The organism is Nitratireductor indicus C115 (assembly GCF_000300515.1).
GTDB classification, from domain to species: Bacteria; Pseudomonadota; Alphaproteobacteria; order Rhizobiales; family Rhizobiaceae; genus Nitratireductor; species Nitratireductor indicus.
The window spans coordinates 334,391-376,495 of sequence record NZ_AMSI01000003.1 but is presented as its reverse complement, the minus strand read 5'-3'; the positions used below and the strand labels follow the sequence as shown (position 1 = coordinate 376,495).

The window sequence follows — 42,105 nt, the reverse complement described above, 5'->3', positions numbered from 1 at the left end:
CCGGTAAACCCGGCTCGGTTCAAGACTCTAGGGGCGAAGACCAAAGAGAACGGCGAGAAGCGTGATCGGCTCGAAATTGAACTGTCCCGGCTGCCTCCGGCCAGCAATATCGTTCTGCACCCGACGGCCATTGCGGCCTTCGCTCAAAGACTCATGCAGAAAAGTTCGAACCCCCACCGCTCTAATCGTGCGAAGTTGGAAGTCGCTCTGGGGCTGATGGATGACATGGGCGAGCTTGGCCCAGTGCTCCGCGAACTGATCCACTCAATCACAGTCCATGAGGAGGGCGGTCATATCAGGATTGATGTTAAAGGCCATCTAACACCGTTCTTACGGAAGGATGGCAATCCCCTGAAAGATACGGACGCTGTGGCGATGGTAGCGGAGGAGGGACTCGAACCCCCGACACAAGGATTATGATTCCTCTGCTCTAACCAACTGAGCTACTCCGCCGCCTGCAAGGTCCGGAAGCGAACCAAGCGGTTCACGGTGCGGCCTCGAAGAGACGGGCGGATATAAGGTGGCTGTGTCCGGCCTGTCAAGCGGGGTTTCTCTTTCCCGCAGGAATTTGTGTCGGCCCTATTTATCGCATAAAGGAAGTGTCCATCTGGCGGGCGCAAGGGTTGAGTCGCGGGGGCGGTGCCTATATGTGTTCGCAGCGCCAGGATATCGGGCCAAGGATTTTATGAAACCGCGTATTGCAGTTCTCGGATGTGGCTATTGGGGATCGAACCACATTCGCACCCTCAAGTCTCTCGGTGTTCTCGCCGCTGTCTCCGACGCCAATGCGGCCAGGGCCGAGGGCTTCGCCAGCGAGCATGATTGCATCGCCATCGCGCCGGAGGATCTTTTCGATCATCCCGACATCGATGCGCTCGTCCTCGCGCTGCCACCACAGTTCCATGCCGAATACGCCATGCGGGCCATGCGGGCCGGCAAGGACGTGCTGGTGGAAAAACCCATTGCGCTGACCGTCGCCGATGCCGAAAAGGCTGTCGCCGTTGCACGCGAGGAAAAGCGTATCATCATGGTCGGCCATGTGCTGCGCTTCCACCCGGCCTTCGAAAAGCTCAAGGCGCTTATTGACCAGGGCGATCTCGGCGAGGTGCGATACATCCATTCGCACCGCCTGGGGCTCGGCAAGTTTCACACCGAAAACGACGCCCTTTGGGATTTGGCCCCGCACGATCTTTCCATGATCCTCGCAATCACCGGCGCCTCGCCCGTCGAGGTGCGTGGTGAGGGCGCGGCTCTGCTCGATCATCTGAGCGATTTCGCACATGTGCACATGCGCTTTCCCGGCGGCCTGCGCAGCCATCTCTTTATCTCCCGTCTCAATCCCTATCGCGAACGTCGCCTGACCGTGGTCGGCGACAAGGCCATGGCCGTGTTCGACGATGTGGAGCCCTGGCCGCGCAAGCTGGCGGTCTATCGGCACGCGGTTTGGCAGGACAGCGGGCACTGGGCCTTCACGGCCAATGAGCCCGCTTATGTGCAGGTGGAGGAGGGAATGCCGCTCACGCGCGAGCTGGAGCATTTTATTCATTGCATCGAAACGCGCGAGGCGCCGCGCACCACAGGTGAAGAGGCGATAGAGGTGCTGCGCATCCTCACCGCCGGTTCCGTTGTGCATGGCGGCCGCGTCAATCAGCCTTCCTGATATAGTCGACCGCGTTATTGCGGCATGTATCCCGGAGCGGGAAACGGTTCCTGGAAAGGACATGCGCAAGATCACGGCATGACGCGCGTGAGCTTGGCTTTGCAAGATGAGGGGTTGGACGCGCCGGCATTTCCCGGCATTTCATCGTGCGAGGCGCGCTTGTCGCCCGTGCCCGGTCCCGGCGGCTGGTGTTCTTGTCAGAAACTCAAGCGGTGGCTGCGAGCCGGGTCAGCTGTGCCTCGGCTTCGCGGCCACGTTCGGAGCGCTCGATGAAACCGCCGCCCAGAACGCGCGCCTCATTGGTATCGTCTGAATAGAGCACGCAAGCCTGACCGGGGGCCACACCCGCTTCACCTTCTGTCAGCTCGACCCATGTAATGCCATCGGCATGATGAAGCACGGCCGGGCGGGGAGGGCGTGTGGAGCGCACCTTGGCGAAAACTTCCATGCCGTTTTCCAGACCGTTTTCGGACGGGTCGTCGAGTGCGCCATCTCCCAGCCAGTTGACCTGGCGCAGAAAGACCTTGTGAGTCTCCAGCGCTTCGCGCGGTCCGACGATGACGCGGGCATGCTCCGCATCGAGATGGACCACGTAAAGCGGTTCGCCCGTTGCGACGCCGATGCCGCGGCGCTGGCCGATCGTATAGTGAAGGACGCCGTCATGGCGGCCCAGAACCCTGCCATCCAGATGAACAATGTTCCCCGGTGTGGCGGCCTCGGGCTTCAGTTTTCCGATGATATCGGAATAGCGCCCGCGCGGCACGAAGCAGATGTCCTGGCTGTCCTGCTTGGTGGCGACGCTCAGGCCCATCTCCTCGGCGATGGCGCGCACCTCAGGCTTGGAGAGCCCGCCGAGCGGGAAGCGCAGATAGTCGATCTGCTCCTGCGTGGTGGCAAAAAGGAAATAGCTCTGGTCGCGATCCGCATCCACCGGGCGCATCAGGGCGCGATGGGCGCCATTGGCGCGGCTGCGAATATAATGACCTGTGGCCAGCGCATCGGCGCCGAGTTCGCGCGCGGTTTCCAGAAGATCGGCGAATTTGACGGTCTGGTTGCACGAGACACAGGGGATTGGCGTCTCGCCGGCCACATAGCTCTGTGCGAAGGGATCGATGACGGCCTCGCGGAAGCGCTGCTCATAGTTCAGCACGTAATGCGGAATTCCAAGGGTCTCGGCAACCCGGCGCGCATCGTCGATATCCTGGCCGGCGCAGCAGGAACCGGGTCGGTGCGCAGCCTCGCCATGATCGTAGAGTTGCAGCGTGACGCCGACTACATCGTAGCCTTCCTTGGCCAGGATACCGGCCACCACCGAGGAATCGACACCACCCGACATTGCCACGACGATGCGGCAATCCTGCGGGCGTCCGGGCAGGTCTAGGCTGTTCATGAGCTTGATCTTCTTTGTTCTGCAATGGCCGGTTACATGTCAATGCGGCGAATATAGGTCAAGCAGGTGCTTGTCGCCACTCTTGCGCGTTCATAGGCGTTAACTTTTCCCGATGCCTTGCTGTGCAAGGGTTTCTGGCGGGAACAGAGTCAATTTGAAACAAACCTGCAGCTAATTCCTAACGCCGGATTCATGTCCGTTACTTTATGCTTACCATGTGCTTAGGCAAATTTTAAAGCCGGCACATTAGTTTGTCCTCTGGGTCTTGGTTTCAGGTAGAGAGTACGATGACCGAAATGGTTCGACCGCGCGTAAAATACGTTATCGGGCCGGATGGCAGCCCGCTGACGATTGCGGATTTGCCTCCGTCCAACACGCGACGGTGGGTAATTCGCCGCAAGGCAGAAGTGGTGGCGGCGGTCCGGGGTGGGCTGCTGAGCCTTGAGGAGGCATGTCAGCGCTACAGGCTGACAGTGGAGGAATTCCTGTCCTGGCAGGCTTCCATCGAAGATCATGGCCTTGCCGGGCTTCGCACGACGCGTATCCAGCAATATCGCCATTAAGGAACGGCGCCAGCCGGTTCTTCTCCAGAAAAGTCCAAAGGCACAGCGGTTTTCTTTTGTCGTGAAAGAAAACCGCTGTGCCTTTGCCGTGTCCGGAAAACGACAGCATTGTGCGTCGCTTCGGAAGCACCGGAAGCGCTGGGTCTTTCTTTATATATCATCATTCGGATGTCGGCTGCGTTGCGCGAGTAGTGGCACAGCATTCAACAAATCATTCCGGCACGCGGCGGATTAAAGTTTTGCGCCTGCAAAACCGGGTCGAACCGGTCGTTCTCAATTTCCTGACGACAAAGGCGCGGACAGAGCCGCGCCTTGATCAATGTCAGGGTATGGGATGATTATCGGGACGTGAACGGAGGGCTCAACCCGTCATGGCGCGGCTGGAACCATTTTCACGCCCTTTGCCGTCACGACTTTCAAGGGCCTCCGCCTTGGCCAGCTCTGCCTCCGCCTCCGTCAGCTCGCTCTGCGCGCTTTCGCGCTGCTGAACGAGCTCTGCCTGCGAGGTACGCAGATTGTCGCGGCGCAAACGGGCAGCCTTTGCGAATGTCGGATAGGCGAAATGATTGAGATCTGTGATCCCCGCCTTGGTTTCCTCGGATATGATTTGAGCATCGAGCTCCCCGGCCATGCGGTCGAACTCGGCAATCATAGCGTCGAGCTGGGCCAGACGGCGGCGTTTCTCGTTCACCTGGAACAGCTTAAGTCGAACGAGGTTTTCACGCGGTTTCATCATCGATACTCCCGGATACGCAATACACAGCCGCCTTTCGGCGCTACCCAACCCTTTCAATTCAGCCCGAAGCGTCCAGGCAGCCGATTGTGGAAAACAAATTCCTAAGATTCGGCCGCCTTGGTAACCATTCGTTTACGGGCATTGTTAATCATAAGGGCGATCGCTTAAGGCACGGTAAAGATTGCGCCTCGAAAAAGCATCGAATTGAGTTTGTACGAGAGTCGCTTAGCGGTGATTGCTCATGCTGACGAACATTTATGCGGGAAGAGGATTCGCAATTGGATTCAAGAGGGTGGGCCTAAAAGCTGAAATATGTTCGTGGCGCTTGCCAGATGGAATTAGATTTTGTTAACCATTAACTGGCAGCCTCCGATTCAGGCAAATCACTGCTCCGGTGCCGGATGCCTGCCAGGGCCGGTTCGGCAGCGGAAAGGGGAAGAATATGCGCGTTCTGCTCATTGAAGACGACAGTGCTACCGCACAGAGCATTGAGTTGATGCTCAAGTCGGAGAGCTTCAATGTCTATACGACCGACCTCGGAGAAGAGGGCGTCGATCTGGGCAAGCTCTACGATTACGATATTATCCTTCTGGATCTCAATCTGCCGGACATGTCCGGTTACGAGGTTCTGCGGACGTTGCGCCTTTCCAAGGTCAAGACGCCGATCCTTATCCTGTCCGGCATGGCCGGTATCGAGGACAAGGTGCGCGGTCTGGGCTTCGGGGCCGACGACTATATGACGAAGCCTTTCCACAAGGATGAGCTGATCGCGCGTATTCACGCCATCGTTCGTCGTTCGAAGGGCCATGCCCAGTCGGTCATCACGACCGGCGAACTGGTGGTCAATCTCGATGCCAAGACGGTCGAGGTCGCGGGCCAGCGCGTGCATCTTACGGGTAAGGAATACCAGATGCTGGAGCTTCTCTCGCTCCGCAAGGGGACTACCCTTACCAAGGAAATGTTCCTGAACCACCTTTATGGCGGCATGGACGAGCCGGAATTGAAGATCATCGACGTCTTCATCTGCAAGCTGCGCAAGAAACTCGATGCGGCTTCCGGCGGACAGAATTTCATCGAGACTGTCTGGGGCCGCGGCTATGTGCTGCGCGAGCCCGAGGAAATTCGCGAAAGCGCCTGACGCGCAGGCTTTCCCTTTTCGCTTTCCGCAAGACCCGGCCTTTCGGCCGGGTTTTTGTTTTGGCTGCAGGAATGTGCTCCGATTTTTCGGGCGGGTATTCGAGCCAGCATTTTGAGCCAAGTTTTCGAGACCGCATTAGCCGGCTTGTCGTGAACGCAAATTTTGTTATGTAGTGTAACAATCTTGGTGTCTCCGTGCGGCCGGGCTTGGGTTCGGGCTTCTCCTGCCGGAGGGTTTGACGAAAGCCATTCGATGTCTCGCGTCCCGACAGTCGTTTCCCTGTCCGCAATTCCTCCGCGTTTTTCTTCGCTTAGACCGACACTTCGTTCTCTCCTTGCGCAGGATCTGCCGGTGGACGAGGTCAGGCTTTACATTCCCGAACGGTATCGCCGGTTTCCCGAATGGAACGGAACCTTGCCGGAGGTGCCGGCTGAGGTGACCATCCACCGAACCCCGGCCGATCTTGGTCCTGCAACCAAGCTGCTACCCGTGTTGCGCGATCTGGAGGGACAGGCAGTCGATGTTCTCGTATGCGACGATGACAAGCTCTATCATCCTGGCTGGCATGGCCGTTTCAAGCGGGCGCGTGAAGAGCATCCGGATGCCTGCATCGTCGAGGTGGGCGAGACCTTTCCCGATATTGCAGACACGATGCGCCCGGCAGACCGGCTGCCACGGGCGCGGTGGCGGCCCAAGGACTGGCGCTATCGGCTGATCCGGCTTCTCACGTTCGGGCGTTACAAGCCGAGTGCTTTCGAAAACAGCGGCTATGTGGACCAGATATCCGGCTATGGCGGGGTTATGGTGCGTCCAGGCTGGCTTGGTCCGGAAGCATGGGACATTCCGACCGTTCTGTGGACGGTCGATGATCCGTGGATTTCCGGCCATCTGGAGAGGGCGGGGATTCCTATCTGGCTGAATGCCAGCAACAAACTGCCCAAAGATGCCGGAACGGGCCGGATTTCAGCCCTTCTGTACCATGTGGAGGAGGGGCGTGGGCGCGTGGAAGCGGATCTGGCAGCCATTGAGTATTTTCGCCAGACCTACGGAATCTGGCTGCCGGCGGGGCCGGTCGAAGGGTCGCGCAAGCGCATGACGCCTTCCATGCGCAGGCTGGTGGAAGAGGCCCGTGCGAAGGGCTGACGTTCGCTTCTCAGGCGGCGAAGCGGAATTCGCGGAAATGCTCCAGGAGCTGTGCGCGGGTGAAGGGCTTCAGCATATAGCCCTTCGCGCCAGCTCGCTTGGCACGCATGATCGCGCCGAGATCGAGCGCGCTGAGGCACAGAAGGATATGCGGTTTTCCCTCGGAAGGCAGTGTCATCAGGCCGCGCACCACGTCGCTTGAATCCATGTCGGGCAGGGAACTGTCCACGATGATGATGTCGGCCATTTCATGGGCTGAAAGTGCGATGGCTTCCTCGCCGGTGGCGGCTTCGGTGACCATGATGTCGGCGCTCGAAAGGATACGCTTGGCGACTTTTCGGATCACGCTTGAATCATCGACGATGAGGCAGCGAGCCATCTCCATTTCCCTTCATGCACCGGTGCTCCACACGACGCCTGCGTCGCATGATCATTCTTGCCTTGGATGGCCTGGACATGGCGCATGGCGGCGGCGGCCGTCGGGCAATGCCTCAGGGCCCGCCGGACGAACGGCAGGCAGGTGGAGTATGGGGGCTGGCTGGTAAACCGGCAGGAAACATTTATGGTAAAAAGTTGTTTTATTCGTCATTTTTCGCGCAAAAATAGAAATACGCGCTAGCGGCGGCATTAAGGCCGGCTGTATTTCAATCTCTTATGATATCCGCGCCGCATTCAGGCAGATGCCGAATGTAACGAAACCTGCGGCAGCAGGCGGCAGGTTTCGAGCTGCGGTGGCTTGCTAGAGACCGGCGCTCAGGATGATTTCTTCCGCGGTGGCGCGAATGTTGATCTTCATGCCTGTCTCGCGGGAGAGGAGCAGCGTGTAGTAGAACTGCACCGTATGTGCGTCGACCGCTTCCTCGGGCTTGTTGCCGGAATGGAGTTCGAGGAATTTCGGCGGAACACGCAGCATCGGACCCTGCGCGGTAATGGTGAACGAGGGAGCCGTATCGAGATTTTCGAGCGATACGTGAAGCTTGCCGCCTCGCGGGATTGCTGCGTTGGCGACCAGAAGCAGGTTGAGCAACAATTTCACCTGGTTCTTGGGCAGTAAGGCGCGGGCGCCGACCCATTCAAGCTCGGGCTTCTCGTTGTTGATGAAAGCTGCAGCCACCGTCTGGGCGTCACCGGTATCGATCTGCATTCCGGCTGAACCGGCCGCACCGAAGGCGATGCGGGCGAATTGCAGGCGGGCGGAGGCGTTGACCGCGCTTGCGCGGATCAGGTTCATGGCATCCTCGTCGGCGCCGCCCTCATCGAGCAGTTCAAGCCCGTTATTGATCGCGCCGACGGGCGAAATGATGTCGTGGCATACGCGGCTGCACAGAAGAGCGGCGAGATCCGGCGCGCTCAGGGAAAGAAGGTCCGACATGATCATCCGTCCTTAGATGGTTTGCCAATGGGTCTCGCTCCAACCGGATCCGTGGTTCCGGGCGGGTTAATGTGCTGGCGATCCGGCCCCTCGGACGAACTTCCGCCTCCCTGCGAATCAGCCGCTGGAACGCACCGTCTCTGGTTACACAGGCCGGAGAGGTGCGGCAACAGGCTGACCTGGCGCCATGTGCCGGGTCGTGGGAGGCTATGGAAATCCGTTCGGAACGCTCCGAATGCCTTCGACAAGCCATCTTTCCCGGTGAGGTTAATATTTGGAAAAGATTCGGCGCCTATCTTTAAACAAAGCACTGTTCCAAGCGGCGGCGGGTGTGTTTCGGGCGAGTGCCGAAGAGCTATCCACGGACGGAGTTGAGTGAATGTCTGCCAGATTTTTCGACTGCACGCGGTTCATGCGAGCCGCGATTGTGCTGTTGGCGCTCGCCCTTGGCGGGTTGGGCGCGGTTTCGGCGGCGAGGGCCGATACAGGCTATACGGCGCAGGAAATTGTTGACGCCGGCCACGGGTTCTTCGGGGCGACGACGGGCGGCCTTGCGACGGTGGTGGAGAAGGTTTTCGCCAGCTATGGCCTGCCTAATGGCTATGTTCTGGGCGAGGAGGGGTCGGGTGCCTTCATCGGTGGCCTTACCTATGGCGAGGGTACTCTCTACACAAAGAATGCCGGCGATCACAAGGTCTTCTGGCAGGGGCCATCCTTTGGCTGGGATTATGGCGGCCAGGGATCGCGCGTGATGATCCTCGTCTACAACCTGAATTCCGTCGATGCGCTTTACAAGCGTTTTGCCGGGGTCGCCGGTTCTGCCTATCTGGTGGCAGGGCTTGGTTTCAACGCGCTGAAGAACGGCGATATGGTGCTCGTGCCGATCCGTACGGGCGTCGGCGCCCGTCTTGGCGTGAATATCGGTTATCTGAAGCTTACGCAGAGCCCGACTTGGAACCCGTTCTGAGCGCAAACGGACGGCTACCACCGCCGGATGCTTGACGCGCGCGCCTTTTTGCGTGACGCAAGGGGATGTCCGCCATTGGCGGGCAGCTCCTGTATTCAAACGGATTTTCAACGTTGATCCAGTCGGTACTCCTCTTTCTGCTCGGATTCTTCACCGCAGGCTTTCTGGCGCTTCTGGCCGCGCCCATCCTGTGGCGGCGGGCCGTCTATCTCACGAAGCGGCGGATCGAGGCCTCGATGCCTCTGTCCGTGAATGAGCTCGAGGCGGAAAAGGATCGCCTGCGGGCCGAACATGCGATGTCGGCGCGCCGTCTTGAGATGAATGTCGAGGCGCTGAACCGCAAGACCGCACAGCAGATGGCGGAGCTTGCCCGCCTTGAAGAACAGGCATTGGGACTTGCCGACATGCGCGGCAAGCAGGATGTGGCGCTGGAGCGGTTGCGTGAGGAAACTGCGGGCCAGAAGGCCAATCTTGAAGAGAGCGCAAAGGCTATTGCCGGGCTGACCGAGCGCCTGGAAGGCGCGGAGGAGGAACTTCAGGTTCGTGCCGGCGCAATCGACAAGCTCGAAGAAATCTATGAAGAGGAGCGCGTCTCGGCAAGCACTCGCCAGATCGAACTGGCCAATCGGGACAGTGAGCTACGACGCATGGAAGCCGAACTGTCGGCCGAGCGCAAACGCCGCCGCGAGGCGGTGAACGGGTTGCGGGAAGCGACGGGCGCGCGTCATGAGGCTGAAGAGGCATTCAAGGCGGAACAGAAACGCGCAGCCGAATTGCAGCGAAAGCTGGAGGCCCGCATAACGGTTCTTTCAGACCGCGAGGAACTGCTGGAGCGTCGCGAAAGCGAAATCGCGCGTCTGCGCAAGGATCTGAAGGCAGCGGGGGGCGTGGCCTCCTCCGATGAAGCCGATGCAAAGCCCGTTGCCCGAAAGGGTGCTGCTGCCGTGGCCGCAGCGGATGATGAGGGTTTTTCCGTGGAGCGCGAGAAATTGCAGACGCGACTTTCCAAGCTGCTGAAGGAAAACAAGAAGCTGCGGGCCGAACTGAAGGCGGCTGCAACGGCTGCCCCGGCATCTGACGTGGTGCAGAAGGATGCGGGCCAGCCTGTTTCCGACAGCCGGTTGCGCGACCAGATCAGCACGCTTGCCGCTGAGGTCGTCAGTCTCGCCGCGGCTCTGGAAGGACCCGGTGCCGTAATCGACAAGGCGCTTTCAGCCGATACCGATGCCGAGGACGAGAGCCGTCCGATCAGTCTTGCGGATCGCGTACGGGCTTTGCGGGCAGCCGCAAAGAGTTGATTGCCGCAGATTGCCAATAGATTTCGCGTTCGGTTGAAAACCTGACGCCTGGATTAATGTGAATATGCGGGGCGGTGCGCTTGAGCGGACGCACGGCGCTCCAAGCGCTGTTTCAGCCGCGCCATAGTCTGTGAAGCGCGATGGCAGAGGCTGCCGCCACGTTCAGACTGTCGAAATCCGCTGCCATGTCGATGCGCGCGGTTGGAAGACGCTCCATTACTTCTTCCGAAAGCCCATGGCCCTCGCTCCCCAGTAGCAGCGCATGCCGGTCGGCCCGCGATACATCCGCAATGTCGAGCGCGCCGCGCGGGCTTAGCGCAAGCAGCGAAAAGTCGCGTTCGATGAGTGATGCCGCAAGAGTGTCGGCGTCGGGAAAGCGGGCGAAGGGAACCTTTAGCGCTGCGCCGACCGATACACGGATCGCCTTGCGGTAAAGCGGGTCGCAGCAATCCTCGGTGAGAAGGACTGCCGCCGCGCCGAAGGACGCTGCGTTGCGGAAGATCGACCCCATATTATCGTGATTGGCGATGCCTGAGAGCGCGACGACGAGCGCCTCGCGGGGAAGACTGTCGAGAAGGCCGGCGCCATCGGTTGCGGGTTTGCGCCCGATCGCGACGATGCCCCGATGCATCTCGAAGCCGGCAATGCCATCCATAACACTGCCATCTGCTACATAGACGGGCACATCTTCAGGGATGTGGGTAATCAGTTCGCCAAGCCCGGCGACGCGGTTGTCGCGCAGGAAAACGCTTTCGGCCGAAAAGCGGCTGGTGGAGAACAGGACGTTGAGGACCACGCGGCCTTCAGCGATGAAACGCCCCTCGCGGCCCACGAGGTCGCGTTCGCGAATGTTGCGATAGGCGGCGATGCGCGGATCGTCGATATCCTCGATACGGATCAGAGGTCGGGTCATTCGGACAACGCCGTGCGCGCTTTCCTGGCCATGTCCACCAGCGCCATGCGCATGGCGGTGGCGTCGTTCACCGTTTCCTCGAAGAAGACACGCCGGATTTCATCGCCCAGCGCCAGGTCGAAGCCGTCGGGGTCGATGCCGGTGAGCGTCCATCTGCCAGCGGGGGCACGGGCATAGTGGCGGGCGTAGTTCTCCACCGCGTCGGCATGGTCGCTGTTCATGTGGGCGATTGCGCCAGCTTCCCCGTCAGCGAGCGTTGCGCTTGCCGTTTCGTCGCTGAGAAGGTCGTCGCGGCCAAGGCGATAGGCGCGCGCGAAACCGCCGTTCAGAAGACCAGCCTCCGGTTCCAGCCGGTACAGGGTAAAATCGGCGAAGCCGATATAGAGTCTGGCCTTCGGGTTGCGGGCGAGATAGCGCCGTTCGGCCCTGGCGTGATCCTCGCTTTCGCGCTCGATGCGGCGGGCGGTTGCCTTGAGCGACAGGCGCGGATGGGCAAGCGGATCACCCTTGCCGGGTTCTCCGAGAAGCAATGAACAACGTGGTTCGGCTTCCAGCGCGCGGGTATGGGCGGAAAGGCCGGAAACGAGGATCAGCGGCGCGCCATCCATGTCCGAGGCCGTGGCGACACGGGTTGCGAGTGGTGCGCCGTCCTCCGGGTCGATGGTCGCCAGCGCACCGAACCGGGCACTGCGCAGAAGCGTCCGGCCAAGCCGGATCGCCTCGTCATCCGTTTCCAGAAGGACGTCTTTCTTCTTGTCTTTGCTCATGGCCGCTTCCTTGTCTTGAAGCGTCTCCATGGCCCATCGTGCAATGCCCCGCAAGACCACGGGGAGATTTCAGGGGCTATTTCGGCGCCATGCGGATCGCACCGTCGAGGCGGATGGTCTCGCCGTTCAGCATCTGGTTCTCCACGATATGACAGACAAGGGCTGCATATTCGGCCGGCTCGCCGAGGCGTGGCGGGAAGGGAACCTGAGCGCCAAGCGATGCCTGGGCGTCCTCCGGCAGGCCCGCCATCATGGGGGTTTTGAAGATGCCGGGCGCTATGGTGCAGACCCTGATGCCCGAGCGGGCGAGGTCGCGGGCAATCGGGAGCGTCATGCCGACGATGCCGCCCTTGGATGCGGAATAGGCGGCCTGGCCCATCTGGCCATCGAAAGCGGCAACGGATGCGGTGTTGACGATGACGCCGCGCTCGCCGCCTTCCAGTGGATCGCCAGCACTTGCCGCGGCGGCGAACAGGCGGATCATGTTGAAGCTGCCGATCAGGTTGATCTCGATCACCTTGCGGTAAAGATCGAGCGAATGCGGGCCGTCCTTGCCGACGGTCTTCATGCCCGCAACGATGCCGGCGCAATTGACGAGGATACGTGGTGTACCGAGTTTCCCGGTTACTGTGGCGAGCAGGGCATCGCCATCCTCGGCGCTCGACACGTCGCATTTGACCGCAATGCCGCCGAGATCTTCGGCAACCTTCAGCGCCTTGTCCATGCCGACATCGGCGATGGCCACCCTGGCTCCCTTTGCTGCAAGCGCGCGCGCCGTGGCCTCGCCGAGGCCCGAGCCGCCACCGGTGACGATTGCAATTGCTCCGGATGGGTTCATGAACGATCCTCCCTTGTGTTCGCGGGAAGACTAGCGAGCGGCGGAGACGGGCGGAAGGCCGTCTTTGGGCGTGTCTCCGCTTAGGCGGTTTGCGAAATTGCACAAACGATTGCGGATGAGCGCTGCATTTTCCTTCGCATATCAGCGCCTGACGACTGCCCTGAGCACGTCGCGGATGCCGATAGCGCCGACAAAACGGGATGCAGCATCGAACAGGGCGACGGGAGCCGTCTGGGATTGCTGCATGGCGCGCATGACCACTTTGAGCGATGTTTCGGCGGTCGCCCAAAAGACCTTTGAGGGATCTTCGGGGAGCCGCTCCACGTCGTCGCAGGAGACCCAGAAGGCCGGTTCCCCGTTCCGTTCGGCGCCGATCACCAGCATGTTCTCATCGAGCCTGAAACGGGTCGTTCTGCGCCGGTCGAGCCAGACCCAGTCGTCGCCGGCGGGTTCGAGATCGCGCACGTCGCGCATCACGTTCCAGGCGGTCAGGACCGAAAGCGGGTTCACGTTCGAAATGAAGTCGCGCACATAGGCATTTCCAGGCCGCAGGATAATGTCCTCCGATGTGCCAGTCTGAACGATGCGGCCACCTTCCATGATGGAGATGCGGTTGCCGATCTTCAGCGCTTCCTCCAGATCGTGGCTGACGAAAAGGATCGTCTTCTTCAGCCGTTTCTGGAGTTCCAGAAGCTCGTCCTGCAGCTTGGTGCGAATGAGCGGATCGAGCGCGGAAAAGGGTTCGTCCATGAGCAGGATCGGAGCTTCAGTCGCAAAGGCGCGGGCGAGACCTACGCGCTGCTGCATGCCGCCGGAAAGCTGATGGGCGTATTTGTCGGCCCAGTCGGCCAGGTGCACGAGTTCGAGCTGCGCCATGACGCGCTCGCGCCGCTCCTTCGCGGGCACGCCGGATAGTTCGAGGCCGAAACCGACATTGTCGGCCACCGTGCGCCAGGGCAGGAGGGCGAATTGCTGGAACACCATGGCCACGCATTGGCGGCGGATACGGCGCAGGTCGCGTTCCGAGCAGGTCACGACATCGGCCTGCCAGTCGCCGTCGCGCACGACGACCGAGCCGGTGGAGGCTTCGTTCAGCCGGTTGACGGTGCGCAGCAGCGTCGACTTGCCGGATCCGGAAAGCCCCATCAGGACGGATATCTCGCCATGCTCGACGGTCAGGTCGCAGGCTGCACAACCCAGCACCGCGCCCGTCTCAGCAAGGATTTCGGTGCGGCTCAGTCCCTTTTCGACGAGGGGCTGAGCCGCAGCCTGCTGCCGGTCCGTGCCGAACAGCACGCAAACATTGTGAAATTCAAGGGCGGGGCTCATCGGTCGCCCTTTCGTTCCACGCGGGCGATGCGGTCGAGAACGATGGCAAGCACCACGATGGCAAGGCCGGCTTCGAGGCCGAGAGGAATGTTGACCGAGTTCAGCGCCCTGACGACCGGTTTGCCAAGACCGTCGGCGCCGATCAGGGCGGCGATGACCACCATGGAAAGGCACAGCATGATGCATTGGGTGAGGCCGGCCATGATGGAGGGCAGGGCGGCGGGGAGTTCCACCTTCCACAGAAGCTGGCGCCGGGTGGCGCCGAAGGCGAGGCCCGCTTCCAGAAGTGCCGGTTGCACGGAAGTGATGCCAAGATAGGTCAACCGGATGGGGGCGGGGGCTGCGAAGATCACAGTGACGATCATGCCGGGGGCCGCACCCAGGCCGAACAGGATCAGAACCGGTATCAGATAGACGAAGGTCGGCAAGGTCTGCATCAGATCGAGCACCGGGCGCAGGAAACGGTAGACGCCCGCATTGTGCGCCGCCCAGATGCCGACCGGCACGCCGATCGCCATGGATGCGGTGGCGGCGGTCACGACGAGCACCAATGTTTCGACGGTTTCTTTCCAGAGACCCTGATTGATGATGAAGAGCATGCCGAGCGCAACGCCGAGCGCAAGCTTCCAGGAGCGGTGAAGCGCAAAGGCGAGTGCCGCCAACAGCGCCACGACGAGAATGGGGGGCAGGGAAAGGAGGGCGTCGGAGAGCCCGTCAAGCAGGCTTCCCAGCGTGTCGGAAAGCCTGTCGAACAGAAGCGAAAAATTGCCGGTCAGGAAATCGAAAAAATCGCGGCCCCATCGGCCGACGGGTATTTTCCACTCAGCGATCCATTCGGATATGGGGTCCATGCGCGCCAAGGGTTCCTTTTATTGATTTCCTGCAATCGTCTCGCGACGAAAGGCGTCGTGTCACTCGATACCGATATGGGCTTTCACCGCCTCAAGGCCCGGCTTTCCGTCAAGGGTTTCGACCCCTTCCAGCCAGGGTGCCAGCGCCTGCGGGTTTGCCTTCAGCCAGTCGCCTGCAGCCATTTTCGGGTCCTCGTTGTCGTCGAGAATTTTGCCCATGATCTGGTTTTCCATGCCGAGCGAGAACACCATGTTCTTCAAAAGCCTGCCGAGATTGGGACAATCGGCGGAAAGGCCGGCGCGGGTGTTGGTTAGCACCGTCGCGCCGCCGTAATTGGGGCCGAAGACATCGTCGCCGCCATCGAGATAGGCCATTTCGATGTTGGCGTTCATCGGATGAGGCTCCCAGCCGAGGAAGACCACGTCCTGTTTGGAGCTGACGGCGCGGCGCACTTGCGAGAGCATGCCGGCCTCCGAGCTTTCCACCAGCTCGAAGTCCTTGAGGCCGAATTGCCCCTTGTCGATCATGTCGAGGATCAGCCTGTTGCCGTCATTGCCGGGTTCTATGCCATAAATCTTCTTGTCGAGCTTGTCGGCGAAGGCCGCGATGTCGGCAAAGGTCTTGAGGCCCGCATCATAGGTGTAACGGGGCACGGCGAGTGTGTATTTGGCGCCTTCCAGATTGGTCACGAGGGTCTCGACGGAACCGTCCTCGCGATAGGGGGCGATATCGGCTTCCATGGTCGGCATCCAGTTGCCGAGGAAAACGTCGATGTCCTTGTTCTTCAACGAGGCATAGGTGACCGGCACGGACAGCATCTCGGTGGAAGGGGCGTAGCCAAGTCCTTCCAGAACGACGGACGCGGTCGCGGTCGTGGCGGTAATGTCGGTCCAGCCGACATCGGAGAATGTGACGGTCTTGCAGGCGTCGGTGTCGGAGGCGATGGCCGGGCCCACGCTGTAACCGGCGGCGATACCAAGGCTTACTCCAAGGGCGATTGCCGTCGTTCGGCTCGGTAACATGGGTCTACTCCTGAATTCATGAGACGCGGCTGCAAATTGTGCAGAGGCTCTTAACCGGCTTTTTGAAATTGTTCAAAGGCAAGCACCAAATCCGGCAACCCGCAAGCGCAAAGCCGGGCCGGGACCGTCGCAATCCGGTGGATCAACCGCATGAAGCGTTTTCTTGGACGGTGGAGTGTTGTTTATGGGCGCAAAGGACGGATGACGGGCGATGGCCAAACTCTATTTCCACTACGCGACGATGAATGCGGGAAAATCCACGATGCTCCTGCAGGCATCCCACAATTATCGCGAGCGGGGTATGACGACCATGCTTTTCGTCGCGGGTCATTACCGCAAGGAGGATGGAGGCTATATCTCCTCGCGTATCGGGCTCGAGAGCGGGGCGGAGATGTTCCGCGACGGGGACGATCTGTTTGCCCGCATCGCCGATCATCACGAACATTCTAATGTCCATTGCGTTTTCGTCGACGAAGCGCAGTTTCTGGAAGAGGAGCAGGTCTGGCAGCTGGCGCGCGTTGCCGACCGGCTTGGCATCCCGGTCATGTGCTACGGGTTGCGGACGGATTTTCAGGGGCGGCTCTTTTCCGGTTCGCAGGCGCTTCTCGCGCTGGCCGACGAGCTGCGCGAGGTGCGCACCATCTGCAGGTGCGGCCGCAAGGCGACGATGGTCGTGCGGCTTGGGGGCGATGGCAAGGTGGCGCGCACCGGCGAGCAGGTTGCCATCGGAAAGGATGTCTATGTCTCGCTCTGCCGTAAGCATTGGGAAGAAGAGATGGGACGCCAGCCCGCCGAGGACCTGATGGGATTTGCCGGCAGCGCCCGGGGCGCCGAATAGGCTGCCTGCCTCAGGCTATCCCCAGAAAGCGGATCAGGCCGACAGCGAAAGCCGCAAGACAGGCAAGTGAGAGAAGCGCGGCTGTCACAACGCGGCCGCCGCTCTTCATGACGCTGCCCATGTCCACGGTCAGGCCAAGTGCCGCCATCGCTACCACGGTCAGAAGAGCCGAAACGGACTGCATGGCGGGCAAGGCTGTTGCCGGGATCAGCGCCAGCGAGCGCATCGCCATCATCAGGAGAAAACCAACGATGAACCAGGGCACCATCTTCGTCAGCGGCAGCCGGTTTCCCTCCTGCCTGCCGAAGGCCAGACCCAGAAAGAAGATCACCGGGCCAAGCATCAGCACACGCACCAGCTTGACCAGAGTGCCCACCTGGATGGCGACGGGGCCTGCAGGGGCGGCGGCCGCCAGGACCTGTGGCACCGCATAGACGGTCAGGCCCGCGAAGACACCCGACTGGACGGCGCTCATGCCGAAGGCGACATAAAGAACGGGCAAGATGAGCACTGCAAGGATGCTCAGGAAAGCGGTGAACGACAGGGATGCCGCGATCTCGGAAGATTCTGCGCGTATCACCGGCGCGGCGGCGGCGATGGCCGAGTTGCCGCAGATGGAATTGCCGCAGGCAACGAGGGTTGCCAGCCGGGGCGGCAGGCCCAGTGCGCGGCTTACCGCATAGCCCGCTGCCAGCGAGAGCGCGACCACCGCCACAATACCTGCGACAAGGCCAAGTCCCGCTTCTCCCAGTGCTTCCACACTGATCGAGGCGCCGAGCAGGACGATTGCCACCTCAAGAACCGTCTTGGCGCAGAAATCAATGCCAGGCCGCAGCACGGGATTGCGCCGGGCAAGCGTGCTTGCGGCGGCGCCTATGAGGATCGCCAGCACCAGTCCCTCAAGCCAGGCGTGCCCGAACACTGCTTCCTCCACCCAGGCAGCCGCCACTGCCAAGGCGGCGACGGCGATCGATGCCAGAATGCCGGGAATGCGCGAGGCGATCGGGTTCTGAAGAAGCGGATGGGAAGCGGAAGAAAGGCTGATATCGGACATGGCCGGAAGCTGTCATGGCCAATCATCGACTTCCATCGAATAATATGGCATAAATCATTCTGAAAAATCGAATGATGGCATGACTTTCGAGCAGTTACAGATATTCGTGGCGGTTGCCGAGCGCGAGCACCTTACGCAGGCGGCGACCGCGGTGGGGCGCACGCCCTCGGCGGTGAGCTCGGCCATCAAGGCCCTCGAGGCCTATTATGGCGTGCAGCTTTTTCATCGGGTCGGGCGCGGCATCGAGCTTACAAGCGTCGGGCGCGTGTTTCTCACAGAAGCACGGGCGACGCTTGCGCGCATCCGTTCTGCCGAAACCATGCTTTCGGAGCTTGGCGGATTGCGGCGCGGCGAGCTCAACATCCACGCGAGCCAGACGATAGCCAGCTATTGGCTGCCACCGGTGTTGATGCGGTTTCACCAGCGCTATCCGGGAATCACACTCCATCTCAGCGTTGGCAACACGCGCATGGTGGCTGAGGCGATGATCGAGGGCATTGCCGAAGTGGGCCTCGTGGAAGGCGCTGTGAACGAACCGGCGCTTGCCGTCCAGAGAGTTGGGCGTGATGCGCTTGCCGTGGTCGTGGCGCCCGGCCATCTCTGGGCGGATGGGCACCTTTTGGGCATTTCCGATCTTCTGGAGGGCACTTCATGGGTCATGCGCGAGGAAGGTTCCGGCACGAGGACGGTGTTCGAAAGCGCGCTTGCCGAGATGGGGGGCGACCCGCGAAAGCTTTCCATTGCAATGGTTTTTCCTTCCAATGAGGCCGTGCTCTCTGCGGTTCGGGCGGGGTCGTGTGCGGCCGCGATCTCCATGTCGGCAGCCGGGCCTCTGGTGGAGCAGGGTTTTTTGAAAATTGCCGGCATCAGGCTTGGTGCACGCGACTTCAGCCTGCTGCGGCACAGGGAGCGCCGGCAGAGCGCTGCTTCCATTGCTTTGGAGGAAATGTGTGTTGAGGCCGGTAACGTCTTTCAATCGTCAGCCGGCCCACATATATTTCCGCGACCCTGACACTCGCGGAGCGCATCATCATGGCAACGTTGCAGAATTTCGACACGGAGATCGCCAAGACCCGTGATGTCGTCAATGAGATGCGTACGCGGATCGAGCAGTCGGGCACCGTGCTCGACAAGCTGGCGCGCACGGACGAGAAAATCGGCCAGGCCGATTTCGACATCGAGAACGCCCGCATCTCCGATGTGCTCAAGCAGCAAAAGGTCATGGAATCGAATATCGCGGACCTGATCATCGGCCTCGAAGATGCGACCAACGTGTTCGGCTCCGAATTCGAGAGCATGAAAAGCTACACCGGCTGGGAGAATTTCATCGGCATTTTCTCCAAGCAGCGCAAACAGCGCATGCGCACCGAACGCGTGCGCAACATGTCGCTTGCCGGAAATCTTCAGGAACTGCTTGGAAAATCCGACACCATCACCGGCATCCTCAAGGAACAGAAGCAGGTTCTGGAGGAACGCTACAAGACCTCGGAGACGAGCCTTGCCACCGTGATCGAGCGGCGCAAGTCGACAATGCACGATCTCGAGACCACACAGAAGCGGATCGAGGAGCTCAATCCCATGCTTCTCGATGTCGAGAACCGCATTGCCGCATCGACGAGCCAGAAGGATCGCACGGAGCTGGAGGGCGATCGCTCCAAGCTTGCGACCGAGTACAATGAGGCGCAGGCCCGCGAGCAGACACTTCTGGCCGAAAGCCAGACGCTCGAACGCTATACGTCGATGTTCCAGACCTTCGTGGATTCGCTGAACAACCAGATCGCGGCCCAGTCGACACTCATCAACAAGCTCACCATCGATACCGAGCAGCGCATCGTTCTCTACAAGGCGTTAGAGGATTCGTTGAAGACGGCGGCCCAGCAGGATGTCGCCCACCGCATCAACACGCTGGGCTCCAAGGTCGACAACACCGCGGAAGAGACCATGGCGGGTATCGGCGCTGCCGCACAGCGCCATATCGGCGATCTCCTGGAGCTGCATGAGAAGAACATGGTCACCACGGCCGATATCCAGCGGCGCAAGAAACTGGCGGACGATGCTTTCGCCCGCCGCTTCGAAGACGTGATGAAGAAGCACGACGCGGCCAATTACGTCCGCAGCTGATGGGGCGGCCTGTGTTGGATATGCCGGTGTGTCTTGAGGCGGTTGGCGCTGCGCCATCGCGGCAGCGTCTAGCCCTGAGGCGCGTATCATGAACGCGACGAACGAGGCCGCCGAACGCTATTTCTCTGCCATCTCGTCAGCCCTTGAGGGAATAGGCGTCTATTTCTCCGACCGCACGGCCTCGCCATTCCAGTCACATGGGCTGGTTGCGGAAGTGGTGGCGCCCTATATCGGCCGCCTGGAACGCTCCTTCGACTGCTGGCGCAACCGGATCGGCTTCATGGAGAAGTTCCGTATCCAGAGGGCGGAGAGCGGCTATCCGGTGTTCCAGAGTGTTCTCGAACTCGAGAATGACCGGCGGCAGGCGGAAAAGCGGCTGGCGGGCATTCCCGGTCCGGATGAGCTGCGTGCCGAGATGGTCGATTTCATCCTGCGCCATCGCGAGTTTCCCGAAGCGCTGCAACGTTCCATGGCCGAGCGGCTCTATCTGGAGGAGCTCAGAGACGGCAAGGTTTTCTCGCCTTTCGTTCTGCCCGAAACCGTACGTGTTTCGGTCAATCCGAAGACGAAGCGACCCTACTATCTCGTTCACTGGGGGGCATTCGACGGTTCTTCCAGCTTGCCCATGGTCTATATGGCGGCGGTGGAGGATTCCTCGCCCGACATGATCAAGGTCCTCGTGACCGATGAAGGAAAGCTGAACGACGGCGTGGAGATCGGTTTGCCGGTGGGCGGTCTTCTCAATCCGGCGCTGGCGCACAGGTTCGACGAATTCGCCGAGAAGAATTCGGCCTACTCGCTGTCGCCTGCCACGATCGCCGGCAATCTCGACAAGGATTTCGACAATCTACATCCCAAGCAGCTGCGCCGCGTCGTGCTAGGTCCTTTCTACACGGCGGGGATCACCGAGAACAATTCAGCGGTCTCGGAAGTGCTTTCCAAGGTGCGGCGCCAGGAAAATGCCTGGCTTCTCACCTGGACCGTGCAGGAGGTCTATTCCAAGAGCGAGCGACCGGCCCGCAAGGGGCTGTGGTCGAGCGAGCCGGCGCGCGAGGAATTCTTCATCGAGACTGATGATCTGGACGCTGCCCGCATGGGCGTCAGCGCCTATGAACAGCATGCGCTCGTTCCCCATGAGGCCTATCAGGCGCTCTATGCGGCGGGCGAGGCCCAGAAGATCTTCGAGGGCTATGATGTGCATGTCATCTCCGGCGGCAAGGTGATCACCGATGTCTAGGGTTGTGACCCTGGCGCCCGTGTTCTCCTTCACATGGGCAATGGGTGCAGATGAAGGGCAACCTCACCGCCCGGCAAATCAGGAGCTTCCATGGATACTGGCCTGACGACCATCGACGAAAAGGACATCGAGAAGCACCGTGCCACGGCGCAGAGCCTTGTGACGCGTTTCGTGATGCTGGAGAGCGATGCGGGGCGTTCAGGCACCGAGCTTGCCGGCACCGGGCGGCGTTTCGTCTCCACCGTTTCCACGGGGTCTCTGCGCAAGACGCGCGAGGTGGAACTTGTCAGGACAATCGCGGCGATCCGCAAGGACGACCCGATGTTTTCCATCGCTCAGCACACGCTGCTCTACCGCGCCCGGCGCGGGGCAGCGGTAGCGCTGTCTGTCGCTGATGTGTTCGCGCGCTCGACCGAGCTTGAAAGCCTTCAGGAACGCAATACCCGCAGCCCGCTCGAAGGCGATGTGGCGCAGAGCTATCACGCGCTGCTTCAGGCGTCGGCCTATGTCGCCGCCTTTACGCTGTCCTCCTATCTGTTGCGCATGCTCGATGCGGACAGCGAGCCGGTCAATGACACGGATGAACCGGATTTCCAGTTCGACACGCCACAGGACGCGCTGAAGAGCGTGATCGCCGCGCTCGACCGTTCCATTGCAGGGGCTGCCGACGAGACCGTGATGACGGCTCGGGCGCGGGCGGTGGCGCGGGTCGCCATTGAGGGGCTGTTGCAAAGGCGAGGCCGGTTCAGCGGGCTCGGGGCCTTCGAGAACGCACATATGCGGCTTGAGGCCGATGATTTCACGCTTGACGGGTTCGACGTTGCGCCTGGTCAGAAGCGCAAGCCGCTGGTCATGAGCTTCAAGAAGCCCAACGAGATCATCGGCAACCACATCGCCAAATACCAGGCCATGAAGCTTGCCAAGATGCTCATGGCCTATGATTTCGACCGGCAAATGAACCCGTTCGTCGAACTGGGTGGTTTTCTCTTCACCTTCATCGGCGATGGAGCGCCGGGCACGGGCAAGACCATCCTCATCCAGATGACCGCCGGGCTCCTGAACGATTATTGCCAGGTGGCGGGTGTACCCTTCCATTACGAGAATTTCGGCGTTGACCAGATCTCCTCCTACCAGGGCAAATCGGGCCAGAACTGCAAGCAGTTCGTGGAAAACGTCTTGAGCCCGCGCGCCATCGGCTTCGGCACAATCGACGACATCGATCAGGTGGCGGCCAAGCGTTCCGACGACCGGGCGTCAGCCGGTCAGCAAGAAGTGACCGGCGTCCTGATGGAAAGTTTCGCAGGCGCAGGCACCGTGGTGCGCGGCAATTGCTCGTTTGGCATGTTCTCCAACTATCCGGAGAATGTGGATGATGCCTTGCGCCAGCGGGCGGGCGCGCGCTGGCTGGTGGACGGGCCGCAGACGCTGGAAGACTATGTCGACATCTTTGTGCTGCTTGCCGGAAAGAACCACGACATTCCGCTTGGCGAGCACTCGCTTTTTGCGACGCAGGAGATCAAGCGGGCGGTGGAGACGGCCTATGAAGCTCATTCCAGGCCGCAGGAAGAGGGGCTGCAAAAGGTCTATGAGCGTTTCCTGAACGAGCGCGGCGAGCCCGGAACTCTGACCGACATTGGCGCCTATCTGCACGAGATCAAGCTTGCCGAACCGCGCTTCACAGGGCGCGCGATCAAGAACATCACCGATGCGATCAAGATGCGCGCCATGGATATCGAGCTGCCGGACGCATGGTTCGAAACGCCGGATGCCTTCATGCGCAAGGGGTACGATGAGAAGAAGGCGATGATCGCCGAGCTGCGCAAACCGTTCACGATGAGCATGGTGATGCAGGAGATCAACCGCTACGCGGATTCGGAATTCCGCTATTCCGACCGATCCGACGACGTGGCGGTCTCCAACATCGTGCGCGACCAGCGCCTGCGCGAACGCGCCATCCGCGAGATCGAGGATATGAAGGCGAGAGGTGTGTGGAATGCGGGTTGAGCTGGCAGAGGAGCGGGCATGAACCTCCTGCGTGACAACGACCTGATCTTCGGGCGGTTGCTCAAAATCGAGGAGCCGCACCTGATTGCGCGCTACAACAAGGCGCTGGAGGCGTTCGGGGTCAGGCAGACCAAGCTCAAATCCTTTGAGATCGACCGGACAGGATTTTCACCCGAAATCGCCAAGGAATTGAAGGACGACCAGTATCTCGATCCCAATGGCGTCAATCGGCGCTTCATCATCCTGACGCCGGCGCAGATCGAGCTGCCCGTCGTTCACACCGCCTTCTCCAACACGTCGCAGCTCGTCTACGAGTTCATGACCGCCAATGCGCGCGCCATCAACGCCATCACCATCAAGGATGTGGTCTATGGCGAGATCGAGGAGCAGGTGAACCAGGTCCGCGATATCGAGGACCTGCTGTCCATCGTGCAGGTGGAATTCAAGGTGCTTTCAGCGGAAGACCTGCTTGGCAAGGCGGCAGAACTCGGCAGGCTCGCCGACCGGGTGAAGCACGAGCCCGACGCCTGGCGCGACGATACGCTTTTGCAGCGCATGGTAGCGCTTTCAAAGGAAACCGGGGATATCCGCGAAAACAGTCTGGTGCCGGAGCAGGTGGTGTTTCGGCACGGCGCCTATTGGACGAGCCATTTCGGCGGCGTCTACATCTTCGCCGACCGCGATACGACCACGGTTATCGCCGACCCGGCGACGCCGGGTTTCCGGCGTTCGCGACCCTGGCAGGTGAGCTATCTTGCAAAGGACGACCCGGCGCGCATTTTCCGTTTTCTGGCGGAGACCGGGCGCATTCAGCTGCCGCGGGCTTCCTGGATGGAAACCTCCGGCTATCTCGCGCATCGCGGCGAGATGGTGCTGCTTGATCTGGTGCGCAAGGCCAGTCCCGATCAGGATTTCTCGCGCATCGATCCGGTCTGGCTTCAAACCTGGACACATCGCCATGCCGATATGGTGGCGCGCGAAGGGTCCGTTCCCTTCCTCAACGCGGCGGTGCGCGAAATCAGCCAGTTCGGCCAGCTCAAGATTGAGGAAATTCCCGCCCCTCAGCGTTTCCTGGTGACGCGAGCCAATCCGGAACATCCGGATGCCTGGCTGACGAACAGGCTCGTTTCCGACCTTGTTCCATCGGATTTCATCGCTCGCTACATCTTCAACAAGCAAGGTTTCTACGAAGACTACGAGAACTATTCGGAGAGCTGGCGCGAATATGTTGTGGCGCGGCTCAAAACCACTTATCTCAGGGACAAGGCGGCGTTGAGACGACGTCTTTTTGGCTTGGACTGAACCCGCCCGAGGAGGCGCCCCGTGCTCGATCCGATCGTCGAATTCTTCACCCGCGTCTTCCACTGGATCGGTCGTGGCATCGGCATGGTGATCGCGTGGATTCTGTGGCCGTTCGTGGCCGCGGGACGCTGGTACACACGGCGCGGCTGGATTATCCGCGGGTCGGTGGGGCTCGCCGTTCTGGCAATTGTCGGTTTCTACGGATATTTCATCTGGCAGACGCAGGTCTGGACCAATTTCGATCCCGACTATGTCGAAAAATACAAGCTTCAGGAGCGCGGTGTTTCGGCGGGCGAACAGACCGCCGGCACCCAGGGCGGCGAAACGCGCACCTGCGGGCGTTCGGCCATTGTCGACCTGACCGCCGATCTGACGGACTTCAACGTGAACCAGAATGCCTGGATTTCCTCCATGCTTCTGTACAAGCTCGGCTTCTTCTTCGTGCTCGACTGGGACGATACGCCGTTCCTCGACAACAAGGCGTCCTTCCAGCGCGGCATCAATCAGGGTGTGCGGCGCAGCGCCATCGAACTCGTCGATGCACTCGGGCGCGTGCGCGGCACGTCGCAAATCGACCGCGACCTGCAGAACGCACGCGGCGCGCTGACCTTCGACGAGGAGACCTGGTATTTTGGTCTCAGTCCCTTCGGCCCAAAGACGCCGACACCGAGCTTCTATCGTTCGGCCATTCGCGACCTGCGCAAATTCAATGACCGGCTGGTTTCCTGCGAGGCCGTGTTCGATGCGCGCGCCGACAATCTCATCCAGTATCTAGACCGTATTGCAAACGATCTCGGCTCGACCTCCGATCTCCTTCGCCAGCGCTCGGAAAACTACAATGGCGGCTGGTTCGATACGCGTGCGGATGATCGCTTCTGGTTCGCCTATGGGCAGCTCTACGCCTATTACGGCCTTCTGCGGGCTGCCGGCGCGGATTTCGAGGATGTCATCAAGCAGCGCTCGCTGGGTTCGCTCTGGGCCACCACCGAACAGCAGTTCCGCGCCGCGCTCAACATTACACCCTTCATCATCTCCAATGGACGGGAGGATGGCTGGGTGATGCCGACCCACCTTGCCACGATGGGCTTCTACATCCTGCGTGCGCGATCCAATCTCGTCGAACTGCGCCAGGTTCTCGACCGGTGAGAGCAGCATTGGCGGGCAGTCCCGCTCTGGCAAGTCGGCATGGAGTCCTTGGAGGGGAATGTTCCAGCCGATGATCCTCACCATTGCAGTTTCGGGATACCGGTCACTTCGCGATGTCATCCTGCCTCTGGGACGACTGAATATCGTCACTGGCGCGAATGGCGCCGGCAAGTCCAGCCTTTATCGGGCGATACGCCTGCTTTCTGAAGTCGCACAAGGAGAGGCAATCGCCTCCCTGGCGCGTGAGGGCGGGCTCGGCTCGACGCTCTGGGCGGGGCCGGAAAAGTTCTCCGCCGGCATGAAGTCCGGCGAGCAACCGGTTCAGGGTACGGTACGCACCGGTCCCGTTAGCCTCCGGTTGGGATTCGCCGACGAGGATTATGGCTATGCGGTCGACCTTGGATTGCCCAGCCCCTCGAAAAGCATGTTCGCGCGCGACCCCGAGATCAAGGCAGAAGCGGTCTGGGCGGGTGAGGCGCTGAGCCGCCGCAACGGCTTCGCGCGCCGCCGGGGACCGCATGTCGGCGTTCTGGACCAGAGCGGCAAATCCGCCACCGTTTTGACGTCTCTTTCTCCTTCCGACAGCATGATGACCCACGCTGCGGACCCCCGCAATGCGCTGGAGCTTCTCGTTCTTCGCGACCGGATGCGAAGCTGGCGGTTCTACGATCACCTGCGCTCCGATCTCGATGCGCCGGTCCGGCGTCCCCAGGTCGGCACCCGCACCCCCATCCTGTCGTCGGACGGGAGGGATCTTGCGGCCGCGCTGCAGACGATCATCGAAATCGGCGATGCCGAGGGGCTGTCGGCGGCTATCGACGATGCGTTTCCTGGCAGCATCCTCGAAGTGCGGGAACGGGACGGATATCTGGAGGCGATGGTGCGGCAGCAGGGGTTGCTGAGACCCCTGTCCGTGGCTGAACTATCCGACGGGACGCTGCGCTACCTCATGCTTGTTGCCGCGTTGCTCTCACCGAGGCCGCCTCCCTTGCTGGTTCTGAACGAACCGGAGACGAGCCTCCATCCGGCATTGATCGAGCCGTTGGGCCGGCTTCTGTTGCGTTCTGCGTCGAGGTCGCAGGTGATCGTCGTCACCCATTCCCAGGCGCTAGCGGAGGCGCTTGCCGAAACGGGGGAGGCCGTGACTTTCACACTGGCCAAGGAACTCGGCGAAACCATCGTTCTTGAAGATCATGTCCGGCCCGCCTGGGCATGGCCGGAGCGCTGATGCTCAGTGCTGTCGAAAACGTATCGTACATTCGAAACGGAAGCTGTCGGGAGATGCAGGATCCATTATGGCCGAAGTGAAGTCAGACATTGAGATCGCCCGCGCTGCCGTGAAGAGACCGATCCAGGAGATTGGCAAAAAGCTCGGCATTTCACCCGAAGACCTAGTGCCTTACGGGCATGACAAGGCGAAGATTTCGGCGGATTTCATCGCACGGATCGCTGGACGCAAGGACGGGAAGCTCATCCTTGTGACGGCGATCAACCCAACGCCGGCGGGCGAGGGGAAGACCACCACGACCGTGGGACTGGTCGACGGACTGAACCGTATCGGAAAGAACGCCGCCGTGTGCATTCGTGAGGCGTCGCTCGGTCCCTGTTTCGGGATCAAGGGGGGCGCGGCCGGAGGTGGTTATGCGCAGGTGGTTCCGATGGAGGACATGAACCTCCATTTCACCGGCGATTTCCATGCAATCACCTCGGCACACAATCTGCTCGCCGCCATGATCGACAACCATATCTATTGGGGCAATGCGCTCGGCATCGACACGCGCCGGGTCACCTGGCGGCGGGTGATGGACATGAACGACCGCGCATTGCGGCAGGTCGTCTCGTCCCTTGGCGGGGTGGCGAACGGTTTTCCGCGCGAGAGCGGCTTCGACATCACGGTTGCTTCCGAGGTCATGGCGATCCTGTGCCTTGCAAGCGATCTCAACGATCTTGAGCGCAGGCTTGGCGAAATCGTCGTCGGCTATCGCCGCGACCGTAGCGCGGTGCGCGCACGGGACCTGAAGGCAGACGGGGCCATGGCCGTGCTTCTCAAGGATGCGTTGCAGCCCAATCTGGTGCAGACGCTGGAGAACAACCCCGCCTTCGTTCATGGCGGGCCCTTCGCCAACATCGCCCATGGCTGCAATTCGGTGATGGCGACGCGTACGGCGCTGAAACTTGCCGATTATGTGGTGACGGAAGCGGGGTTCGGCGCCGATCTCGGAGCGGAGAAATTCTTCGATATCAAGTGTCGCAAGGCGGGGCTTAAACCGGCGGCGGCTGTCATCGTGGCCACGATCCGCGCCCTCAAGATGAATGGCGGTGTCGCCAGGGACGATCTGGGGCAGGAAAATATCGCTGCGGTTAAAGCCGGTTGCGTCAATCTCGGGCGGCATGTGGAAAATGTGCGCTCTTTTGGCGTTCCGGTGATCGTGGCGATCAACCATTTCCACTCCGATACGCAGGCGGAGATCGATGCCGTCAAAGCCTATGTCGACGAGCTTGGGGAAGAAGCCGTGCTGTGCAGGCACTGGGCGGAAGGGTCGGCCGGTATCGAGGAGCTGTCACACAAGGTTGCGGCGCTTGCCGATGAGGGCAAGGCGCGCTTTGCGCCGCTTTATCCCGACGAAATGCCGCTTGTCGAAAAGATCGAAACCGTGGTGAAGCGTATTTATCGCGGTGCTGGAATCTCGGCCGATACGTCCGTGCGCGCCCAGCTTCGGCAATGGGAGGAGGAGGGATATGGCCATTTACCCGTGTGCATGGCCAAGACGCAATATTCCTTTTCAGCCGACCCGGCGCTGCTCGGCGCGCCTGTGGATCATGTGGTGCCGGTGCGCGAGGTGCGGCTCTCGGCAGGGGCAGGCTTCGTTGTCGCCATCTGCGGAGACATCATGACCATGCCGGGCCTCCCGAGGACGCCGGCCGCCGAGCACATTTTCCTCAATGAAGACGGTATGATCGAGGGATTGTCTTAAAACTTGAGTCTGGAGGTGACGCGCGCCCTGAGGCGCGCGCCTCAAATCAGGCAGAGACCGCGAATTCGGTCATCATGCCGGTGGCCAGATGTGGCATGTGGTGGCAGTGAAACATCCAGCGCGCGGCTTCGCCAGCATCGACCGCGAGGGTGACCATGGCCATTGGCGGGACATAGACGGTGTCGCGCATGGCGCCGGAGAAACGTCTACCGTTGATACCGACCACCTGGAATGTGTGACCGTGCAGATGCATGGGGTGCCCCATCATCGACATGTTGTGAAGCGTTATCTCGAAACGTTCGCCGCTGCGTGCGGTAATCGGGGCATGATCGCCCCAGATGCCACCGTCAATGGTCCATAAATAGGGCTCCATACTGCCGCTCAGCATCACCATTCGCCCATCGCTGGCAGAACGCGGGGCAAGCGGAGTGGTGGCGGAAAGCCGCGTCTCCAGATCCAGCCCCAGGGCAGGGGCTTCTTCATCGCCCGTCGAAGCGATGCGTTTCACATCCGCCCCCGGTGTCGCAAGCACGAGACCTGTGCGTTCGCGCGCCCCTTCCCGCAGAGCGAGGATCGGAAATGCGCCGCCTTGTACGGGAATGCGCAGGCGCAAATCCATGCGTTGCGCCATGGTGAGCCCGAAACGCCTTCCCTTAAGAGGGATGACCGGGTGTCCATCGACGGCAACCAGTTCGGCATCGAGCGCGCCACTGTCGACCCAGTAGACCGTTGCGGAGGCGGCGTTGACAATGCGCAGGAGCACCTCGCCGCCGGGCTCGACCATGGTAACATCGGGATCGTCGAGCGTGCGGCTGTTGGCCAGATAGGCGTCGAACTCAATGTCGTTCAGGTCCATCTCCATGGCACCGTGATTCATGCCGCCATGGTTCATGCCGCCCATGCCCATCATGCCCCCCATGCCGCTCATGGATGACGAGCCATGGCCGGCTTCGCTTGCGCCCAGATCGTCGAGCAAATCCGACAGGGGTTTGAAGGTGAAGTCCTGTAGGAAAAGGACGATTTCCTGCCGATCGGCTTCGGCATCTTCCTTCGTCCTCACGATAAGAGGGGCGGCGAGGAGCTGCATCTCCTGTGCGGGAATGTGTGCATGCATCCAATGCGTGCCGGCGAGCGGTGCGAAGTCATAATCCCTTGTTTCGCCGGGCTTGAGTTTGGGCATTGGCATGTCGGGTACGCCGTCCTGATCATTGGGCGGTATCTGGCCATGCCAGTGGATCAGGGTTTCCTCCGCAAGCGTGTTTTCAAGCGAAAGGCGGAATCGCTCTCCCGGTTCGAGAACCAATCCCTGCCGACCATCCCCGCCAGACAAGCCGAAGACGGTGGCCGGCTTGCCGTCGATGTCGATCGTACGGGTGGTTGCCTGAAGGGTGCGCTGCGGCGCGGCGCGGAGCGTTGCAGGAAGGGCTGCGGTTGCGGCGAATGCCGCGCCGGCGGCGAGAAAGCCGCGGCGTGTGAATGTGGAGTGCATAATTTTCTCCTGAAGACTGTCCTTGGTAGCCACAGGCATGCGCGGGATGCGCAAAATCCTGCCGGCAATGTGCGGTGGTTTTCAGGATAAGGAGCGGGGCGGTGGAGTTTGTGGTTCTTGCTGCCATCCGGCGTGGGGACGGTCGGCAATCGCCAGCACCCGCGGAGCCTCGGGTTGCCAGAGAAGCGGGGCAGAAATCCGGCTTGGAATCGAGGCTGCTGCGCAATGCGCGGCGCAGCGCTCAGTCTTCTGATGCGTGTCCTGGCAGTGGGACATGCCGCCATGGACAGCGCAGGCCGCCGTCCTGTCCATCACCGTCATTGCGGTCGCGTGACCTGGCGTTCCGGCGAATGCCAGAACAAGTAGGAACAGCAATGCAAGATACTGCAGCGGTGTTTTCATCGGCGTTCTAAACAACAATTCCAGTAACGACCAATGCATGGAGTATGCGGCAGCATCAAGGCCCGCACCAGAGATCAGGCGGCACTTGGTCCCGGATCGTCATCGCCGGCCAAATCCGGTCTCAGGGAAGGCATCGGAGCGCCTGCATCATGCACCAGTCGCAGGGCCGGGCGGGTATTGGCGCGCTCCGCCATTTTCCGCAGCGCGGCCTCGGGCTGGTAGAGCACGCCTTCAAGCGCGATGCGCTCGGGCGTCGTTTCGCCGTCGCGCAGAAGTGCTATGGCTTCCCCTTCTGCAAGACCCAGAAGCCCCATGCCTCGCATGGTTGTCAGCGGCAGGGACAATCCAACCATACCCTGGGTGGGATCCGGAGTCAGAAGCCTGACCTGCGAATCCGCGTCGCCGATGCGATAGCGCACCCGGCTATTCAGGGTGGCAACGATGGGCGGTATGTCTTCCCGCGTCATGAGCTCGGCATTTTCGAGCTTGTGCTCAAGCAGCCGGGCGAATGCCGTTCTCCGGTCGGTGATATTTCTTTGAAGCTGTTCGAGGATGGTGAAGTCGCTGAACGTCAGGATGCATCCCTTGCCGGTCCACATCTTTGATCTCCGCTGGCAGGTCCTGGGGAAAGGAATTTCGCCCCCTGCGCGGAAATCGCTTCCGCACAGGGGTTACCCTCCCGTCAGGAGATGCCCCGTGAAAAACTGGAGATGAGGATGGTTCTGCGCCATGGCGTCAGGCGTTCTCCGCCGGCTGCCGGACTTCCAGCACCGTCAGCTTGTGCGTACGGCCGTTGCGCGCGGTCCAATCGATAGACTGCCCCTCCTTGAGGCCGATCAAGGCCGTGCCCACCGGCGTGGTGATGGCAATGCGGCCCTTTTCGATATCGGCGTCGCCGGGGTAGACGAGCGTTACCGTCTTTTCTTCGCCATCGGCGGTGTAGGTCAGCGTCGATCCCATGCGAACGATAGTGGGCGCAAGGGCGCTGTCGCGCACGACACGCGCGCGGTCGAGCTCGGCCATCATCGTTTCCGACATTTCGGGGTTGCGCTCTTCCAGGGCCTCGGCGAGGCCTGTTAGGCGCTCATAATCGGTTTCGGAAATCGTGATCGCGGGCTTGCGGCCCGATTTGTTCTGCACGGTCTTGTTCTGCATTGGCTTTTCCATGCGAGGCCGTCCCGGCGCATCTGCCATGCGCCTTTGGAGAACTCTCTGCTCCTGTTCTTAAATCTTGAGGGGTGCGCCGTCTGAAACCTGCTCCGCCGATTTTTACCGGCCAATTGGGCCGAGCAGCGGATTCGCGCCCCACGGTTCGGAGGCGCACAGCACCGAACCGGGGGTCATTGTCCCGCGATGGGACAAACCCGGAAAAAATCGGATGTGCGTTTGCGATGCTGTTTCATATGCTGAAGGTGGTGCAGCGCCGGGGCGATGTCAAGATTGAGGGTTGAGGCTTCCTTCGACTTTGCCGCATGGACAGGACAAGCATGAAGCCTATTAGATGAAATCTGCAAAACAGGTTTGGCATGAAAGACAATACGCGGCGTTTTCTCGACAGGCTCAGAACGAACAGGCGCATTCTCGGGCCGGTGCTTCTCTTTCTCGTTCTGGCCCTCGGTTCCTTTATCTTCCTTGCCATTGCAGATGAGATGGCAGAGGGCGAAATCCGCGCGCTCGATGAAAATATCCTCTTGTCCATGCGTAACCCCGCCAATTCCGCCGACCCGATAGGGCCGGCCTGGCTCGAAGAAACGGCGGTGGAGATCACGGCTGCCGGCGGTTATCCGCTGATTGTGCTTTCGCTGACCCTGGTCATGGGGCTTCTCGTAGTGACACGGCGATATGGCGCTGCATTTTATGCTTTCTTTTCCGTCGCTTCGGGGGCGGCAGTCTCCTACACGCTGAAGAATTATTACGATCGGCCAAGGCCGGATATCGTCGAGCATCTGGATGTCATTCATACCGCGAGCTTCCCGAGCGGCCATGCGATGGCGACAACGGTGGCCTATCTGACGCTGGCGGCCCTAGTCATCCGCTTCGTCGCGGATTGGAGGGTGCGCCTCTACACGCTTGCAGTGGCGATTTTCATGGCATTCATGGTCGGCTTGAGCCGAATCTATCTCGGCGTCCATTGGCCAAGCGATGTGGCGGCGGGATGGGCTTTGGGTGCAGCCTGGGCTTCCCTGATATGGCTTGCCGTGACACTGGTTTCGCTCTATCGCGACGGGAGGGGCGGGCTGGATGCAGGAAAGCAGTTGCGCAAGGACGCGGCTGACGGTATGGAAAAGCCATGACGACGATTTCTTGCGCAAATCTCTGGTGGTGGGCCCGCTAACAGCGGCCACCGTGCAGTATGCGCGACGTAAAGACCATGGCCGCAGGTGAAAACCGGGCGGCCATTTTTGTTGCAGCTTCCCGGCAATGCCTGAAACAGGGAGCATATAATGAGCCTGGAAGTTCTGGAAAACGGCGGTGAACGCTTCGCGACGGCGGGCGGCATCACCATTACCCGCACGCGCAACGAGACGGCCTATGAAGGGGCCATCGATGCCTATATCGATGCGCTCGACGAGCGGCGAGGCGCGGTCTTTTCCTCCAATTATGAGTATCCGGGCCGCTATACGCGCTGGGATACGGCGATCATCGATCCCCCGCTGGTCATTTCGGCGCGCGGGCGGGCCGTGCGCATCGAGGCGCTGAATGGGCGGGGCCAAGCGCTTCTGCCGGTCATAGCCGACACTGTGGCCGCACTCGACGTCGTTACAGTGGATGAGCGCGATGCGCGCCATCTCGCGGTGACGGTCGCTGAACCTGACCGTATCTTCTCGGAAGAGGAACGCTCGCGCGCTCCCACTGTCTTTTCGGTCCTGCGGGCCGTGACGGCGCTGTTTCATACCGATCAGGACGCCAATCTCGGGCTTTACGGGGCCTTTGGCTACGATCTCGCCTTCCAGTTCGATCCGATCAAGCAGAGCCTCGAGCGGCCACAAAGCCAGCGCGACCTCGTGCTTTATCTGCCCGATGAGATACTGGTGGTCGATCATCATGCGGCCAGAGCCTGGCACGACCGCTATGATTATTCGGGGACCGGTTTCACGACCGAAGGCTTGCCGAGAGAGGGCGCGCGCGACGCCTTCCGTCCGGCGGCCCATAAACCTCCGCGCGGCGACCATGAGCCTGGCGAATACGCCCGCCTCGTCGAGAAGGCCAAGGAGAGCTTTCACCGGGGCGATTTGTTCGAGGTGGTTCCGGGTCAGATGTTCATGGAGCGCGCAGAACGCCGCCCTTCGGAGATTTCGCGCCGGCTGAAGCGTATCAATCCGTCGCCCTATTCCTTCTTCATCAATCTTGGCGAACAGGAATATCTGGTCGGCGCGTCGCCCGAAATGTTCGTGCGGGTGAACGGGCGCCGGGTGGAAACCTGCCCGATTTCAGGCACGATCAAGCGCGGCGACGATGCAATTGCCGATGCGGAGCAGATTATCAAGCTCCTGAATTCCAAGAAGGATGAGTCGGAGCTGACCATGTGCTCCGATGTCGACCGCAACGACAAGAGCCGCGTTTGCGAACCCGGTTCGGTGAGGGTCATCGGGCGGCGGCAGATCGAGATGTATTCGCGCCTCATCCACACGGTCGACCACATCGAGGGGCGTTTGCGCGAGGGCATGGATGCTTTTGACGCTTTCCTCAGTCACGCCTGGGCGGTGACGGTGACCGGCGCGCCGAAACTATGGGCGATGCGTTTCATCGAGGAAAATGAGAAAAGCCCCCGCGTGTGGTATGGCGGCGCCATCGGCATGGTGCATTTCAACGGCGACATGAATACGGGGCTGACGCTGCGCACCATCCGCATCAAGGATGGAATTGCCGAAGTGCGGGCCGGCGCGACGCTGCTTTTCGATTCCGATCCGCAGGAAGAGGAGGCCGAGACGGAGCTCAAGGCTTCGGCCATGCTTTCTGCAATTCGCGATGCGGGGAAGGCGAATATGGACAATGAGACGCGGGCGGCCGCGCGTGTCGGCGAGGGGGTGAAGATCCTTCTTGTGGATCATGAGGATTCCTTCGTGCACACGCTCGCCAATTATTTCCGCCAGACAGGCGCAGAGGTTGTGACCGTACGTTCGCCGGTTTCGCAGGAGGTGTTCGAGCGGGTCGATCCCGATCTCGTTGTTCTGTCGCCGGGACCCGGACGGCCGGAGGATTTCAATTGTGGCGCGACGATCGCGCAGGCGCGCGAGCGCAAATTGCCGATTTTCGGCGTTTGCCTTGGTTTGCAGGCGCTGGTGGAAGCCTATGGCGGTGAGTTGCGGCAGCTTGCCGAGCCGATGCATGGGAAGCCGTCGCGTATTCGCGTGAATGGCAACAGCCTCGTCTTTTCAGGCCTTCCCTCGGAGGTCACCGTGGGGCGCTACCATTCGATCTTCGCCGATCCGGTTCGCATGCCCCGTGATCTGGTTGTCACGGCAGAGACGGAAGATGGCGTTGTAATGGGGATAGAACACGAAAAAGAGCCGGTTGCGGCTGTGCAGTTCCATCCCGAATCAATCATGACGCTTGGCCATAATGCAGGCATGCGCATGATCGAGAACGTGGTTGCGCATTTGCCGAGGAAGGCCCGGGTCAAGGCTGCCTGAAAGGGGGTGCCTTAGGGCCGCCTGAGAGGCAGGACCTTATCCCGCCAGCTCCAGGTGGGCGTGGGTCGGGCACGAAAGAGGAAAGGAGCCGGCATGCCTTCCAACGGCACGCTTCAGCGCATTGCGGCATGGTCGATACTCGTTGCGATCGGTATCTTTGCCCTGAAGCTCGCAGCCTGGTGGCTGACCGGCTCCGTAGCCCTTTTCTCCGACGCGATGGAATCCATCGTCAATGTCGCTGCCTCGCTGATGGCCTGGTACGCGTTGAAGCTGGCGCACAAGCCGGCCGATGACAATCATCCGTTCGGCCATCACAAGGCGGAGTATTTTTCCGCGGTGATGGAAGGCGTGCTGATCGTCGTTGCGGCCCTTCTTATCCTGCGCGAGGCGTGGTTCGCCTTTTTTGTGCCGCGCACCCTCGAAGCGCCGGCCTTGGGCCTTGCCATCAACGCCTTGGCAGGCGTGGCCAACGGCGTCTGGGCATGGTTCTTGATCAAAACGGGCAGAAAGGCGCGCTCGCCGGCCATGGTCGCGGACGGGCAGCATTTGTGGACGGATGTGGTGACGTCGGGTGGCGTGCTTTTCGGGTTGATCCTGGCGCTTGCTACGGGCTGGCTCTGGCTCGACCCGGTCATGGCCGCCGTCGTTGCGCTCAACATTCTGTGGCAGGGCTGGTTCATGGTCGGCCATTCCGTCCAGGGGCTGATGGATGTGGCCGTGGAGCAAAACGATCTTGCTGAAATCGAGCGTATAGTTGAAGAAAACCGCGATGGCACACTCGAGTTCCACGATCTGAAGACCCGAGAGGCCGGCAGGGCACGCTTCATCGAGTTCCACCTCGTGGTGCCTTCGGAGATGACCGTAGAGGCGGCACACCGCATCTGCGACCGTATCGAGACCGCGCTGGAAAAGAAGATGCACGGGGTTCATGTGACCATCCACGTGGAACCCGCGCACAAGGCGAAGTTCGTCTGAACCCTCGGGCATGCTCCCCATCCATCCGGAAAGGGGAGCGTTTCCGGTTCAGGAGCGTTTCATGCCCTTGTCGAGAAGCTCCGGATAGTCCTTTACGATGTCCTGCACCTCGTTCGAATAGTCGTCCATTTCCTGAATACGGCGCAGCTCGATCGTTTCGTTGGGGGCGCCGGGGCAGCGCTTTGCCCATTCGATGGCGTCCTGCAGCGAGGGGACGTCGATGATCCAGAAGCCGCCCACCACTTCCTTCACCTCCGCGAAGGGGCCGTCGGTGACGACCGGCGTTCCCGTGGCAAACGAAACACGGGCGCCTGTTGAAGGGGGATGAAGTCCTTCCATCGCGACCAGCACTCCGGCGGCGCGCAGGTCATCATTGTATTTCATCATCTTTTCGACCGCATCCACAGGCAGATCGAGCTCGGGTCCGGCGCTTTCATAGCCCTTGGGGATCATCAGCATCATGTAACGCATTGTCTTCTCCTGGTTCGAGGTTTCGTGACCAAAGGACGTTCGCAAAAACCTTATCCCGACAATCTCCAGGCAAAACATTTCCTTGAGGGAATTGTTCCTGTATCGGTCATTGCGAAAGCGGGAGCCGACAGAAATGGATTCGTCATCAGAAACATCCTTTCCCGGTCCGCTTGCAACGCTGCCCCGGCCTGTTCAATGGTTGCTTCTGGCGGTTCTGACGGCGCTGATCGCCGGTTTCATGCTTCATTACGCTTTGCCGGCTGCGTTGCTGATAGGCCCGATGCTGGCAGCAGTTGCGATTGGAGCGCAAGGCGGGCGGGTTGGCGTGCCCGGTCTGGTGTTTGCGGTGGCGCAGACCTTTGTCGGTCTTCTGATCGGCGGTTCCCTGGAACCGGCAGTGCTTGCTTCCTTTGTGGACATATGGCCGATCCTGCTGCTTGCGGTTCTCACGACCGTGGCGGCAAGCAGTCTCCTGGGCTTCTTTGTCAGCCGCTGGAAGATCCTGCCGGGCACCACCGCCGTATGGGGGTCGGCACCGGGGGCGGCCACGGCAATGGTTCTCATGGCCGGCGCCTTCGGTGCCGATCCGCGGCTTGTGGCATTCATGCAGTATCTGCGGGTGATCTTCGTAACCCTGGCGGCTGCCTTGCTGGCGCGCTTCTGGGTGGATACGAGCGGCGTCGAATTGCCCGCCACGGAGTGGTTCCCGCCCTTGCAACCGGAAGCTTTCGGTCTGACGCTTGTTCTGGCGGTTGGCGGAGGGCTCGGCGGCAAACTTCTGCGTCTGCCCGCTCCCTTTTTCCTTGGGGGAATGCTGGCCGCAGCAGGAGCGCATCTTGGTGGTGGTCTTTCCCTGGAACTGCCGCCCTGGCTAATGGGATGCGCCTATGTGTTCATTGGCTGGACCATCGGCCTGAAGTTTGACCGGGCGCTGCTGCGGAGTGCCGTCAAGGCGCTGCCGCAGGTCGTTCTGTCGATACTCGCTCTGATGCTGTTCTGCGGCGGGCTCGCATGGGTGCTTCATGCGGAGTGGGGTATCGACCCGCTGACCGCATATCTGGCGACAAGTCCCGGCGGCATGGATTCCATCGCCATCATCGCGGCGGCCTCACAGAATGTGAATCTGTCCTTCATCATGGCCGTTCAGATGGGACGCTTTCTGTTCGTGCTTCTGGCCGGCCCGCCCATCAGCCGGCTCGTGGCGAAATGGGCGGAAGATTGATGCCTCATCCAGCCGTCAGTCGAGGCATGGAGGCGCATCTCTGATCGTCAGTCCTGCCGCGCCGGCTCATACCGCAGGACAAGCGTGCCATTCTTCAACGGATTTGCCTCGAGCAGTCGGAACATGCGCGTGTGCTCTCTCTTCTTGAAGAATGGGGTGCCTTTTCCCAGTTGCCCGGGAACCAGCGCCAGCATGACCTCATCCACGATTTCGGCCTCAAGCAGTGAATCGCTCAGATCAGCGCTTCCAAAGATATAGATATCCTTTCCCGGCTCAGCTTTTTGTTTTTCAATACGAATTTCTTCGACGATCCTGTCGGTGATGCGGGTGTTGTTCCAGTTTGCCTGGTTAAGGGTGCGCGAAGCGACCAGCTTGGGAAGCGCGTTCATGAAGGTCTTGATCTCGGACTCTTCGGCAGTCGTCCAGTAGTCCCTCATCCCTTCATAGGTGATGCGGCCGAAGACCAGGCATGCGGCGCTGGCGCCGAAACCCTTGCTCAGCTTTTCCAGCTCTTCGCCCCAGCCATGATTGTGGAAGTCCAGATCCCACTTCTTCTCGCCTTCGAAATATCCATCCAGCGAAACCAGATTCCAGATAATGACCTTGCTCATGCTGCTTTCCTCCTCGATTGGCATGGATAACTGATTGCGTTTTGAAAGCAGTTGTACGTTAGGCGGACTGATGGCAAAGTGCAATCGGTTTTTGGAGGCGAGAATGAAGGAAGCGCATCGCTCGGGATGCCCGATCAACCTCACGATCGAGATTGTGGGCGACAAATGGAGCCTGATCGTCCTGCGCGACATGATGTTCGGCAATCGGCGGCACTTTCGCGATCTTCTCAATCATTCAATGGAGGGGATTGCATCGAACATTCTGGCCGATCGTCTGAAGCGTCTTCTGGCCGAGGGGGTTATCTCGAAGGCCGATGACCCCAGCCACAAGCAGAAGGCAATCTACAGTCTGACGGAAATGGGTATCGAACTCGTGCCGGTTTTTGCCATGATCGGCGCCTGGGGCAGCAAATGGCTTCCTGTCTCGGATGCCCTGTCGATACGCGCCAGACTGCTTGCGGAAGGCGGGCCGGCACTTTGGGATGAATTCATGGACGATTTGCGGGTCGAACATCTTGGGACGGAACCGTCGCAACCGCCGGACAGGCCGGGTGTGCGGGTGAGGCTTCAGAAAGCCTTTGAAGAGGTGATGGCGCGTGACGAAGCTTGGTCCGCTTCTGCGGGAAGTGAGACGGAAGAAGCCTGAATCGAAACAGATGCTTGCTTGATGCCGTTCACAAAACGATTCACATCTGCTTCGGCGTTCGGGAGGGCATTCGAGAGACTGTCGCAAGCCTGCCCGTACCGGTCGGGTTCCGTGAAGGCTTGCATGCTGCGCCGGGCTCGGCTATTGAACGCAACATGATCACGCGCCCGACAGCAAACGTCTTTGCCCACGCCGAATTTTCCGGCGCATCGGCGCGCGCGCTTTCTGCAAACCTTCTTCTTCTCGGTCTTATCGGCGATCGCCGGGTCCGTTGAAGGAGCGCCCGGCGGTCGATGACGCCGATGGGCTGCAGCTCTTTCTCCAAGAACTGAATTTTACTGTTGACAGGCCGGTCGTGCGGAGAGCACGCAACCATGGCCGGGAGAAAACCGAATGGACGCGCAGAATACGATGACTGACATGGCAGAAAGCGAACAAAAGGGTGGAGCATCGTCGGGGTATAAGGGCATGCCGGATGCTCCCCGCAAATATCAGCCCTATCCCCTGATCGACCTCAACGACCGGACCTGGCCTTCGAAGCGCATCGAGAAGGCGCCGATCTGGTGCTCGGTGGATCTGCGCGACGGAAACCAGGCACTGGTCGATCCGATGGGACACGAGCGCAAGGCGCGCATGTTCAGGCTGCTGCTCGACATGGGCTTCAAGGAGATCGAGATCGGTTTCCCGTCCGCCTCCCAGACGGATTTCGATTTCGCGCGCTGGTGCATCGAGGAAGCCGGCGTGCCCGAGGACGTTTCGCTGCAGGTTCTCGTCCAGTGCCGCCCCGAGCTGATCACCCGTACCTTCGAGGCGCTGGAAGGCGCGAACCGGCCGATCATCCACTTCTACAATTCCACCAGCGAGCTGCAGCGCCGTGTCGTGTTTGCCAAGGACGTGGCGGGGATCAAGCAGATCGCCACGGACGCGGCCAAGATGATCACCGACATGGCCGCAAAGGCAGGCGGAGGATATCGCTTCCAGTATTCCCCGGAAAGCTTCACCGGTACCGAACTGGAAGTGGCGCTGGATATCTGCAATGCGGTGATCGAGATCATCGATCCGACGCCGGACAACAAGTTCATCATCAATTTGCCATCGACCGTCGAGATGGCAACGCCCAATATCTATGCCGATCAGATCGAATGGATGTGCCGCAAACTCGACCGCCGAGATAGCCTGATCATTTCGCTGCATCCCCATAATGACCGGGGAACGGGCATTGCCGCCACCGAACTCGGCCTGATGGCCGGGGCGGATCGCGTGGAGGGCACGCTGTTCGGCAATGGCGAGCGCACGGGCAATGTGGATGTGGTGACGCTGGCGCTCAACATGTACACGCAGGGCGTCGACCCAATGCTGGATTGTTCGGACATCAACCGTATGAAGGATGTCTACGAGTATTCCAATCAGCTCGTCATCCCCGAACGGCATCCGTATGTGGGCGAACTGGTCTACACGGCTTTCTCCGGCTCGCATCAGGACGCCATCAACAAGGGCATGAAGGCGATCAAGACGGCGAACAAGCCTCTGTGGGAAGTGCCTTACCTGCCGATCGATCCGCAGGATGTCGGGCGCTCCTATGAGGCTATCATCCGTATCAATTCGCAGTCGGGCAAAGGCGGCATCGCCTATGTTCTGCAAGCCGATTACGGCCTCAACCTGCCGCGCAATCTGCAGGTGGAGTTCCGAGAGGTCATTCAGGACATTACCGACCGTGAAGGTAAGGAGCTGCCTTCCAGGAGCATTTATGAACGTTTCATGGAGCTGTATGTCGACCAGCCCGGCGCGCGCCTCAAATTCGTCGATCACCAGACCTTCCCGGATTCGGGCGCGAAGGGCCGACGGATCGTTGAGGCCACGATCATCGATGGCGGCAAGGAGATGGTTATCAAGGGTGTTGGAACGGGGCCGGTCGACGGCTTCATCGATGCGCTCTCCAAGCATGCCGGTATCGACATGTCGGTGGTGGATTATTCCGAACATTCGCTCCAGCGCGGATCGAATGCAGCCGCCATCTGTTACATGGAAGTGGAGCATCCTGGCGGCAGGCTGTTCGGTGTGGGCGTGAACACCAACATCGTCACGGCCTCGCTCGAGGCGGTTGTTTCGGCCGCCAACCGGATCGCCGGATGAGCAGCGGGCTTTACCTGCACGATACGGGCGAGGGGCGTGAGACCCTCGTCCTTGTCCATGGTTTTGCCGGATCGCACCGGATCTGGGACAGGGTCCTGCCGTTCCTTTCTGCCGAGTTGAGAGTGCTGGCGCCGGACCTGCCCGGCCATGGGCGTTCGCTTGACCTGGCCGGCGCCGGCAAGGCCAAGGCCTGTGCGGCTGCTGTCATAAACGCGCTCGACGAGCGTGGCGTAAACCACTTCCATCTTGCCGGGCATTCCTTTGGCGGCGCTGTAGCGGTCCTGATGGCATTGCAGGTGCCCGAGCGGGTCAAGACACTCACGCTTCTGGCCCCCGGCGGATTTGGCCCGGAGATCGACGGAGATATTCTGGCGCAGCGCGCGCGAGCCTCCGATGCGAAGGCGATGCAGGCTGCGCTGGAAGCCATGATGGGACAGGGCAAGGCCGTTTCTCAGGCTATGCTCGACCATGCGATGCAGCTCGCGGAGCGTGCGGGTCAGAGAGAAAAGCTTATTGAAATCAGCGATCTGATCAGCCATGGCGGACGGCAGGGAGCCTTTCCGAAGGCGATGTTGGAGGCGCTTGGGATGCCGGTCCGTGTGGCGTGGGGGACTGCGGATGCCATCCTCCCGGTCAGACAATCGGACGGTCTGCCTTCATCCTTTGCCGTGCATCGTTTTGAAGGGCTAGGGCATATGCTGCCCGAGGAGGCGCCCCAGGCCATGGCCGATCTTCTCAGCGAAGCCGTCGACACATCATCATAATTCGGCTGTATATTATTTTTCTACATAAACTTGCCTTGTTTACTACGCTGTAAGACGCGGAACAAAACGTGATGATTTCGCGTTTTATCCGTG

39 protein-coding genes and 1 tRNA gene are annotated in these 42,105 nt (G+C 60.6%); 23 read left to right on the top strand and 17 right to left on the bottom strand.

Translation table 11 applies throughout. The annotated features are described in order from the left end of the window. Nucleotides 1-376: 376 nt before the first annotated feature. Nucleotides 377-453 (bottom strand) — tRNA-Met (locus NA8A_RS06540). 232 nt (nucleotides 454-685) lie between these two features. On the opposite strand from NA8A_RS06540, the gene NA8A_RS06535 reads away from it, so the two are divergent. After that, nucleotides 686-1,660 carry a Gfo/Idh/MocA family protein gene (locus tag NA8A_RS06535; protein WP_009449862.1) on the top strand — a complete coding sequence of 325 codons (975 nt, stop codon included), beginning with the start codon at nucleotides 686-688 and terminating at the stop codon, nucleotides 1,658-1,660. Nucleotides 1,661-1,865: 205 nt separating this feature from the next. On the opposite strand, the gene mnmA is transcribed toward NA8A_RS06535, so the two are convergent. Next, on the bottom strand, nucleotides 1,866-3,050 hold the full coding sequence (mnmA, locus tag NA8A_RS06530; RefSeq protein ID WP_009449861.1) for a tRNA 2-thiouridine(34) synthase MnmA: 1,185 nt from the start codon (nucleotides 3,048-3,050) through the stop codon (nucleotides 1,866-1,868). Between the two features lie 287 nt (nucleotides 3,051-3,337). Between mnmA and sciP the strand changes: the two genes are divergently transcribed. Next, nucleotides 3,338-3,613, top strand: a complete 276-nt coding sequence (gene sciP, locus NA8A_RS06525; RefSeq protein ID WP_009449860.1) for a CtrA inhibitor SciP — start codon at nucleotides 3,338-3,340, stop codon at nucleotides 3,611-3,613. Nucleotides 3,614-3,974: 361 nt separating this feature from the next. Here the strand turns inward: sciP and NA8A_RS06520 are convergent, their stop codons facing one another. Then, nucleotides 3,975-4,346 carry a hypothetical protein gene (locus NA8A_RS06520; protein WP_040671986.1) on the bottom strand — a complete coding sequence of 124 codons (372 nt, stop codon included), beginning with the start codon at nucleotides 4,344-4,346 and terminating at the stop codon, nucleotides 3,975-3,977. Nucleotides 4,347-4,791: 445 nt separating this feature from the next. On the opposite strand from NA8A_RS06520, the gene ctrA reads away from it, so the two are divergent. Together ctrA and NA8A_RS06510 are read left to right on the top strand one after the other, a co-directional pair. Continuing rightward, nucleotides 4,792-5,487, top strand: a complete 696-nt coding sequence (ctrA, locus tag NA8A_RS06515) for a response regulator transcription factor CtrA (protein WP_009449858.1) — start codon at nucleotides 4,792-4,794, stop codon at nucleotides 5,485-5,487. 252 nt (nucleotides 5,488-5,739) lie between these two features. Continuing rightward, nucleotides 5,740-6,630 (top strand): glycosyltransferase family A protein, encoded by an 891-nt coding sequence (locus tag NA8A_RS06510; RefSeq protein ID WP_009449857.1) that lies wholly within the window; start codon nucleotides 5,740-5,742, stop codon nucleotides 6,628-6,630. Between the two features lie 10 nt (nucleotides 6,631-6,640). Here the strand turns inward: NA8A_RS06510 and NA8A_RS06505 are convergent, their stop codons facing one another. Further along, complete coding sequence (locus tag NA8A_RS06505) at nucleotides 6,641-7,015, bottom strand: response regulator (protein ID WP_009449856.1); 375 nt, start codon at nucleotides 7,013-7,015, stop codon at nucleotides 6,641-6,643. 41 nt (nucleotides 7,016-7,056) lie between these two features. On the opposite strand from NA8A_RS06505, the gene NA8A_RS25070 reads away from it, so the two are divergent. Continuing rightward, complete coding sequence (locus NA8A_RS25070; RefSeq protein ID WP_143087875.1) at nucleotides 7,057-7,236, top strand: hypothetical protein; 180 nt, start codon at nucleotides 7,057-7,059, stop codon at nucleotides 7,234-7,236. Nucleotides 7,237-7,369: 133 nt separating this feature from the next. On the opposite strand, the gene chpT is transcribed toward NA8A_RS25070, so the two are convergent. Beyond that, a complete protein-coding gene (chpT, locus tag NA8A_RS06500) occupies nucleotides 7,370-8,002 on the bottom strand; it encodes a histidine phosphotransferase ChpT (protein WP_009449855.1) in 633 nt (210 codons plus the stop codon). A 412-nt stretch (nucleotides 8,003-8,414) separates the two neighbouring features. Between chpT and NA8A_RS06495 the strand changes: the two genes are divergently transcribed. Both NA8A_RS06495 and NA8A_RS06490 read left to right on the top strand, forming a co-directional pair. Continuing rightward, nucleotides 8,415-8,969 (top strand): DUF1134 domain-containing protein, encoded by a 555-nt coding sequence (locus NA8A_RS06495; RefSeq protein WP_375295327.1) that lies wholly within the window; start codon nucleotides 8,415-8,417, stop codon nucleotides 8,967-8,969. Between the two features lie 113 nt (nucleotides 8,970-9,082). Next, nucleotides 9,083-10,267: a coiled-coil domain-containing protein gene (locus NA8A_RS06490; RefSeq protein WP_040671985.1), complete on the top strand. Its 1,185-nt coding sequence runs from the start codon at nucleotides 9,083-9,085 to the stop codon at nucleotides 10,265-10,267. A gap of 112 nt (nucleotides 10,268-10,379) precedes the next feature. On the opposite strand, the gene NA8A_RS06485 is transcribed toward NA8A_RS06490, so the two are convergent. From NA8A_RS06485 to NA8A_RS06460, 6 genes are all read right to left on the bottom strand, one after another. After that, on the bottom strand, nucleotides 10,380-11,180 hold the full coding sequence (locus NA8A_RS06485; protein WP_009449852.1) for a TrmH family RNA methyltransferase: 801 nt from the start codon (nucleotides 11,178-11,180) through the stop codon (nucleotides 10,380-10,382). Beyond that, complete coding sequence (locus NA8A_RS06480) at nucleotides 11,177-11,947, bottom strand: HugZ family pyridoxamine 5'-phosphate oxidase (RefSeq protein ID WP_040671983.1); 771 nt, start codon at nucleotides 11,945-11,947, stop codon at nucleotides 11,177-11,179. Before NA8A_RS06480 ends, NA8A_RS06485 begins: the two co-directional genes overlap by 4 nt. A 76-nt stretch (nucleotides 11,948-12,023) precedes the next feature. Then, complete coding sequence (locus NA8A_RS06475; RefSeq protein ID WP_009449850.1) at nucleotides 12,024-12,785, bottom strand: 3-hydroxyacyl-CoA dehydrogenase; 762 nt, start codon at nucleotides 12,783-12,785, stop codon at nucleotides 12,024-12,026. 141 nt (nucleotides 12,786-12,926) lie between these two features. Next, entirely contained in the window at nucleotides 12,927-14,114 is a 1,188-nt protein-coding gene (gene choV, locus NA8A_RS06470) for a choline ABC transporter ATP-binding protein (protein WP_009449849.1), read from the bottom strand. Next, nucleotides 14,111-14,965 carry a choline ABC transporter permease subunit gene (gene choW, locus NA8A_RS06465; protein ID WP_009449848.1) on the bottom strand — a complete coding sequence of 285 codons (855 nt, stop codon included), beginning with the start codon at nucleotides 14,963-14,965 and terminating at the stop codon, nucleotides 14,111-14,113. Before choW ends, choV begins: the two co-directional genes overlap by 4 nt. Before the next feature lie 60 nt (nucleotides 14,966-15,025). Further along, entirely contained in the window at nucleotides 15,026-15,988 is a 963-nt protein-coding gene (locus tag NA8A_RS06460; RefSeq protein WP_009449847.1) for a choline ABC transporter substrate-binding protein, read from the bottom strand. A gap of 211 nt (nucleotides 15,989-16,199) precedes the next feature. On the opposite strand from NA8A_RS06460, the gene NA8A_RS06455 reads away from it, so the two are divergent. Continuing rightward, on the top strand, nucleotides 16,200-16,826 hold the full coding sequence (locus tag NA8A_RS06455; protein ID WP_009449846.1) for a thymidine kinase: 627 nt from the start codon (nucleotides 16,200-16,202) through the stop codon (nucleotides 16,824-16,826). A gap of 10 nt (nucleotides 16,827-16,836) precedes the next feature. Here NA8A_RS06455 and NA8A_RS06450 read toward each other — a convergent pair whose 3' ends face one another. Beyond that, entirely contained in the window at nucleotides 16,837-17,880 is a 1,044-nt protein-coding gene (locus NA8A_RS06450) for a YeiH family protein (RefSeq protein WP_009449845.1), read from the bottom strand. Between the two features lie 79 nt (nucleotides 17,881-17,959). On the opposite strand from NA8A_RS06450, the gene NA8A_RS06445 reads away from it, so the two are divergent. The 8 genes from NA8A_RS06445 (at nucleotide 17,960) to NA8A_RS06410 (ending at nucleotide 28,665) form a co-directional block, all read left to right on the top strand. Beyond that, nucleotides 17,960-18,892: a LysR family transcriptional regulator gene (locus NA8A_RS06445; RefSeq protein WP_009449844.1), complete on the top strand. Its 933-nt coding sequence runs from the start codon at nucleotides 17,960-17,962 to the stop codon at nucleotides 18,890-18,892. Nucleotides 18,893-18,912: 20 nt separating this feature from the next. After that, complete coding sequence (locus tag NA8A_RS06440; RefSeq protein ID WP_009449843.1) at nucleotides 18,913-20,001, top strand: hypothetical protein; 1,089 nt, start codon at nucleotides 18,913-18,915, stop codon at nucleotides 19,999-20,001. Nucleotides 20,002-20,089: 88 nt separating this feature from the next. Beyond that, nucleotides 20,090-21,238: a hypothetical protein gene (locus NA8A_RS06435; protein ID WP_009449842.1), complete on the top strand. Its 1,149-nt coding sequence runs from the start codon at nucleotides 20,090-20,092 to the stop codon at nucleotides 21,236-21,238. Between the two features lie 90 nt (nucleotides 21,239-21,328). After that, complete coding sequence (locus NA8A_RS06430; protein WP_009449841.1) at nucleotides 21,329-23,242, top strand: AAA family ATPase; 1,914 nt, start codon at nucleotides 21,329-21,331, stop codon at nucleotides 23,240-23,242. A gap of 18 nt (nucleotides 23,243-23,260) precedes the next feature. After that, the gene (locus tag NA8A_RS06425) at nucleotides 23,261-24,544 is read left to right on the top strand and encodes a DUF6638 family protein (protein WP_009449840.1); all 1,284 of its coding nucleotides are present in this window, start codon (nucleotides 23,261-23,263) and stop codon (nucleotides 24,542-24,544) included. Between the two features lie 21 nt (nucleotides 24,545-24,565). Then, the gene (locus tag NA8A_RS06420) at nucleotides 24,566-25,690 is read left to right on the top strand and encodes a DUF2333 family protein (RefSeq protein ID WP_009449839.1); all 1,125 of its coding nucleotides are present in this window, start codon (nucleotides 24,566-24,568) and stop codon (nucleotides 25,688-25,690) included. 70 nt (nucleotides 25,691-25,760) lie between these two features. Next, entirely contained in the window at nucleotides 25,761-26,918 is a 1,158-nt protein-coding gene (locus NA8A_RS06415; protein ID WP_040671979.1) for an AAA family ATPase, read from the top strand. Nucleotides 26,919-26,985: 67 nt separating this feature from the next. Beyond that, nucleotides 26,986-28,665 (top strand): formate--tetrahydrofolate ligase, encoded by a 1,680-nt coding sequence (locus NA8A_RS06410; RefSeq protein ID WP_040671892.1) that lies wholly within the window; start codon nucleotides 26,986-26,988, stop codon nucleotides 28,663-28,665. A gap of 46 nt (nucleotides 28,666-28,711) precedes the next feature. Here the strand turns inward: NA8A_RS06410 and NA8A_RS06405 are convergent, their stop codons facing one another. The 3 genes from NA8A_RS06405 to rnk all read right to left on the bottom strand — a co-directional run bounded on the left by NA8A_RS06405 (nucleotide 28,712) and on the right by rnk (nucleotide 31,711). Then, a complete protein-coding gene (locus NA8A_RS06405; protein ID WP_009449836.1) occupies nucleotides 28,712-30,154 on the bottom strand; it encodes a multicopper oxidase family protein in 1,443 nt (480 codons plus the stop codon). A 476-nt stretch (nucleotides 30,155-30,630) separates the two neighbouring features. Further along, nucleotides 30,631-31,155, bottom strand: coding sequence for a GreA/GreB family elongation factor (locus NA8A_RS06400; RefSeq protein ID WP_009449835.1), 525 nt, complete (start codon nucleotides 31,153-31,155; stop codon nucleotides 30,631-30,633). Nucleotides 31,156-31,291: 136 nt separating this feature from the next. Further along, entirely contained in the window at nucleotides 31,292-31,711 is a 420-nt protein-coding gene (rnk, locus tag NA8A_RS06395; RefSeq protein ID WP_009449834.1) for a nucleoside diphosphate kinase regulator, read from the bottom strand. A gap of 371 nt (nucleotides 31,712-32,082) precedes the next feature. Between rnk and NA8A_RS06390 the strand changes: the two genes are divergently transcribed. From NA8A_RS06390 to NA8A_RS06380, 3 genes are all read left to right on the top strand, one after another. Next, on the top strand, nucleotides 32,083-32,850 hold the full coding sequence (locus NA8A_RS06390) for a phosphatase PAP2 family protein (RefSeq protein ID WP_009449833.1): 768 nt from the start codon (nucleotides 32,083-32,085) through the stop codon (nucleotides 32,848-32,850). Between the two features lie 150 nt (nucleotides 32,851-33,000). Continuing rightward, entirely contained in the window at nucleotides 33,001-35,190 is a 2,190-nt protein-coding gene (locus NA8A_RS06385) for an anthranilate synthase (RefSeq protein ID WP_009449832.1), read from the top strand. 93 nt (nucleotides 35,191-35,283) lie between these two features. Further along, nucleotides 35,284-36,165: a cation diffusion facilitator family transporter gene (locus tag NA8A_RS06380; protein ID WP_009449831.1), complete on the top strand. Its 882-nt coding sequence runs from the start codon at nucleotides 35,284-35,286 to the stop codon at nucleotides 36,163-36,165. A gap of 48 nt (nucleotides 36,166-36,213) precedes the next feature. Here NA8A_RS06380 and NA8A_RS06375 read toward each other — a convergent pair whose 3' ends face one another. Then, nucleotides 36,214-36,636, bottom strand: a complete 423-nt coding sequence (locus NA8A_RS06375) for a YciI family protein (protein WP_009449830.1) — start codon at nucleotides 36,634-36,636, stop codon at nucleotides 36,214-36,216. 133 nt (nucleotides 36,637-36,769) lie between these two features. Here NA8A_RS06375 and NA8A_RS06370 point away from each other — a divergent pair, with 133 nt between their 5' ends. Continuing rightward, entirely contained in the window at nucleotides 36,770-37,858 is a 1,089-nt protein-coding gene (locus NA8A_RS06370; RefSeq protein WP_009449829.1) for an AbrB family transcriptional regulator, read from the top strand. Nucleotides 37,859-37,905: 47 nt separating this feature from the next. Here the strand turns inward: NA8A_RS06370 and NA8A_RS06365 are convergent, their stop codons facing one another. Then, the gene (locus NA8A_RS06365) at nucleotides 37,906-38,469 is read right to left on the bottom strand and encodes a dihydrofolate reductase family protein (RefSeq protein WP_009449828.1); all 564 of its coding nucleotides are present in this window, start codon (nucleotides 38,467-38,469) and stop codon (nucleotides 37,906-37,908) included. Between the two features lie 103 nt (nucleotides 38,470-38,572). Between NA8A_RS06365 and NA8A_RS06360 the strand changes: the two genes are divergently transcribed. The 3 genes from NA8A_RS06360 (at nucleotide 38,573) to NA8A_RS06345 (ending at nucleotide 42,012) form a co-directional block, all read left to right on the top strand. After that, entirely contained in the window at nucleotides 38,573-39,115 is a 543-nt protein-coding gene (locus NA8A_RS06360; RefSeq protein WP_009449827.1) for a winged helix-turn-helix transcriptional regulator, read from the top strand. Between the two features lie 393 nt (nucleotides 39,116-39,508). Continuing rightward, nucleotides 39,509-41,248 (top strand): 2-isopropylmalate synthase, encoded by a 1,740-nt coding sequence (leuA, locus tag NA8A_RS06350; protein WP_081581916.1) that lies wholly within the window; start codon nucleotides 39,509-39,511, stop codon nucleotides 41,246-41,248. Then, entirely contained in the window at nucleotides 41,245-42,012 is a 768-nt protein-coding gene (locus tag NA8A_RS06345) for an alpha/beta fold hydrolase (RefSeq protein ID WP_009449824.1), read from the top strand. The genes leuA and NA8A_RS06345 overlap by 4 nt, the downstream gene beginning before the upstream one ends. Nucleotides 42,013-42,105: the final 93 nt, after the last annotated feature.

Excerpts from the sequence above, each read along its gene's own strand:
- NA8A_RS25070 (WP_143087875.1), top strand. The coding sequence starts at position 7,057 with ATGATCATTCTTGCCTTGGATGGCCTGGACATGGCGCATGGCGGCGGC.
- NA8A_RS06425 (WP_009449840.1), top strand. The coding sequence starts at position 23,261 with ATGAACCTCCTGCGTGACAACGACCTGATCTTCGGGCGGTTGCTCAAA.
- NA8A_RS06400 (WP_009449835.1), bottom strand. The coding sequence starts at position 31,155 with ATGTGGACCGGCAAGGGATGCATCCTGACGTTCAGCGACTTCACCATC.
- choW (WP_009449848.1), bottom strand. The coding sequence starts at position 14,965 with ATGGACCCCATATCCGAATGGATCGCTGAGTGGAAAATACCCGTCGGC.
- NA8A_RS06485 (WP_009449852.1), bottom strand. The coding sequence starts at position 11,180 with ATGACCCGACCTCTGATCCGTATCGAGGATATCGACGATCCGCGCATC.
- sciP (WP_009449860.1), top strand. The coding sequence starts at position 3,338 with ATGACCGAAATGGTTCGACCGCGCGTAAAATACGTTATCGGGCCGGAT.
- choV (WP_009449849.1), bottom strand. The coding sequence starts at position 14,114 with ATGAGCCCCGCCCTTGAATTTCACAATGTTTGCGTGCTGTTCGGCACG.
- NA8A_RS06480 (WP_040671983.1), bottom strand. The coding sequence starts at position 11,947 with ATGAGCAAAGACAAGAAGAAAGACGTCCTTCTGGAAACGGATGACGAG.
- NA8A_RS06520 (WP_040671986.1), bottom strand. The coding sequence starts at position 4,346 with ATGAAACCGCGTGAAAACCTCGTTCGACTTAAGCTGTTCCAGGTGAAC.
- NA8A_RS06415 (WP_040671979.1), top strand. The coding sequence starts at position 25,761 with ATGATCCTCACCATTGCAGTTTCGGGATACCGGTCACTTCGCGATGTC.
- NA8A_RS06535 (WP_009449862.1), top strand. The coding sequence starts at position 686 with ATGAAACCGCGTATTGCAGTTCTCGGATGTGGCTATTGGGGATCGAAC.
- mnmA (WP_009449861.1), bottom strand. The coding sequence starts at position 3,050 with ATGAACAGCCTAGACCTGCCCGGACGCCCGCAGGATTGCCGCATCGTC.
- NA8A_RS06405 (WP_009449836.1), bottom strand. The coding sequence starts at position 30,154 with ATGCACTCCACATTCACACGCCGCGGCTTTCTCGCCGCCGGCGCGGCA.
- NA8A_RS06430 (WP_009449841.1), top strand. The coding sequence starts at position 21,329 with ATGGATACTGGCCTGACGACCATCGACGAAAAGGACATCGAGAAGCAC.
- NA8A_RS06440 (WP_009449843.1), top strand. The coding sequence starts at position 18,913 with ATGGCAACGTTGCAGAATTTCGACACGGAGATCGCCAAGACCCGTGAT.
- ctrA (WP_009449858.1), top strand. The coding sequence starts at position 4,792 with ATGCGCGTTCTGCTCATTGAAGACGACAGTGCTACCGCACAGAGCATT.
- NA8A_RS06375 (WP_009449830.1), bottom strand. The coding sequence starts at position 36,636 with ATGCGTTACATGATGCTGATGATCCCCAAGGGCTATGAAAGCGCCGGA.
- NA8A_RS06345 (WP_009449824.1), top strand. The coding sequence starts at position 41,245 with ATGAGCAGCGGGCTTTACCTGCACGATACGGGCGAGGGGCGTGAGACC.
- rnk (WP_009449834.1), bottom strand. The coding sequence starts at position 31,711 with ATGCAGAACAAGACCGTGCAGAACAAATCGGGCCGCAAGCCCGCGATC.
- NA8A_RS06385 (WP_009449832.1), top strand. The coding sequence starts at position 33,001 with ATGAGCCTGGAAGTTCTGGAAAACGGCGGTGAACGCTTCGCGACGGCG.
- NA8A_RS06450 (WP_009449845.1), bottom strand. The coding sequence starts at position 17,880 with ATGTCCGATATCAGCCTTTCTTCCGCTTCCCATCCGCTTCTTCAGAAC.
- NA8A_RS06460 (WP_009449847.1), bottom strand. The coding sequence starts at position 15,988 with ATGTTACCGAGCCGAACGACGGCAATCGCCCTTGGAGTAAGCCTTGGT.
- NA8A_RS06370 (WP_009449829.1), top strand. The coding sequence starts at position 36,770 with ATGGATTCGTCATCAGAAACATCCTTTCCCGGTCCGCTTGCAACGCTG.
- NA8A_RS06365 (WP_009449828.1), bottom strand. The coding sequence starts at position 38,469 with ATGAGCAAGGTCATTATCTGGAATCTGGTTTCGCTGGATGGATATTTC.
- NA8A_RS06495 (WP_375295327.1), top strand. The coding sequence starts at position 8,415 with ATGCGAGCCGCGATTGTGCTGTTGGCGCTCGCCCTTGGCGGGTTGGGC.
- NA8A_RS06455 (WP_009449846.1), top strand. The coding sequence starts at position 16,200 with ATGGCCAAACTCTATTTCCACTACGCGACGATGAATGCGGGAAAATCC.
- NA8A_RS06510 (WP_009449857.1), top strand. The coding sequence starts at position 5,740 with ATGTCTCGCGTCCCGACAGTCGTTTCCCTGTCCGCAATTCCTCCGCGT.
- NA8A_RS06380 (WP_009449831.1), top strand. The coding sequence starts at position 35,284 with ATGCCTTCCAACGGCACGCTTCAGCGCATTGCGGCATGGTCGATACTC.
- leuA (WP_081581916.1), top strand. The coding sequence starts at position 39,509 with ATGGACGCGCAGAATACGATGACTGACATGGCAGAAAGCGAACAAAAG.
- NA8A_RS06445 (WP_009449844.1), top strand. The coding sequence starts at position 17,960 with ATGACTTTCGAGCAGTTACAGATATTCGTGGCGGTTGCCGAGCGCGAG.
- NA8A_RS06360 (WP_009449827.1), top strand. The coding sequence starts at position 38,573 with ATGAAGGAAGCGCATCGCTCGGGATGCCCGATCAACCTCACGATCGAG.
- NA8A_RS06390 (WP_009449833.1), top strand. The coding sequence starts at position 32,083 with ATGAAAGACAATACGCGGCGTTTTCTCGACAGGCTCAGAACGAACAGG.
- NA8A_RS06505 (WP_009449856.1), bottom strand. The coding sequence starts at position 7,015 with ATGGAGATGGCTCGCTGCCTCATCGTCGATGATTCAAGCGTGATCCGA.
- NA8A_RS06475 (WP_009449850.1), bottom strand. The coding sequence starts at position 12,785 with ATGAACCCATCCGGAGCAATTGCAATCGTCACCGGTGGCGGCTCGGGC.
- NA8A_RS06410 (WP_040671892.1), top strand. The coding sequence starts at position 26,986 with ATGGCCGAAGTGAAGTCAGACATTGAGATCGCCCGCGCTGCCGTGAAG.
- chpT (WP_009449855.1), bottom strand. The coding sequence starts at position 8,002 with ATGTCGGACCTTCTTTCCCTGAGCGCGCCGGATCTCGCCGCTCTTCTG.
- NA8A_RS06435 (WP_009449842.1), top strand. The coding sequence starts at position 20,090 with ATGAACGCGACGAACGAGGCCGCCGAACGCTATTTCTCTGCCATCTCG.